Source organism: Klebsiella sp. GG_Kp173, assembly GCF_040062415.1.
GTDB lineage: Bacteria > Pseudomonadota > Gammaproteobacteria > Enterobacterales > Enterobacteriaceae > Klebsiella > Klebsiella quasipneumoniae.
The window spans coordinates 1-57,671 of the sequence record NZ_JBEAFZ010000024.1; the positions used below are offsets into that span (position 1 = coordinate 1).

Annotated in this window: 54 protein-coding genes and 2 pseudogenes (1 of these 56 running past the window's edge); 21 read left to right on the top strand and 35 right to left on the bottom strand. The window is 55.6% G+C overall.

Annotation, left to right across the window (positions count from 1 at the left end; genetic code table 11):
* Positions 1-301 precede the first annotated feature (301 nt).
* Positions 302-544 carry a DinI family protein gene (locus tag ABLU50_RS13000; RefSeq protein WP_004203750.1) on the top strand — a complete coding sequence of 81 codons (243 nt, stop codon included), beginning with the start codon at positions 302-304 and terminating at the stop codon, positions 542-544.
* A 183-nt stretch (positions 545-727) separates the two neighbouring features.
* Here ABLU50_RS13000 and ABLU50_RS13005 read toward each other — a convergent pair whose 3' ends face one another.
* A complete protein-coding gene (locus ABLU50_RS13005; protein WP_176391538.1) occupies positions 728-1,864 on the bottom strand; it encodes a glycosyltransferase family 9 protein in 1,137 nt (378 codons plus the stop codon).
* On the opposite strand from ABLU50_RS13005, the pseudogene ABLU50_RS13010 reads away from it, so the two are divergent.
* The 3 genes and pseudogenes from ABLU50_RS13010 (at position 1,859) to ABLU50_RS13020 (ending at position 3,175) form a co-directional block, all read left to right on the top strand.
* Positions 1,859-2,015, top strand: a pseudogene (locus ABLU50_RS13010) (hypothetical protein). The gene ABLU50_RS13005 and the pseudogene ABLU50_RS13010 overlap by 6 nt on opposite strands.
* A gap of 95 nt (positions 2,016-2,110) precedes the next feature.
* Complete coding sequence (locus ABLU50_RS13015) at positions 2,111-2,611, top strand: YbaK/prolyl-tRNA synthetase associated domain-containing protein (RefSeq protein ID WP_087832758.1); 501 nt, start codon at positions 2,111-2,113, stop codon at positions 2,609-2,611.
* A gap of 117 nt (positions 2,612-2,728) precedes the next feature.
* Complete coding sequence (locus tag ABLU50_RS13020; RefSeq protein WP_004203746.1) at positions 2,729-3,175, top strand: DUF441 domain-containing protein; 447 nt, start codon at positions 2,729-2,731, stop codon at positions 3,173-3,175.
* Here ABLU50_RS13020 and ABLU50_RS13025 read toward each other — a convergent pair.
* Positions 3,159-3,953 (bottom strand): helix-turn-helix transcriptional regulator, encoded by a 795-nt coding sequence (locus tag ABLU50_RS13025; protein ID WP_072206980.1) that lies wholly within the window; start codon positions 3,951-3,953, stop codon positions 3,159-3,161. The two genes, ABLU50_RS13020 and ABLU50_RS13025, sit on opposite strands and share 17 nt — an antisense overlap.
* Positions 3,954-4,060: 107 nt before the next feature.
* Here ABLU50_RS13025 and ABLU50_RS13030 point away from each other — a divergent pair, with 107 nt between their 5' ends.
* Positions 4,061-5,236, top strand: a complete 1,176-nt coding sequence (locus ABLU50_RS13030; protein ID WP_165454877.1) for a CynX/NimT family MFS transporter — start codon at positions 4,061-4,063, stop codon at positions 5,234-5,236.
* 31 nt (positions 5,237-5,267) lie between these two features.
* On the opposite strand, the gene ABLU50_RS13035 is transcribed toward ABLU50_RS13030, so the two are convergent.
* Complete coding sequence (locus tag ABLU50_RS13035; RefSeq protein ID WP_004203741.1) at positions 5,268-5,960, bottom strand: CTP synthase; 693 nt, start codon at positions 5,958-5,960, stop codon at positions 5,268-5,270.
* A 145-nt stretch (positions 5,961-6,105) separates the two neighbouring features.
* Between ABLU50_RS13035 and ABLU50_RS13040 the strand changes: the two genes are divergently transcribed.
* Together ABLU50_RS13040 and ABLU50_RS13045 are read left to right on the top strand one after the other, a co-directional pair.
* On the top strand, positions 6,106-6,615 hold the full coding sequence (locus ABLU50_RS13040; RefSeq protein ID WP_048294500.1) for a DUF523 domain-containing protein: 510 nt from the start codon (positions 6,106-6,108) through the stop codon (positions 6,613-6,615).
* Positions 6,616-6,619: 4 nt separating this feature from the next.
* Positions 6,620-6,958, top strand: a complete 339-nt coding sequence (locus ABLU50_RS13045) for a DUF488 family protein (protein WP_074194547.1) — start codon at positions 6,620-6,622, stop codon at positions 6,956-6,958.
* Here ABLU50_RS13045 and ABLU50_RS13050 read toward each other — a convergent pair.
* Positions 6,948-7,187 carry a DUF333 domain-containing protein gene (locus tag ABLU50_RS13050; RefSeq protein ID WP_049115115.1) on the bottom strand — a complete coding sequence of 80 codons (240 nt, stop codon included), beginning with the start codon at positions 7,185-7,187 and terminating at the stop codon, positions 6,948-6,950. The genes ABLU50_RS13045 and ABLU50_RS13050 overlap by 11 nt on opposite strands.
* Positions 7,188-7,487: 300 nt before the next feature.
* Here ABLU50_RS13050 and ABLU50_RS13055 point away from each other — a divergent pair, with 300 nt between their 5' ends.
* The 3 genes from ABLU50_RS13055 (at position 7,488) to ABLU50_RS13065 (ending at position 8,978) form a co-directional block, all read left to right on the top strand.
* Entirely contained in the window at positions 7,488-8,501 is a 1,014-nt protein-coding gene (locus tag ABLU50_RS13055) for a sensor domain-containing diguanylate cyclase (protein WP_087832760.1), read from the top strand.
* A gap of 57 nt (positions 8,502-8,558) precedes the next feature.
* Positions 8,559-8,660 carry a YoaK family small membrane protein gene (locus ABLU50_RS13060; protein ID WP_004150782.1) on the top strand — a complete coding sequence of 34 codons (102 nt, stop codon included), beginning with the start codon at positions 8,559-8,561 and terminating at the stop codon, positions 8,658-8,660.
* 192 nt (positions 8,661-8,852) lie between these two features.
* Positions 8,853-8,978 carry a hypothetical protein gene (locus tag ABLU50_RS13065; protein WP_004203733.1) on the top strand — a complete coding sequence of 42 codons (126 nt, stop codon included), beginning with the start codon at positions 8,853-8,855 and terminating at the stop codon, positions 8,976-8,978.
* Positions 8,979-9,037: 59 nt separating this feature from the next.
* Here the strand turns inward: ABLU50_RS13065 and ABLU50_RS13070 are convergent, their stop codons facing one another.
* The 4 genes from ABLU50_RS13070 to fraE form a co-directional block, all read right to left on the bottom strand.
* On the bottom strand, positions 9,038-9,301 hold the full coding sequence (locus ABLU50_RS13070) for a DUF2534 family protein (protein WP_004203731.1): 264 nt from the start codon (positions 9,299-9,301) through the stop codon (positions 9,038-9,040).
* Between the two features lie 130 nt (positions 9,302-9,431).
* Positions 9,432-10,070, bottom strand: a complete 639-nt coding sequence (leuE, locus tag ABLU50_RS13075; RefSeq protein WP_004203730.1) for a leucine efflux protein LeuE — start codon at positions 10,068-10,070, stop codon at positions 9,432-9,434.
* Positions 10,071-10,159: 89 nt separating this feature from the next.
* Complete coding sequence (lpxP, locus tag ABLU50_RS13080) at positions 10,160-11,074, bottom strand: kdo(2)-lipid IV(A) palmitoleoyltransferase (RefSeq protein ID WP_087832761.1); 915 nt, start codon at positions 11,072-11,074, stop codon at positions 10,160-10,162.
* Between the two features lie 658 nt (positions 11,075-11,732).
* On the bottom strand, positions 11,733-12,776 hold the full coding sequence (fraE, locus tag ABLU50_RS13085; RefSeq protein ID WP_087832762.1) for a fructose-asparagine asparaginase: 1,044 nt from the start codon (positions 12,774-12,776) through the stop codon (positions 11,733-11,735).
* A gap of 303 nt (positions 12,777-13,079) precedes the next feature.
* Between fraE and ABLU50_RS13090 the strand changes: the two genes are divergently transcribed.
* Positions 13,080-14,288: an HD domain-containing phosphohydrolase gene (locus ABLU50_RS13090; protein ID WP_004203727.1), complete on the top strand. Its 1,209-nt coding sequence runs from the start codon at positions 13,080-13,082 to the stop codon at positions 14,286-14,288.
* A gap of 73 nt (positions 14,289-14,361) precedes the next feature.
* Positions 14,362-16,146 carry a sensor domain-containing diguanylate cyclase gene (locus ABLU50_RS13095; RefSeq protein WP_064150285.1) on the top strand — a complete coding sequence of 595 codons (1,785 nt, stop codon included), beginning with the start codon at positions 14,362-14,364 and terminating at the stop codon, positions 16,144-16,146.
* On the opposite strand, the gene ABLU50_RS13100 is transcribed toward ABLU50_RS13095, so the two are convergent.
* A complete protein-coding gene (locus ABLU50_RS13100; RefSeq protein ID WP_023317968.1) occupies positions 16,143-17,042 on the bottom strand; it encodes a LysR substrate-binding domain-containing protein in 900 nt (299 codons plus the stop codon). The genes ABLU50_RS13095 and ABLU50_RS13100 overlap by 4 nt on opposite strands.
* 121 nt (positions 17,043-17,163) lie before the next feature.
* Between ABLU50_RS13100 and ABLU50_RS13105 the strand changes: the two genes are divergently transcribed.
* A complete protein-coding gene (locus ABLU50_RS13105; RefSeq protein WP_004203721.1) occupies positions 17,164-18,666 on the top strand; it encodes a UbiD family decarboxylase in 1,503 nt (500 codons plus the stop codon).
* A gap of 85 nt (positions 18,667-18,751) precedes the next feature.
* Here the strand turns inward: ABLU50_RS13105 and ABLU50_RS13110 are convergent, their stop codons facing one another.
* From ABLU50_RS13110 to ABLU50_RS13125, 4 genes are all read right to left on the bottom strand, one after another.
* A complete protein-coding gene (locus ABLU50_RS13110; protein ID WP_017898654.1) occupies positions 18,752-19,162 on the bottom strand; it encodes a Spy/CpxP family protein refolding chaperone in 411 nt (136 codons plus the stop codon).
* Between the two features lie 135 nt (positions 19,163-19,297).
* Positions 19,298-19,984 (bottom strand): EAL domain-containing protein, encoded by a 687-nt coding sequence (locus ABLU50_RS13115; protein ID WP_004203719.1) that lies wholly within the window; start codon positions 19,982-19,984, stop codon positions 19,298-19,300.
* Positions 19,985-20,419: 435 nt separating this feature from the next.
* Complete coding sequence (locus tag ABLU50_RS13120) at positions 20,420-20,575, bottom strand: hypothetical protein (RefSeq protein WP_032425982.1); 156 nt, start codon at positions 20,573-20,575, stop codon at positions 20,420-20,422.
* A gap of 45 nt (positions 20,576-20,620) precedes the next feature.
* On the bottom strand, positions 20,621-21,253 hold the full coding sequence (locus tag ABLU50_RS13125) for a helix-turn-helix domain-containing protein (RefSeq protein ID WP_048323830.1): 633 nt from the start codon (positions 21,251-21,253) through the stop codon (positions 20,621-20,623).
* A 567-nt stretch (positions 21,254-21,820) separates the two neighbouring features.
* Here ABLU50_RS13125 and ABLU50_RS13130 point away from each other — a divergent pair.
* Complete coding sequence (locus ABLU50_RS13130; RefSeq protein WP_004203716.1) at positions 21,821-22,018, top strand: hypothetical protein; 198 nt, start codon at positions 21,821-21,823, stop codon at positions 22,016-22,018.
* Between the two features lie 40 nt (positions 22,019-22,058).
* Positions 22,059-22,457: an FUSC family protein gene (locus tag ABLU50_RS13135; RefSeq protein ID WP_227665578.1), complete on the top strand. Its 399-nt coding sequence runs from the start codon at positions 22,059-22,061 to the stop codon at positions 22,455-22,457.
* Here ABLU50_RS13135 and cydB read toward each other — a convergent pair.
* The 6 genes from cydB to ABLU50_RS13165 form a co-directional block, all read right to left on the bottom strand.
* The gene (cydB, locus tag ABLU50_RS13140) at positions 22,375-23,385 is read right to left on the bottom strand and encodes a cytochrome d ubiquinol oxidase subunit II (protein WP_087832763.1); all 1,011 of its coding nucleotides are present in this window, start codon (positions 23,383-23,385) and stop codon (positions 22,375-22,377) included. The genes ABLU50_RS13135 and cydB overlap by 83 nt on opposite strands.
* Positions 23,382-24,788 (bottom strand): cytochrome ubiquinol oxidase subunit I, encoded by a 1,407-nt coding sequence (locus ABLU50_RS13145; protein ID WP_004203714.1) that lies wholly within the window; start codon positions 24,786-24,788, stop codon positions 23,382-23,384. Before ABLU50_RS13145 ends, cydB begins: the two co-directional genes overlap by 4 nt.
* A gap of 54 nt (positions 24,789-24,842) precedes the next feature.
* Positions 24,843-25,730, bottom strand: coding sequence for a manganese catalase family protein (locus ABLU50_RS13150; protein ID WP_087832764.1), 888 nt, complete (start codon positions 25,728-25,730; stop codon positions 24,843-24,845).
* A 16-nt stretch (positions 25,731-25,746) separates the two neighbouring features.
* The gene (locus tag ABLU50_RS13155; RefSeq protein ID WP_348864770.1) at positions 25,747-26,253 is read right to left on the bottom strand and encodes a ferritin-like domain-containing protein; all 507 of its coding nucleotides are present in this window, start codon (positions 26,251-26,253) and stop codon (positions 25,747-25,749) included.
* Between the two features lie 26 nt (positions 26,254-26,279).
* Positions 26,280-26,774, bottom strand: coding sequence for a ferritin-like domain-containing protein (locus tag ABLU50_RS13160; protein WP_008807707.1), 495 nt, complete (start codon positions 26,772-26,774; stop codon positions 26,280-26,282).
* A gap of 90 nt (positions 26,775-26,864) precedes the next feature.
* Positions 26,865-27,050: a general stress protein gene (locus ABLU50_RS13165; RefSeq protein WP_004150795.1), complete on the bottom strand. Its 186-nt coding sequence runs from the start codon at positions 27,048-27,050 to the stop codon at positions 26,865-26,867.
* Between the two features lie 622 nt (positions 27,051-27,672).
* Between ABLU50_RS13165 and ABLU50_RS13170 the strand changes: the two genes are divergently transcribed.
* Together ABLU50_RS13170 and ABLU50_RS13175 are read left to right on the top strand one after the other, a co-directional pair.
* Positions 27,673-28,866, top strand: coding sequence for a zinc-dependent alcohol dehydrogenase (locus tag ABLU50_RS13170; RefSeq protein WP_004203711.1), 1,194 nt, complete (start codon positions 27,673-27,675; stop codon positions 28,864-28,866).
* 111 nt (positions 28,867-28,977) lie between these two features.
* Positions 28,978-29,205: a DUF1272 domain-containing protein gene (locus tag ABLU50_RS13175; protein WP_004203710.1), complete on the top strand. Its 228-nt coding sequence runs from the start codon at positions 28,978-28,980 to the stop codon at positions 29,203-29,205.
* A gap of 54 nt (positions 29,206-29,259) precedes the next feature.
* Here ABLU50_RS13175 and ABLU50_RS13180 read toward each other — a convergent pair whose 3' ends face one another.
* Positions 29,260-29,805: an isochorismatase family protein gene (locus ABLU50_RS13180; RefSeq protein WP_087832765.1), complete on the bottom strand. Its 546-nt coding sequence runs from the start codon at positions 29,803-29,805 to the stop codon at positions 29,260-29,262.
* A gap of 290 nt (positions 29,806-30,095) precedes the next feature.
* Positions 30,096-30,737 (bottom strand): GntR family transcriptional regulator, encoded by a 642-nt coding sequence (locus tag ABLU50_RS13185; protein WP_060657020.1) that lies wholly within the window; start codon positions 30,735-30,737, stop codon positions 30,096-30,098.
* A 157-nt stretch (positions 30,738-30,894) separates the two neighbouring features.
* Here ABLU50_RS13185 and ABLU50_RS13190 point away from each other — a divergent pair, with 157 nt between their 5' ends.
* The 4 genes from ABLU50_RS13190 to ABLU50_RS13205 all read left to right on the top strand — a co-directional run bounded on the left by ABLU50_RS13190 (position 30,895) and on the right by ABLU50_RS13205 (position 32,923).
* On the top strand, positions 30,895-31,368 hold the full coding sequence (locus ABLU50_RS13190) for an OsmC family protein (protein WP_004203707.1): 474 nt from the start codon (positions 30,895-30,897) through the stop codon (positions 31,366-31,368).
* Between the two features lie 136 nt (positions 31,369-31,504).
* Complete coding sequence (locus ABLU50_RS13195) at positions 31,505-31,828, top strand: antibiotic biosynthesis monooxygenase (RefSeq protein WP_004203706.1); 324 nt, start codon at positions 31,505-31,507, stop codon at positions 31,826-31,828.
* Positions 31,821-32,213 (top strand): amino acid-binding protein, encoded by a 393-nt coding sequence (locus ABLU50_RS13200; RefSeq protein WP_087832766.1) that lies wholly within the window; start codon positions 31,821-31,823, stop codon positions 32,211-32,213. Before ABLU50_RS13195 ends, ABLU50_RS13200 begins: the two co-directional genes overlap by 8 nt.
* Positions 32,210-32,923: a winged helix-turn-helix domain-containing protein gene (locus ABLU50_RS13205; RefSeq protein WP_087832767.1), complete on the top strand. Its 714-nt coding sequence runs from the start codon at positions 32,210-32,212 to the stop codon at positions 32,921-32,923. Before ABLU50_RS13200 ends, ABLU50_RS13205 begins: the two co-directional genes overlap by 4 nt.
* Before the next feature lie 272 nt (positions 32,924-33,195).
* On the opposite strand, the pseudogene ABLU50_RS13210 reads toward ABLU50_RS13205, so the two are convergent.
* From ABLU50_RS13210 to ABLU50_RS13275, 14 genes and pseudogenes are all read right to left on the bottom strand, one after another.
* Positions 33,196-33,363, bottom strand: a pseudogene (locus ABLU50_RS13210) (isocitrate/isopropylmalate family dehydrogenase); the annotation flags it as partial.
* Between the two features lie 634 nt (positions 33,364-33,997).
* Positions 33,998-34,690, bottom strand: a complete 693-nt coding sequence (locus tag ABLU50_RS13215; RefSeq protein WP_043875504.1) for an EAL domain-containing protein — start codon at positions 34,688-34,690, stop codon at positions 33,998-34,000.
* Positions 34,691-35,046: 356 nt separating this feature from the next.
* Positions 35,047-36,105, bottom strand: a complete 1,059-nt coding sequence (locus ABLU50_RS13220; protein ID WP_043875505.1) for a sensor domain-containing diguanylate cyclase — start codon at positions 36,103-36,105, stop codon at positions 35,047-35,049.
* 422 nt (positions 36,106-36,527) lie between these two features.
* A complete protein-coding gene (locus ABLU50_RS13225; protein ID WP_023339907.1) occupies positions 36,528-37,952 on the bottom strand; it encodes a tail fiber domain-containing protein in 1,425 nt (474 codons plus the stop codon).
* Between the two features lie 61 nt (positions 37,953-38,013).
* Entirely contained in the window at positions 38,014-48,705 is a 10,692-nt protein-coding gene (locus ABLU50_RS13230; RefSeq protein ID WP_227506515.1) for a DUF1983 domain-containing protein, read from the bottom strand.
* Positions 48,706-50,664: 1,959 nt separating this feature from the next.
* Positions 50,665-51,264, bottom strand: a complete 600-nt coding sequence (locus ABLU50_RS13235) for a tail assembly protein (RefSeq protein WP_077257622.1) — start codon at positions 51,262-51,264, stop codon at positions 50,665-50,667.
* Complete coding sequence (locus tag ABLU50_RS13240) at positions 51,254-51,961, bottom strand: C40 family peptidase (RefSeq protein ID WP_043875507.1); 708 nt, start codon at positions 51,959-51,961, stop codon at positions 51,254-51,256. The genes ABLU50_RS13235 and ABLU50_RS13240 overlap by 11 nt, the downstream gene beginning before the upstream one ends.
* A 2-nt stretch (positions 51,962-51,963) precedes the next feature.
* On the bottom strand, positions 51,964-52,713 hold the full coding sequence (locus ABLU50_RS13245) for a phage minor tail protein L (RefSeq protein ID WP_012542162.1): 750 nt from the start codon (positions 52,711-52,713) through the stop codon (positions 51,964-51,966).
* A 92-nt stretch (positions 52,714-52,805) separates the two neighbouring features.
* Positions 52,806-53,165 (bottom strand): hypothetical protein, encoded by a 360-nt coding sequence (locus tag ABLU50_RS13250; protein ID WP_043875508.1) that lies wholly within the window; start codon positions 53,163-53,165, stop codon positions 52,806-52,808.
* Positions 53,166-53,177: 12 nt separating this feature from the next.
* Positions 53,178-53,528 (bottom strand): phage tail protein, encoded by a 351-nt coding sequence (locus tag ABLU50_RS13255; protein WP_039103081.1) that lies wholly within the window; start codon positions 53,526-53,528, stop codon positions 53,178-53,180.
* Positions 53,528-56,524, bottom strand: a complete 2,997-nt coding sequence (locus ABLU50_RS13260; RefSeq protein ID WP_043875509.1) for a phage tail tape measure protein — start codon at positions 56,522-56,524, stop codon at positions 53,528-53,530. Before ABLU50_RS13260 ends, ABLU50_RS13255 begins: the two co-directional genes overlap by 1 nt.
* A gap of 228 nt (positions 56,525-56,752) precedes the next feature.
* Positions 56,753-57,097, bottom strand: a complete 345-nt coding sequence (locus tag ABLU50_RS13265; RefSeq protein WP_016160678.1) for a hypothetical protein — start codon at positions 57,095-57,097, stop codon at positions 56,753-56,755.
* Positions 57,098-57,111: 14 nt separating this feature from the next.
* Positions 57,112-57,591 (bottom strand): hypothetical protein, encoded by a 480-nt coding sequence (locus ABLU50_RS13270; protein ID WP_016160677.1) that lies wholly within the window; start codon positions 57,589-57,591, stop codon positions 57,112-57,114.
* A gap of 20 nt (positions 57,592-57,611) precedes the next feature.
* Positions 57,612-57,671, bottom strand: partial view of an HK97-gp10 family putative phage morphogenesis protein gene (locus ABLU50_RS13275; RefSeq protein WP_170320534.1) — the 3' portion only. The gene runs 354 nt beyond the window's last position; 60 of the gene's 414 nt are visible here — the last part of the coding sequence; its start codon lies off the right edge, out of view — the gene reads right to left on this strand; its stop codon occupies positions 57,612-57,614.

A 57,671-nucleotide genomic window follows, 5' to 3' on the forward strand; every position in this document is an offset into this window, starting at 1 on the left:
TCAATGGTCGGGGACTTTCACCCCTTGATCTTTACCGGTCTCCCGGCGCACACTGAATATATATACAGTAGTTTTGCCTGTTTTGCCGGTCAATATCGGCTCCAGCTATCAATCGCCAGCACTGAAATAACTCCTTGATGTCAATGGGGGTCCTCTTCAGCGCCCGCGAACCGTTTGCTGCTTTTGCGCGCAGCCCGCCCGCCGCGCGAGGTGGTAGATGCGCCGCGCCGCGGCATTCGCTTGACACTGTACATTAATACAGTAAAACTAACGCCCGCGATCAGCATACAGAGGACAGAAGATGTTTGTGGAACTGATTTATGACAAGCGCAATTTTGCCGGGCTGCCGGGCGCCAGAGAGACCATTCTTAACGAGCTGACCAAACGCATGCAGCGCATTTTCCCGGAGGCGGAAGTGCGCGTGAAGCCGATGATGACGCTGCCGGCGATCAACACCGACGCCAGCAAGCATGAAAAAGAGCTGATCAGCCGCACGGTGCAGGAGATGTTTGAAGAGGCGGACATGTGGCTCACTGAAGAGTAATGCCGCCCGTTAGTCGCGGCGCCCCCCTCTTTAAGAGCTTTCCTGGATGTGGCAGAGCCACGGGCAACAGTACAATAGCGGCGGTTGCAGACTGGCAATGCAACCTTCGCTCACCTGCTGGCTCTTGCATACGGCCTGCAGGTGAGCTTCACGGGCATGCCTGCCGGCCTTTCCTCATCGCCCTCACAGCGTCTCCGGTAGCGCCGCTATAATTCTATCCACCAGTTCGCGATGCTCATGCACCTTCCCGCATTTAACAATAATCTGTCTGGCGTTGTCATAGCCCGGCGCCCACAGCCGATTATTAAGCAGAACGTCCTTGTAGACCGCGATCAGCGGTTTGTTCCACGCCGCCGCCATGTGCACCACCGAGGTGTCCGGGGAGATAATCAGCTCCGCCAGGGCGATCAGCGCCATCGCATGGTGTAACGTGTTAAATGGGTTAATCACCACCTCCGGCGGCAGCGGAATGCGGATCTCACGCCGGTGATCGAGCAGAATAACCGCGATCCCCGGATGGCGAGCCAGCAGCTTGTCGAGCAGTTCGGCCAACTGCGTCTGCGAGAGACTGCGGTCGCCATGGCCGGCAAAAATATTAATCACTATTGCTTTTCTGCTCAGCGACGCCAGATACTGCGCCACCTCCTGCATAATCGGCCCGGGCACCGCCAGGTCGTAAGCGTCCAGCCCGCGGGTGTCCAGTTTGAGATAATCGGCGATCAACTCGAACGTTTTCGTCACGTGCCAACGCTGGCAGTCAAAATCAAAAGAGTGGGAATAATGCTTAATCGACGGCCATTTATTAAACCCGAGCACCGATTTCGCTTTTATTTGTCGGAAAAGCCGCAGGCGATGCACGGGAATATCGAACAGCGAAGGGTCAATAATAATATCGTACTTATTATTAGCCAGTTCATTAATAACATCGCGGGGAACGTTATGATTAAATTTTCGCAAAAAATCGGCTGACGTAACCGGTTCAGCTTCATAAATATAGCGGATCCGCGGGTTATAACGCATCACCTGGCTATTAGAGGTCGTCAGCAGGAAATCAACGATATAGCCTGACTGATGCAGGCATTTCACCAGCGCGGAATCCACCACCACATCGCCGACCGCCCCCTCATTGCGCATCAGTAAGACGGTTTTCGCGGACGACAAATCCACCGGCTGACGGCGTCGGCGATCCCAGAGCGCTTTCGCCACGCCCACCCGCAGGGCATTACGTACTTTCTTAGTAAAGTAATTTCGCCGTCTGTTGAGCTCCCTTATTTTATTAAACTTCTTGCGTGGGGAGCCCTGCATGGTTGCATCGTGCATCATCCTAACCTCATTACGGCAATCATTAATATTCTGTGTCGTCCGATAGAGACTGAGTGAAATAAAAAAAGTTCGATTGAAAATGAAAATCATTCTTTTTTTTATTTACAAAACTCATCCAGCCCTGCGGGATTGCACCACAGCACTGTGAAGCAATAATGAGTGAATCGTGAATTTGCCGGCCCACCGTTGGCAGGCCGGCGCAACAGCGCTAAGCTGGCTGCTTTATGAAGTCAGGAGGACGCTATGCTTGAAGCAGTAGAAGGTAATATCCATCAGCGGCTGTGCGCGCTGCTCGACGAACATCAGGCGCGCTATCGGGTGATGGCGCACGAGGCGGTCGGCCAGTGCGAAGCCGTCTCGGCGATCCGCGGCACCGCGCTTGGCCAGGGCGCGAAAGCGTTAGTCTGTAAAGTCAAAGGAAACGGCGTCAACCAGCATGTGCTGGCGATCCTCGCCGCCGATCGGCAGGCCGACCTCGCCAGCCTGGCCCGGCATATCGGCGGCAGCAAAGCCTCGCTGGCCAGCCCGGCGGAAGTGGAAGCGCTCACCTCCTGCGCGTTCGGCGCCATTCCCCCCTTCAGTTTCCATCCGGCGCTGCGGCTGGTGGCCGACCCGCTGCTGTTTGAGCGCTTTCCACAAATCGCCTTTAACGCCGGGCGCCTGGACCGATCGATCATTCTCGATACCGAAGACTATTTACATATCGCCCGACCGGAGATCGCGACCTTTCGCCGTCTTAGCTAATCGGGCATCGGCCCTGATTTCCGCCGCATGGCGTAAAAATCCTGTTTATTCACGCCACGATGCGTAGAGTCAGCGGGATATTTTTTGGCATTCTTTTTTTGGCAAGGACCTCTGTACATGTTTGATACCACCCTGTTGATCCTGCTGGGTCTGGCGGCGCTCGGCTTTATCAGTCATAACACCACCGTAGCAATCTCCATCCTCGTGCTGATTATCGTGCGCGTCACGCCGCTGAACGCCTTCTTTCCCTGGATTGAGAAGCAGGGCCTGACCGTCGGGATCATCATTCTGACTATCGGCGTGATGGCGCCCATCGCCAGCGGCACGCTGCCGCCATCGACGCTGATCCACTCCTTTATGAACTGGAAATCGCTGCTGGCGATTGCGGTCGGGGTGTTTGTCTCGTGGCTTGGCGGACGCGGCGTCTCGCTGATGGGCTCCCAGCCGCATCTGGTGGCCGGGCTGTTGGTCGGTACGGTGCTCGGCGTCGCCCTGTTTCGCGGCGTCCCGGTCGGGCCGCTGATTGCCGCCGGGATCATCTCGCTGTTTATTGGGAAGTCGTAGCCAGGCTGCCGTGATAGCGGCCCGGCGTCTGCCCCAGCCCTTTCTTAAACATGGTGATGAAGGCGGTGGTGGAGTCGTAGCCCAGCGCCTGGGCCGTCTGCTGCACCGTCTGCCCGCGGATCAGCAGCTGCAGTGCAAGGATCAGCTGCAGCTGATGGCGCCAGCGGCGAAAGCTCAGCCCCGTTTCACGCACCACCAGCCGCGCCAGATTGCGCTCGCTCATCGCGAACTCCGCCGCCCACTGGCTCAGGGTCTGCCAGCGCGCCGGATCCTCGGCCATCATCGTCACCATCTGGCGAATTTTCGGGTGGTTCGATACCGGCAGCTGCAGGTGCTCCTGCGGCTGACGGGGCAGCTCATCAAACAGAACCTGCACCAGCCGGGCCGTGGCGGGGGCGGCCAGCGACTCCCCGCCGCGTTCCGCCAGGGCGAGGATCAGCTCCCGCACCAGCGGGGAAATCTTTAACGTACAGCAGCGGTCCGGCATCGGCGCGGCGCCCGGCTCGATGAACAGGAAGCACACCTGGGCGCCGGGGGTGGCGCGGTTACTGTGGGAAAGCTGCCCCGGGACCCACACCGCATACTGCGGCGGCACCATCCACATCGCGTTCTCCACCTCGCAGGTTAAGGCGCCGTGCAGGGCGAGGATCAGTTGCCCCTTACGGTGGGAATGCGCCGGAATATACTGCTCCGCCTCCACCACCCGAATACGAAAGGCAATGGCCGATTCGTGGCCACTGTCCGGTTCATAACCATCCAGACCCAGTCCGATCATCATGTTGTCCGATATTAGCGATAATCTGTCATTTTAGCTTGATTTAAACAGAGGACAAAGTCGCTATCGTAACCCCCCTCTTTAGTTACCTTGAGAATGATATGTCTTCTGTGACCTCCTCCACCGGCCGCCGCTCCGCGCTGCTGATTGCCGGTATCCTGCTCATCGCCACCACCCTGCGCGTGGTCTTTACCGGCGCGGCGCCGCTGCTGGACGCGATTCGTAGCGACTATGGCCTGACCACCGCGCAGACCGGGCTGCTCACCACCCTGCCGCTGCTGGCCTTTGGCCTTGTCTCGCCGCTGGCCGCAGGGGTTGCCCGCCGGTTCGGCATGGAGCGCAGCCTGTTGCTGGCGATGCTGCTGATCTGCGCCGGCATTGCCCTGCGCTCCCTGCCCTCCGCTGCATGGCTGTTTATCGGCACGGCGGTGATCGGTTGCGGCATTGCGCTGGGTAACGTGCTGCTGCCCGGGCTGATTAAACGGGATTTCTCGCAGCATGTCGCGCGGATGACCGGCGCCTATTCCCTGACGATGGGCGGCGCAGCGGCGCTAGGCTCGGCGCTGGTGGTCCCCGTGGCGATGGCCGGATTCGGCTGGCGCGGGGCGCTGCTGATGCTGATGATCTTTCCGCTGCTGGCGCTCCTCAGCTGGCTGCCGCAGTCCCGGCGTCAAGCGGAGGCCCCGCTGACCGGCTCAGGCGCCATGCATAACCGGGGGATCTGGCGGTCGGCGCTGGCCTGGCAGGTGACGCTGTTCCTCGGCATCAACTCGCTGGTCTATTACGTGATTATCGGCTGGCTGCCGTCGATTCTGCAGAGTATGGGCTATAGCGAAGCGCAGGCCGGCTCGCTGCATGGCCTGCTGCAGCTGGCGACCGCTGCGCCCGGCCTGGCGATACCGCTGATCCTGCATCGGCTGCGCGACCAGCGCGGGATCGCGGTGCTGGTCGCCCTGATGTGCGCCATCAGCGCCGCCGGGCTGTGGCTACTGCCAGGGCTGGCGATCGGCTGGACGCTGCTGTTCGGCTTTGGCTCCGGAGCCACGATGATCCTCGGCCTGACGTTTATCGGCCTGCGCGCCAGCTCGGCGCACCAGGCCGCGGCGCTGTCGGGGATGGCGCAGAGCGTCGGCTATCTGCTGGCCGCCTGCGGACCGCCGCTGATGGGCAGGATCCACGATGCCAATGGCGACTGGCATATTCCGCTGCTGGCGGTGGCGCTGATTTCGCTGGTGATGGCGATCTGCGGCGCCCTCGCCGGGCGCGACCGGGAGATTCATCCCTGAAGATGACCGGCAGCGGACGCTGCCGGTAGGGTTATTGTGCCGCGGCGCGCAGCAACGCCTGCACCAGCGGCGCAGGACGCCCGTCCAGCGCGTGGCGCTCATGCTGGAACAAGGTGGCGACAAAAAACGGGTGCGTCACCAGCTCGACGGCGCGGATCTCACCCTCTTCATCCCAGCCGGTGACGCGCAGATCGCCCTGCTCCAGCTCCGCGGCAAACGCGCTGTCCACACCGTAGCGGCAGTGGTAGCCCTCTTCAATGCTCTCCCGACCATAGGCGCGGGCAATCAGCGTATTCGCCCGCAGCTCGACGACGGCAGAAGCCTCCACCAGCGAGCAGCTGAGGGGCGCGATCACCATCCGCCCTTCGCTGTCGGTTTCCGCATGACCGGCATCCTGCCAGCCGAGCACGTTACGGGCGTATTCAATCACCGCGTGCTGAAAGCCGCCGCAGGTGCCGAGGAAAGGAATGCTGTTTTCACGGGCATAGCGGATAGCGGTAAACGCGCCTTCCGGGTGACGATACGGGCTGCCGGGAACGACCCAGACGGCATCGTACTCCGCCAGCGCGTCGCCGGAGGCGATCGACGGGGTGGCGAGCCAGTCATATTTCACCGGCTGCTCCAGCACGGCGGCAGCATCGTCTATTGCCAGGGGAATGGCCTGATGGGCAACAATATCGGGGTGATAATCGCCGACAAGGGCGAGGCGTAAAGGGGTTTTCATAGCAGGTTCCTTATGTCTGGACGAGACGAGCAGCACAAGGCACGTCAGGATAGCGATCCCCTCTGTGGAACACAATCCTTATTTTCACCCCACCGCCGTGGCCAGCGGGTGAGGTATACTGGAGCAAGCGCAAAAGGGAGAGAGGATGAAAAGTAAGCTTTTGGTCAGCGCCTGCCTGATGGGATTCCAGGTGCGATATAACGGTAGCGAGAAGGCGCAGCTGGCGGCGACCCTGTCCCGCTGGCAGCAGGCGGATCGTCTGGTGATCCACTGCCCGGAGCTGGCGGCCGGTCTGCCGACGCCCCGCCTGCCGGCGGAGATCGTCGGCGGCGCCGGCGGCGATGTGCTTGCCGGACGGGCGCGGATCGTGGAAAGCGACGGCCGCGACGTCACGGGACATTATCAGCTGGCCGCCTGGCTGGCGCTCAGCGCCGCCCGGGAAGCGGGCTGTCAGGCGGCGTTACTCACCGACGGCAGCCCCACCTGCGGCAGCCAGTTTATCTATGACGGTTCCTTTCGCGGGCGGCGCAAAGCGGGCGTCGGCGTGGCCGCCGAGCTGCTGCGCGCCCACGGCATCACGGTATTTTCCGACGGGCAGATCCCGCAGTTGCTCGCCTGGATGGCACAGAGGGAGCAGGATGATGATTCAATGTAAACGGGTGTACGATCCGCAGGAAAGCAGCGACGGCTACCGGGTGCTGGTCGACCGTCTCTGGCCGCGGGGGATTAAAAAAGAGGCGCTGGCCTGTGATGAGTGGTGTAAAGAGTTAACGCCGTCCGCTGAGCTGCGGAAAGCCTTTCACGGCGAGGCGATCGATTTCGACCACTTCAGCCAGCGCTATCTTCAGGAGCTCGACGCCCATCGCGACACGGGCCTGCGGCTGGCGGCGCTGGCGCAGCGCCAGACGCTGACGCTGCTGTACGCCGCGAAGAACACCGAGCAGAATCATGCCCGGGTGCTGGCCGCCTGGCTGGCGGCCCTGCCGGTTACGATTTAGCCGGATGGTCCCGGCGCCATAGCGCCCACTCATCGAGAGTTTCGCCGCTGGGCAGCTTGCACTGGGTGCTGACGCCCTGCGGCGTTTGCACCGGCACCCGGATGCCGCCGGATTGCTGACAGTAGACCGCCGCGGGATTGGGCATGCCGATGGTTTTCGTCGGCGCGGTGGGCTGCGGCTGGGCACAGCCGGCCAGCGCCAGGGGCAAAATAGCCAGTAACTTTTTCATCTTTTCTCCCTTTCTCCAATTCCCGGGGATTTTAGCCTGAATCTCCATGGTTTCTCCATCTTGCCTGCACTTTTCCCCCGTAGAGTAGCCCCTGTTCTCGAACTGACCAGAGAACAGATCATTCCATAATCAATGAGTTTTTCCCCGTCGCCCCCGACGGGGCTTTTTTCCCGGCGAGTCGACAAGTATTCCCCAGAAAGATGTGATAAATTTAAAAATATCACTGTTTATTCGACGCTGATGTCCGTTTGCAGCCCAATATGCTGGGGTGACGTTTGGCGTGCTGGAGCTGTATTATTCATGTCAGATTTTATTCTTGCCCGGGTGTCGCAAACCCTCGCTACGGAACAGTCCCTGGAAACCCTGGTGCGCCAGCTGCTGGAGATGCTGGAGGCGGTGACGCGAATGGAGTCCACCTACCTTACCCGCATCGATATCAACGCCCAGCGGCAGCAGATCATGTTCGCCCACAACAGCAGCGAAATGCAGATCCCGGAAGGGTTTTCCGTCCCCTGGGATGAATCCCTGTGCAAACGCGCCCTTGAGGATCAGTGTACGTTTAGCAATGACGTCGCCCGTCGCTGGCACTCCTGCATCGCCGCCCAGGAGCTGGGGATCGCCACCTTTTTAAGCATTCCTGTGCGCCTGGCCGACGGATCTCTGTTCGGTACCCTCTGCGCCACCAGCCGGCAACAACAGCCTTATAACCTTGAAGGTGAACAGGTCATGGGCCTGTTCGCGAAGCTCATTTCCCACTACGTGGAAAAAGACACCCTGGTGCAACAGCTGCAGGCGGCAAACGTCGCGCTGGAGCTGCACTCGTCTACCGATGAGTTCACCCAGCTCCCTAACCGCCGCGCGCTGTTTAAGCAACTGGCGCTACGCTTTGCCTCCGCCCGCGCTCAGCAGCAACAGGTCGCGCTCATTTTTATCGATCTCGACGGTTTCAAAGCCATTAACGATCGGTTCGGCCATCCGTGCGGCGACAGCTTTCTGGTGCAGGTCGGTGAACGACTCACCGCCGTCGCGCGCCGTGAAGATATCGTTGGCCGCCTTGGCGGCGATGAGTTTTTGATCGTCGGTAGCGCCCAGCCACCTGCAGCGCAGCAGGCGTATGTCACCACCCTGCGCCAGGCCCTGTGCGGGGTCTACTTCCTCGGCGAACAGCGTATCAACTATGAGGGCGCCAGCTTCGGGGTGGTCATCTGCGATCCGCAGAGTATCGATGTTGAAGCGGCCTTACGCGCTGCCGATGAGGCGATGTATCAGGATAAGAAGTCTCGCCGGCAGGAGAATTTTATTCATATTGACTAAAGTCACGCGATATCCAGTATCATGCAGGGCATCATTCGTGGGTACAGGGACACTATCATGAAATTGGGTATTCTTTTCCCGGTGGCGATCTTTATCATCGCCGTCGTCTTTCTCGGCTGGTTTTTTGTCGGCGGCTATGCGGCGCCGGGCGGGGCATAATGAAAAAAAGCACCATTATTATGCTGGTTGTCGCCATCGTGGCGGTGGCCGGCGCCCAGTTCGGCTGGTGGTGATCGCCGCGACGATATTGCGGAGTTGTCCTATCCCATCAATAAGTTAACGCTTTACACTCACGTTATCCGCCGCGGCATTCTCGGCCACGGGGAAAGAAAAATAGCGGGAGAAGTAAGGATGAAAAAGCCGATCGTGTTACCGTTGATTATCGCGCTGTGCACGCTGTTATCGGGATGCATTGTTGACGATGGGTATCACCACCATCGCCACCACCACCATCACCATTATCATGACGATGATTAATGCTTCACGCTGTTGATGAGCCGATAAGACAGGGCGAACCGTAGTTCGCCCGTTGACGCTTAATCCTGACGCTCGTCGCCGAGGAAAATAAAGCCGAGCGGAATAGCGAAGAGCGCGGTAAAGACGATGCTGTAAACTGTCACCATCGCCCCCTGCAGGAAGAACATAGACGTCGTCCACTCCGAGTACGGCATATTGTACTCGCTCACCACGCCGCCAAAGGTCGCCCGTCCCACCACCGCCAGCGCGATAGCAAACACCGCCGCGAGCGACAGACAGTATTTTTTGCAGTTTTTATTGCTGAGGAGTTTTTGCAGAATCATCCGGGCTTCCTTTTTGCTGAGCGATAAACGGCTGTATATGTAACACCAATGCAATAAAAAATGAAGGGTTTTTGTTACAGGACAGAATAAGAGGCGGCGGGCCGGTCTGTGGGTAACCGGCCCGTGGGGATCAGGACTGCAGGGTAGCCAGGCGCGCGGCGAACCCAACGAAAACCAGGCCAATCAGGCTGTTGCCAAGTTTAGCCAGCTTCTTGCGGGTTTTGACGTAGCGGGTGACAAACGAGCCGGAGAGGATCAAAAAGCTCATATAGCAGAAGCTAATCACCTCAAGGGTCAGCGCCAGAATAAAGAACGCCACCCCGGGCGCTTTGGCGTTGACATCGATAAACTGCACGAAAAACGACACATAAAACAGAATCGCTTTCGGGTTGGTCAGGCTCAGGGTCAGGGAACGCTTGAGGATCGCGCTCGCCGGCTCTGCGCTGGCGTCGGCCTGGCCGTCACGCTGGGTCAGCACCGCATAGAGCATTTTGCCCCCCAGCCACAGCAGGTAAATCGCCCCGAGGTAACGGACGACGTTAAACAGCACCGGCGTGGTCTTAATCAGCGTCGCCACGCCGGCAAAGGCCAGAAACATCAGCACCGCGTCGCCAATAAAGACGCCCGCCGCCGCCAGATAGCCTTTCTTCACGCCGTGGGCAATGCCCGTCTTCAGCACAAAAAACGTATTAGGGCCAGGGACGAGGATGATAAACACCGCCCCGACCAGGTAAGTCAAATAATTCAGAACACCAAACTCAGCGAACACTCTGCACTCCTTCGCGCACGACTAAAACATGATCCGGCTCACGTTACCCCAACTGTCGGGATTTTGAAAGCGCAGCCTGTGCGGGAAGGTTAATAGACGGAAGGTTCACCCAGCGGGCGGGTTTTAAAACGGCGATGCACCCACAGATACTGCTCAGGGGCGCGGAGGATCTCGCGCTCAATCACCTTGTTGATATAGCCGGCGGCGATCTGCTTATCCTCACCCGGATAATCATTCATCACTTCGCTAATGTGCAAGCTGTAGCCCTGGCGATCCAGCTTGCGCACCATGCTGACGCTCAGCATTTTCGCCCCCGATAAGCGGGAAAGCACATAGGTGCCGTTGGTGGTTGCCGCTTGCGGGACGGAGAAAAACGGCGCAAACACGCTGCCCTTGGGGCCGTAATCCTGGTCCGGAGCAAACCATACCGCCTCGCCTGATTTTAAGGCATGTACCAGGCCGGTCAGGTTGTTGCGATCGATCATCGCTTTGTTCGAGCGCAGGCGACCGCGGGTTTGCACCCACTCCATCAGCGGACTGTTATGCGGACGATAGGTGGCCATCATTGGACGACACAGCCCCATGGCGCGCCCGCCCAGCTCCAGCGACATAAAGTGCACGCCGACGACCATCACCCCTTTCCCGCCGCTAAGCGCATGATTAAGGTTGGCAAAGCCCTCGACATCAAACCATTTTTTGACCCGTTCGTCGCTCCAGAACCAGGCCATGCCGGTTTCAATCAGCCCCATTCCCAGCGACATAAAGTTTTGATCGATCAGGGTCTCGCGCGCCGCCGGCGACATCTCCGGGAAGCAGAGTTCAATATTGCGCCGGGCGATATGTTCGCGGCGTTTGAGAAAACGTCGGGAAAGACGACCCGCGCTGGTGCCGATAAAATGCAGTAGCGGATAAGGCAGTTGTACAATCAACCAGAGGATGCCGAGCCCAAACCAGGTCAGCCAGTTGCGCGGGTGTAAAAGTTGTTTATTAAATACGCAGGCCATGATTTTTCCTGTAAACATTAATTATGTGGTAACGCTTAAGGAAAACAGAATCCATTTATCATCATTAGGCGGTACGTACAGCAAGTAGGACAATACTAATCCGCTGAAATTCCCTCCGGCAAGTAAAAAACAGCGTGCTGACAAAAAAACATAATTGCGGCACAAATGTTACTAAATGTAAACTTAAATCTTATCCTCTTCTTAATATATTCATCGTGCATATCATTTTCACGCTAATCATCAGCGTTACTACCGGACATAATCGAAACCCGACGCGAGAACGCCTTGTCTGCCGGGGTCTGATGCCCGCTCAGCCACACGGCCCGCAGCCTGCCCGCGTCTCCAAGCTCTTCGTCTGTGCCGCGAAAAAATAAAAGGGTTCCCCCTTCAGCGTGACTCATTTTTTATCCGTCAGCATAAGGAATATTAAAATCGCCTTAAGGGAATAATTAAGAATAGACTTATTTAAAGATGCTTTAAAAATAAGCGCCCTGGCAATTGTTTGCGCGTTAATACCGCCCTTACCCGCCGCTGAAAAAATATTTCTTTACGCCTTACCGGCATAAAGCACCGTGTTTAGCGCGGACAGTGACCCGACATCGGGTCACTGTAGGGCAAACCGCAGCGAAGACGTGATGGACGCCCCGGCGGCAGAGGATCAGTAGGTGTGGAAATATTGCTGGATCAGCAGCGGATCTTTCGTTTGCGTCAGCGCCGTCATCAGCAGAATACGCGCTTTCGCTGGATTGAGGGAATCGGCCACCAGCCCGGGCTGGCTGTCGTCCGGCGGCACCACGCCACTGCCGGTGCGGGAGGCGCGCACCACCACGATGCCCGCCTGCTGCGCTTTTTTAATACCGGCGGCGCTACGTACCGACACCGACCCCGCCCCCGTGCCGGCGTAAATAATACCGTCGGCATGATGGGCGATCGCCGCATCGTACATATACTCCGGGTCGTCCTGGTAACCATAGATGATTACCACTTTCGGCAGGGCCTTCAGCTGACGCACATCGAAGACCGAGCGCAGGGTGTGGATCTTATCCACCCGCGTTTCAAACTGGGGTTTTCCCCCCACCACGACGCCAAGATAACCCTCCTCCGACGCCCGGAAAGTATCCAGCGAGGTGGCATTGGTTTTGGTGACGAAGCGCGCCGCGCCGATGCGGTCGTTAAGCACCACCATTACCCCGCGCCCGCGGGCATCCGGGTCGGCGGCGACGGTGACGGCTTCCAGCAGATTCATCGGCCCGTCGGCGCTGATCGCCGTCGCCGGACGCATCGCGGCGGTAAAGACCACCGGTTTATTGCTTTTCACCGTCAGATTGAGGAAATAAGGGGTTTCATCGAGGGTGTCGGTGCCATGCGTGATCACCACGCCATCGACATCATCCCGGGCTAATAACGCATTCACCCGCTTCGAGAGCTGCAGAATAATATCGCTGGTCATATTCTCACTGCCGATATTCGCCACCTGCTCACCTTCGACGTGGGCAATTTTACTGATTTCCGGCACGGCGTTAATCAGCGTCTGCACGCCAATTGCCCCGGCTTTATAGCCCGTCGTCTGGGTATTGCTGGCCGCCGAGCCGGCAATCGTCCCGCCGGTGGCTAAAATGACAATATGCGGTAAACGCGTCTCGCTAAACGCCAGGCTGCTTATCGCCAGTAACGCAATGGCAAGTAATGCTCTAAAATTCATACAGGTCACTCCCTTCATAGACATTAATCAAACTTACGCTTGCTTAATGCAAAGGGCTTGCCAGAATTGATATCTTTTACGGGGGGTAAATGGTTAACTATCAGACAATAATAAGGTTCTCGCCTCAACATCGCCCAAATCTGGTGCATGACTGGATCTGAACCGGGCAGGCGCCATGACCCCATACATTATGAGATTTTACCCGTTCAGCAACACACAACACGCATTGCGATCAGATTATCGACACTTCCGTCACCCTCGAGGTCATTTATGCCCGCCAGGTGACGCGAACGGAGAACAGAAATGCGCATTGCCCTGAAGTCGGCCCTGATGCTGACCACCAACGTCATTCAGATCATTAACCCTGAACTGCACCGGCATATGCAACGAACGGCCTTAATCGCGCTGACGCTGGCGCAAAGGCTGGAGCTGCCTGCCGAGCGTCAGCAGACCATTTTTTGCGCCGCGCTGCTGCACGATATCGGCGTACTGGGTGATAGACGCACCATCCATTCGCTGGATGCCATCGATAATATCCACGATCCGCATCAGCGCCAGGGGGCGGCGATGCTTGAGGGGTTAGCAACCTTCCAGCCCATCGTCCCCTTTATTCGCGACCACCACTTTAGCCCGGAGCACCGTGGCAGCCGCGAACAGCATATTGTCTATTTCGCCGATGCCTTTGAACGGCTGCTGCCGGCGGATAGCCGCGTGGCCGCGTGGCCCACGCGGGCAGTGGTGGAGCAGTTCGTCACCCTGCACCGGGAGATCGATCCGCTGCTCTGCGATACCCTGTGCGAGGTCGCTGAAAATGCGAGCTTCTGGCAGCACCTGCATCCCGGGCATATTCAACGGCTGCTGGAAATTATTGCCCCCATCAACACGCTATATCTGGATATTGACGGTCTGAAAGATGTCTGCCTGCTGATTGCCAAAATTGTCGACACCTACAGCAGCTTTACCGCCAGCCACAGTATTATGGTCGGGGAAATCGCCCGCCAGCTTGCCCATTGGATGCAGCTGCCAGAGCCCACCTGCCAGCAAATACAGGTTGCCGGCTATCTGCATGACATTGGTAAAGTTTATATCCCTCTTTCTATTCTGGAAAAAGAGGGGGAGCTGGATGACGACGAGCTGAGTCAGGTACGCGAGCACAGCTACATGACCGGAGATCTCCTGAGCGACTACAGCGAGCTTGGCGACATTATCAACTGGGCCTCGAATCATCATGAAAAACTGGACGGCAGCGGCTACCCTCTGCATCTCGAAAAGGATCACCTGACCCTCGCCGACCGGATTATCTCCATCGCCGATATTTTCACCGCCCTGACCGAAAATCGCCCTTATCGTAAAGGGATGGCCTGGCAGGAGGCCTTACAGATTATGGAAACGGATGTTATAAATGGCGCTCTGGATCGCGATGTCTTTCTCGTTTTACGCCACCATGCGGAAACGCTACACGCCATCATTCTTCAGACCCTTGAACACCCCCGCAGCGAGCACCGCCCCTGAAGCGGGCCGCCGTCATAACCGGGGGCGGGTTCTATAATTAAAACCGCTTCATCTGCATGCAAGGAAACACAGGGTGAGAATCGCCACCATCACCAACTGGGCCTACGGGATCACCGTCGGCCTGACGCTGGCATCCGGGAGCGCCATGCTCATGGCCTCCAGCGCTGACCGCGTCGAACGCCAGGCGGTACAGCAGCGCCAGGTCTTTGATACCCTCTCCGACGAGGTGGAAAACGACGCCTGGGCGTTGTCTGACCTCGCCCGGCTATACGTGGTTAAGCCCTCGCCGGAGACGCTGGAGCAGTATCAGCAGCTGCAGCGGAGCGACAAAAGCATTGAGCTGCGGCTGGCCAGATTGAAAGATAACGGCGCCAACCGCGAGGAGCTGGCGCTGCTGCACGATGGCCTGCAGATTGCCGCTGAACTTCAGGATGAACAGCAGGCCGCCCTGGCGCATGTCGCCAACGGCGATGCGCCAGCGGCCATCGCGATACTGTATGGCAAAGCGTACGAGACCGAGCTGGAACGTATGCAGACGCAGATCGATCGCTTCCGCCAGATGCTCGAAAATCGCGCCGCCGTTGCCATTGACCAGGCTACCGACCGCTCGCGGATCTGGCGAACCCTGTCGGAAATCATGGTCGGCCTGACCGCCCTGATGTTTTTATTCGTCCTCGGCTTTATTCTCAAACGCCGGGTGCTCTACCCGGTGGTTCGCCTGAGCGACGTGGTGCAGCGTCTCGCCTCCCAGGACTATGCGGTGGAGACGCCGCAGTTCACTCAGGTGGATGAGATTGGCGATATGGCCCAGGCCATCCGCATTTTTCGCGAGAACGGCCTGGCCCGCCAGCAGCTGGAGCAGCAGCGCGACGCCGACTGGGCGATCCGCGAACTGCTGGCGCGCATGACCCAGCGGCTGCAGGGCTGTGAAACCATTGAGGATGTGATTAAGGTGGCGGAACTGTTTGCGCCGAATATCGCCCCGACGATCCCCGGGAAACTGTATATTCTGGATACCGATCCCTGGCAGATGCGCTGCGTGGCGCAGTGGCTGGCGCCCGCCGGGGAGACGACGCCCTTTTCACCCGACGACTGCTGGGCGATACGTCGGGGACTCAGCCATCCGCCGGTGCAGGGCGAACCCGATATCACCTGCTATCATCTGCCGGAGGCGCACGCCGGCCAGTCGCTCTGCGTACCGCTTATCGCCCAGGGCGAAGCCATCGGGCTGCTGACCTTTCAGAACGTTACCGCCAGTGACGCCCCTTCCCGGGCCTACCTTGAGCTGATGGCGGAAGCGCTGGGCCTGGCGCTGGCCAATCAGCGTTTACGCAGCGCCCTGCTGGAAAAAGCGCTGTTCGATTCCCTGACCGGCCTGCGTAATCGCCATCATCTTGACGAAGCGCTGCATTCACAGATGGCGCTGGCGGTCCATACCCACACCCCGCTGAGCTGTCTGATGATCGACATCGATCATTTTAAAGCCATCAATGATCGCTACGGCCACGAGGCCGGGGATCTGGTGATTAAGAGCGTCGCCACCATCGTGCAGCGCGCGGTGCGCGATATCGGCATGGCTTTCCGCTACGGCGGCGAGGAGTTTCTGGTGCTGCTCCCCGGCATTGACGAAGCCGAGGCGCACCAGTGCGCCAGCGAGATCTATACCCAGGTGCATAATATGACGCTGCGCGATGGTCTGACCGAAATAGGTCAGGTGGATGTGTCGATTGGTATCGCCAGCTATCCGCAGCATACCCAAAGCGACAGCCTGCTGCGCGCGGCGGACGCTGCGCTGTACCGGGCGAAAGAGCTGGGCCGCTCAAGGATTGTCAGCTTTGGCCGCCTGAAGACCGGTTAACCGGGTGAGTGCTCAGTCGCATTGAGCAGCGAGATGACTTTCCGTACTACCGCCGAACGGATATGGCGGTGGTAAACCATGCTCAGCTCACTCTCCGCCAGCCGGTCCTGAAGATCGATGTACACCACGTTATCGAGGCGTAAGGCCCGCGCCGAGACCGGAACCAGGGCCACCCCGACCCCGGCGGAGACCAGGCTAATCATCGAGGTGACGTCGTTGATCCGCTGCGCCACCTGCGGCGTAAAGCCCGCGACGCGGCAGGCGTCAATAAATACCTGCTCCAGCCCGGTGCCCTGCGGATCGTTAAGAGAGATCCAGTTATCCGCGCGCAATGAGGCCAGATTGAGCGCCCCTACCCCTGCCAGTGGATGCTGCTGATAGAGCGCCAGACAGAGCTTTTCCCGCACAAACGGCCTGACCACCAGCGCGTCCGGCGGCGAGGCCAGCGGCGCGCGGATGATGGCGATATCCAGGCGCAGATCCAGCAGCGCTTCGTAGAGCATTTGCACATCGCCATGCACCAGCGACAGCTCAATCCCCGGCCAGTCGGCGCGCAGCTCGCGCAGGAGCCCCGGCAGTTTGCTGTCGTACATCGCGCTGGAGACATACCCCAGATGCAGTCTTCCCTGCTCGCCCCGCGCGGTGCGCTGGGCGTCCAGTGCCGCCTGGTCGACCATCTCCAGCGCCAGCCGCGTCTTCTGCCAAAAGGCCTCGCCCGCTGCGGTCAGGGTCAGACGGCGGTTAGCGCGGGAGAAGAGCACCACCCCCAGACGCTGCTCGAGCTGTTTGATCTGCTGGCTGAGGGCGGGCTGGGCGATATGCAACCGCTCCGCCGCCCGGTGCATATGTAACTCTTCGGCAACGACCACAAAATGGCGTAACGCTCGCAAGGACATGGCCGGACTCCGGTGGGTTTGATTGATAATAAAAATGTTATCAATAAAGCATAAATGATGCAATTGATAACCATTAGCCTGCGAAGCATACTGTGCACATCGACACGCTAAGGAGAACATCATGACCGCACCGATTCAGGATCTGCGCGACGCCATCGCGCTGCTGCAACAGCATGACAATCAGTACCTCGAAACCAATCATCCGGTGGACCCTAACGCCGAGCTGGCCGGCGTCTATCGCCATATCGGCGCCGGCGGCACCGTGAAGCGCCCCACCCGCATTGGCCCGGCGATGATGTTTAACAATATTAAGGGCTATCCGCATTCGCGCATTCTGGTGGGCATGCACGCCAGCCGCCAGCGGGCAGCGCTGCTGCTGGGCTGCGAAGCTTCGCAGCTGGCGCTGGAGGTGGGTAAAGCGGTGAAAACACCGGTCGCGCCGGTAGTGGTCCCGGCCGACAGCGCCCCCTGTCAGGAGCAGATCTTTCTGGCCGACGATCCGGACTTTGATTTGCGCACCCTGCTCCCGGCGCCTACCAACACCCCGATCGACGCCGGCCCCTTCTTCTGCCTGGGCCTGGCGCTGGCCAGCGATCCTGACGACGCCTCGCTCACCGACGTCACCATCCACCGCTTGTGCGTGCAGGGCCGGGATGAGCTGTCGATGTTTCTTGCCGCCGGCCGCCATATCGAAGTGTTTCGCCAGAAAGCCGAGGCAGCCGGAAAACCGCTGCCGATAACCATCAATATGGGTCTCGATCCGGCCATCTATATTGGCGCCTGCTTCGAAGCCCCCACCACGCCGTTTGGCTATAACGAACTGGGCGTGGCCGGCGCGCTGCGTCAGCGCCCGGTGGAGCTGGTGCAGGGCGTCAGCGTCCCGGAGAAAGCCATCGCCCGCGCCGAGATCGTTATTGAAGGCGAACTGCTGCCCGGCGTGCGCGTCAGAGAGGATCAGCACACCAACAGCGGCCACGCGATGCCGGAATTTCCCGGCTACTGCGGCGGCGCCAACCCGTCGCTGCCGGTGATCAAAGTCAAAGCGGTAACCATGCGGCACAATGCGATCCTGCAGACGCTGGTGGGACCGGGGGAAGAGCATACCACCCTCGCTGGGCTGCCGACGGAAGCCAGTATCTGGAATGCTGTCGAGGCCGCCATCCCGGGCTTCTTACAAAATGTCTACGCCCACACCGCGGGCGGCGGTAAATTTCTGGGGATCCTGCAGGTGAAAAAACGTCAGCCCGCCGACGAAGGTCGTCAGGGACAGGCTGCGCTGCTGGCACTGGCGACCTATTCCGAACTGAAAAACATCATTCTGGTTGATGAGGATGTCGATATCTTTGACAGCGACGATATCCTGTGGGCGATGACCACCCGCATGCAGGGGGATGTCAGCATCACCACCCTCCCCGGTATCCGCGGTCACCAGCTCGATCCTTCCCAGACGCCGGAATACAGTCCGTCGATCCGCGGGGAAGGTATCAGCTGCAAGACGATTTTTGACTGCACGGTCCCCTGGGCGCTGAAGCCACACTTTGAGCGTGCGCCGTTTGCCGATGTCGACCCGCGTCCGTTTGCTCCGGAGTATTTCGCCCGTCTGGAAAACGGCCACGGTCAGTAAGTCAGTCAAGCTGGGCGACTGGCGCCGGACACGCGGCGTCTGTCGCCCGATTCAGCGCCATCCGGAGCGGATGGCGAAGGCCGGGTTAATTAATCGCCGCGGCGAGGTCTTTTTTCACCTGCTCACGCTGCTCGGCAGTCAGCACCTGGCTGACGTCAAAGTAGTATTTCACACGATAGTAGCGCACCTGCTGATCCAGCTGGCCAAAAGCAGCCAGCTGCTGTTTGACTTTAGCTTCATCCCATTTCCCGGAGTGAATAACGTCGGCCAGGGCGCCGTCCTGATAGCCGCTGATTTTAATCTGGCTCACATTGTTTTCGAATCCCTGACGCAGCGCCTGGATTTTGGCGACCTGCTCCTCACTCAGCTTCAGATGCTGGACGACCGGGTCCTGCGAGACAGACGGCACGTCAGCCGAGGTCGACGCCTGGCTGGCGGCGGTGAAGCAGGTGGTCAGCGCAATGGCGATCAGGGTGTTACGCAAGCGTGTATTCACAATGAGTTATCCTTCAGGCAAGTAAAAGAGACGGGATTATCATCGCGGGAATAAAACCTATCTGTAACAAAGCATTCGTTTAAAACTGGATAAGAAAAGAATGGCAGGTCACCGAAACCTCGCCCCGGTGGGGGCTCAGCAGCAGAGAAAGATATATTCATCCTTCCAGTAACGGCCCTGACCAATGATATCCCCGGCCGCAGTGATTAACCGTTTTTGCTTTTCGGTTTCGATCCCCTCCACAATCACATGCCCGGTCAGGGTATGAATAGCCTGTAACAGCCCAGGCAAAGCGGGATCGTTTTCTTTGTCCCAGAAATAATCTTTATCCACTTTGACGCAATCGAAGCGAAATCGCTCCAGCAGCCGGAAAGTCGTTCGTCCGCGTCCAAAGTCATCCAGCCAGACCGGGCAAAGCGCCGCCAGCGTGCTCAGCGCCGTCAGTTCGCGACCGGCGATAAACTCATGAAAATTCTCATTTATTTCCAGGGCGATGTATTTACTGGCGCGCAGAAAATCACACAGATAGCGATCGGTCAGAATAAAATGGCTTAATAAATCATCAATATTCAGCGAGATCGGCTTATTATCGACCTGGGAAAAATCAAAGACGGAAAGCAATTCGATTTGCCGGGTAAATAGTGCAAGCTTGTCGCGTTCGGTGAGCGTGGAGAAAGAAAACGTGGGCGCGGAGGTGTTATTTTGTGCGGGTGCTATAATGTCTTTAGTGAGCAATTCCCACGAGTGGTAGGCACCATCATCGCTAATAGCGGGCTCCAGAACGAAGCGATAAGAGGTATTTTTCACGTTTTCTTTAACCATTTAAAAAATACCAGAAATAAGAAAGGGTTAAAGCATGTCATATATTTCCCGCCAACAAAAATAGTTTAAAATGATCGATAAGAAACATTCGATAGCTAAAAGCTATCAAGATATAATTTATTGATCGGTAAAGTGAATTAATATAAATTTGCCACCGCTGTCATCCCCACCTAAGTCAAAATTAAAATATCGTTTCAAACCAGACAGTTACAAAATAATCCATCACCAGGCATTGCGGCTTCATGCTTTTTCTCTACGGGGAAAAAAGCATGGAGTAATAAAACCGCAAAAAAACAAGCCGCCAGTTTTTGGCATTTTTATGCCGAAGATCAATAACGCATCACCCGGCACGGCCCGCCTGCCACGTCTGCCACGCCGTCTGCAGGCGATAAATCAGGCAGACGGGTCAACGAAACGTCATATTTTCCCGCTACCTTACTGGCAAAAGAGGCGAAGTGGGAAAAGGGTAGTGAGAAGAATATACGGGGTTCCGCTGGCGCTGATGCTAGTCATGCTCAGCGCCAGCGCGTGGCTGGAACCGGCTCCGCGGCATGCCGCCAGAGGCCTGTGCGTCTGGTTTGATGGAGCAATGGTCGACTGCCTACAGAGGCAGCGGCTGGGCGAAGGGAGGCCCGCTCACGCGCTGGCCAGACGATAAACCGGTACCCGCCGGGTGGTATTGAACAGAGTGTCGCAGACCTCCACCTCCTCAGTGACAATGGCCATACCGGACCGGCGCAGCTGGGCAATGTCCGCCGCTACCCGCTGACTGCCGAACCAGAACAGGGCATCCAGCGCGGTAACCGGCAGGCCGGCGATTAATGCCTGCCGGAGTCGATCCCGGGCTGGTTTAATCTCCCGGGCGATCTGCTGGTACGGCGCCGCCGTCTGGCCCGTCGCCTCGACGCGACGAATACGGTTTGTCAGGTGGTAATGAAAGCTCTCCGGTACAGCCTGTAAATCCTGCTTCAAACTGTAGACGCAGCCGTAACGTTTGCCGTTGAAAACGGCGGCTTTACGACTGAGCTGCAGCGTCTCGCGGACGTCGGCGATCAGCTGCGGCGCGCGCACCAGCAGCAGGCGAAAAGGCAGCTCGAAGCTGGTGACATAGTCGACGTTCAGCAACGCAATGCGCAGACGCTCCTCTGCCCCGGCCTGCAGCTGACGGCACTCCTGATAGACTTCTCGCCACTGCTCCCGCAGCCGCGACGTTTCACCGGCTTCGGTAAACTGGTATTTTTCAATATCGTAATCAATTCTCCCGAGCACCGCACATTCCTTCCTGAATCAGTCCCGGCGTTATACTATCATCCTCCGACGCGGTACCCTATGCCCAGCGCCGTCGCCTCTGTCGGTTATTTACGATAAAGATAACGGGTGATGACCACATCAAGAACAAACAGCAGGAAAATAACGCTGCTTAACCACAATAAGCCTGCGAATAAATCAAGTAATTGCATCGTTGTTCCCTCGCCGTTGGCCATAAAAATAAAGCCCCATCACCATAAGGTAGTTAAGAACTACCTTAACAGCCACAGATTAAAAATTATTTAGCGATATGAAATCCCGAGCCCTTGCAGGTTCATTTTACTGACATCAAATTGTCATCAAACAATGTCTATCATCAGCCGACGCCGCAGGATGGTTCCTGCCGTCATGGTATCGCCGGCAAACGCGCGACCGCACGGTTTAACAACACGGAATAATATCGCCCTACCTCACTCTTACTGTCATTGCATAATCTTATATCAGGCGCCATTACCATTCTGCTGAATAATCCGGAATGCGCTATAAGTCATAAACGCCCTGCTGATTGGTTGACCATGGAGAAATACGATGCCCAGCGAAAAAGCCCGCAGCCTTGACCATTTCTATGAGTTACTGGCGACAGGACAACATCAGAAAATCGAACTCGATTTTGACGTCGCCGCAGACGATTTTTTTAAAATCGCCACCGAGTTTGGCGACATTGGCGCGAGGATCACCCGGGTGAATGAGCGATTTATTATTAAGATCAAGTCGCCAAAAGCGTAAGCCTCTGCCCGCCTTCCCCGGCGGGCGTCAGGCCAGCATCATGCGGGCTCTGTGGCTCGCAGGGAGTCACAGCCTGCCCCTGATTGAACGCCCATCGCGTGGGTACGCTTTCCTGTTGGCGGGTGACACCTTGCGCCTGTTGGGCTTTGCCGCCGTCTCCAGGCCCGAAACCCTTTTTGACCCTGCGGTGATCCGGGTGGAGAAGATAATGATCGGTATCTTAAGCGCCGACCTGACCGACGGCTTCGGGCTGCCGGTGCGCCCCCATATTGACACCCTGCCCAAGCAAGAAGGGAACGGGGCCGGTCTGCCCGCGACTATCTGGTTCATTCCCGGGCCGCCGGCGCGTATCTCGCTCAGTGATAGCCTTCGCTGCCGGACACTTTGCCGCGAAAGACGTAATAGCTCCAGGCGGTATACATCAGGATCACCGGGATGATCAGCAGCGCCCCCGGCAGCATAAATACCTGGCTGGAGGGCGGCGCGGCGGCATCCCACAGGGAGATGTGCGGCGGAATAATGTTCGGCCAGACGCTGATTCCCAGCCCGCTGAAGCCGAGGAATATCAGGCCCAGCGTCAGGATAAAGGGACGAGCATGGCTTGCGGGGCGCGCGCTCAGGCGCCAGATCCACAAGCTCAGGGTCAGCACCAGGATCGGCACCGGCACAAACCAGAAGAAATTGGGCAGCGTAAACCAGCGTTCCGCCACATAGCGCCAGCCCAACGGCGTCCAGATGCTGACCACCGCGATCACCGCCATCAACGCCAGCAGCGCCTTGCGGGTCAGTTCGCGCATCCGTTGCTGCAACGCGCCTTCGCTTTTCATGATCAGCCACGTGGTGCCCAACAGCAGATAGGCTACTACCAGCCCCAGGCCGCAGAACAGATTGAAGGGGGTAAGCCAGTCCAGCGTCGAGCCGGCGAAGCGGCGGTCAGCCACCGCAAAGCCGTTGATAAACGCGCCGACAACAATCCCCTGGCTGAAGGTCGCCAGCAGCGAGCCGCCGGCGAAGGCATAGTCCCAGAAGGTGCGATGCGAGGGAACCGCTTTAAAACGAAACTCAAACGCCACGCCGCGGAAAATCAGGCCGATGAGCATCGCCGTCAGCGGGATAACCAGCGCATCGGTGATCACCGCGTAAGCCAACGGAAAGGCGCCGAACAGCCCTGCCCCGCCGAGCACCAGCCAGGTTTCGTTACCATCCCAGACGGGCGCCACGCTGTTAACCATCACGTCGCGCTCTTCGGCGTCATGCACCACGCTGAACAGCATTCCGATGCCTAAATCGAAACCATCCATCACGATATACATCAACGTGGCGAAGACAATGATGACAAACCAAATCACCGAGATATCGATGCTCATGATGCGTTCTCCTCATCCCGCACTGGCTCTGCCGCCGAGAGCGGACGCGCCGGGGTGCCTGCGGTTTGCGAGGTCAGCTCCGTCACCGGCTGCGGCCCTTTTTTGATAAGCCGGAAGATATAGTAATACCCCACGCCAAACACCGCGCAGTAGACCACGATAAACACCAGCAGGCTAATAGCCATCTGCAGCGTACTGTGCAACGACACCGCGTCCCGGGTGCGCAGCAAACCGTAGATCACCCACGGCTGACGGCCCATCTCGGTGGTCACCCACCCGGCGACCAGCGCAATCAGACCGGCGGGACCCATACAGAGCGCAAACCACTGGAAGGGACGCGAATGGTACAGCCGCCGCCGATAGCGAAGCCAGGCGCTGCAGATCCCTAAGGCGATCATCAACACCCCCATCCCAACCATAATGCGAAACGACCAGAACACGGCGGGCGAATAGGGCCGGTCCTCTTTCGGGAAATCTTTCAGGGCCGGCACCTGCTTATGCAGGCTATGGGTGAGGATCAGGCTGCCGAGCGCCGGGATCTCCAGGCCATAGCGGGTGCGCTCCTGCTCCATATCCGGCAGACCAAACAGCAGCAGCGGGGTGGCCTCGCCGGGCCGGTTTTCCCAGTGCCCCTCAATCGCCGCAATCTTCGCCGGCTGATGTTCGAGGGTATTAAGACCGTGCATATCACCCACCACCGCCTGGATCGGCGCCACCAGCAGCGCCATCCACATCGCCATCGACAGCATTTTGCGGATGGCCGGCGAGTCGTTGCCGCGCAGCAGATGCCAGGCGGCGGAGGCCCCGACGAACATGGCGCTACTGAGAAACGCGGCGATCGCCATATGGAATAAGCGATACGGGAACGAGGGATTAAAGATAATCGCCAGCCAGTCCTGCGGGATGAGGTGGCCATTTTCGAGGGTAAAACCCTGCGGCGTCTGCATCCAGCTATTGGAGGCGAGGATCCAGAAGGTGGAGACCAGGGTGCCAAGGGCTACCATGCAGGTGGTAAAAAAATGCAGCGCTGGCGGCACCTTGCTCCAGCCGAACAGCATCACGCCGAGGAATCCCGCTTCGAGGAAGAAGGCGGTCAGCACTTCATACAGCAGCAGCGGGCCGGTAATACTGCCGGCAAATTGAGAGAATCCGCTCCAGTTGGTGCCGAACTGATAGGACATGACTAATCCGGAAACCACGCCCATACCAAAATTGACGGCGAAAATTTTCAGCCAGAAGTTGTAGAGCGAGCGCCAGACGTTATCCCGGGTTCTCAGCCACATCCCCTCCAGCACCACAAGGTAGCTGGCAAGACCGATGGTGATGGCCGGAAACAGAATATGGAAGGAAACGGTAAAGGCAAATTGCAGTCGGGCCAGATGAAACGCGTCAAATTCAAACATAATCCGCACCATCATTGTGAAACGCCCCGGCCGCAGCCGGGGCTTATGCGAACATCACTTAGCCGATGATGACGTGTTTTGCTTACCGGCGCCGAGTTCGGCGCCGGTCAAAGGATCACCCTGCGGGTCAGACTGTGTTCGCTTCAGCATCGCTTTGCACAGCGCTTCCTGCTCCGGCGTCAGGCCGACAGAGGCGCTGCCATCTCCGCCATCCACGGCCGGCTGCGGATCCTTGACATAATCGAAGTGTTTGTCACTGTTCCAGCTGCCGCGTACTTCTCCACCCTCAGACATATTGTAGTAGGTGTTCGCGTACTCGCTAATGGGCGGCAGTTTGCCCGGTGGATAGTTATTACGAATCGACTGCAGCGCTTTCTCAAAAGAGAGCTGATGCGCCGCTTCGCGAGTCATCAGGAACGCCAGCGCGTCCTTCACGCCGGGATCGTCGGTCACGTTGATCAGCCGTTCATAGACGATCTTCGCCCTCGCCTCCGCCGCGACGTTCGATCGCAGGTCTGCGGTGGGTTCGCCGATAGTATCAATGTAGGCCGCTGTCCACGGCACGCCCGCCGAGTTGGTCAGCGGAGTACCGCCGCCGTAGAGCAGCGACGTAATATGGCTGTCGTTGCCGTTGGCGGTGAGCGAACGATAGAGTTCCGCCTCGCTCTCGGTGCCCTCCGCCAGCGTCCCTTTGGCGCCTTTATTTAGCATGCCGACCAGGGTGCCAATGATCTCCAGATGGCTTAGCTCCTCTGTCGCGATATCCATCAGCATGTCTTTACGGCCGGGATCGTCATCGCTTAATCCCTGAGTGAAATAACGACACGCGGCGGCCAGCTCGCCCTGAGGGCCGCCAAACTGTTCGAGCAGTAAATTCGCGAGCCCCGGGTTGGGTTCAGCAACGCGCACGGTATACTGCAGTTGTTTCACATGACGAAACATAGGCCTGCCTCCTGGGTTATTTTTTCGCTTCTACGCCGTCAGCATCTGAACGCAGGAGAAACTGCTCCGTGGTCTGAGGAATATGTTTGATCAGCCAGTCGGCCATTTCCCGCTCTTCCGCCAGGATGGCCTCAATGGCTGGGATGGAGGCGGTATCGCCCGCTTTTTCAGCGGCAGCCAGCAGAGAGGTATAGCAGGCGATCTCAAACTGCTCGAAAACGTACCCGCTGATCGAGCCTTTGACGATTTCATCGGAAGGAAACATTCCGCCAATGGACTGGCCGAGAGCCGCCATTTTACTCATCGAATCTTTAATCACCGAGCGCGAAATGTCGTTGCGGTCGAGGATCTCTTCCAGCACGGTAATTTGCCGTTCGGTCTCATTAATATGCTGTTCGATTCTGGCACGGAGATCCGGATAATTATCGATACGGCCAGCCATTGATTCCAGCATGGATTCTGCCTGTTTTTCCATGGCATGCGCATCTCGTAGCCAGTCATGATAATGTTCAATGTGATTCATCGTGATTTCCTCGTGTCAGGGAGCGTTTATTTTTCCGCTTTTTTATTAATATTACCTACCGCCAGGTCGGTTAATTTAACATCGGTTTGCTTTTCTTCTTCCAGGGTTTCGGCCAGCAGTTTGACCGCTTTTTTATAACCCAACTGTTCCGCCAGGGTAACCAGGGTACCGTAACTGGCAATTTCGTAATGCTCGACCTTTTGCGCAGCGGCAATTAACGCGGCATCGCGTACCTCATTTTTTTCCGTGCTCTCAACGACTTCATTGGCCTCTTCGATCAATCCTTCCATGGCCACGCATTTCATGCGTTTGATTTTCAGACCAGATTCCTGCTCAATAATCTGGTCGATACGTTCAATCTGGCCCTGGGTTTCTTCAAGATGAGCATTGAACGCCGCGCTGAGTTTTTCACTGGACGCCGCTCTGGCCAGTTTTGCCAGCCCGCGGGTTAATTGTTTCTCTGCGCTGTAGGTATCTGAGAGCAGGTGAATAAATACATCTTCAATGCTTTTCATATTCATAGAAATACCTTCTGGAGTCAGAAAATAACTGCGAGTCTGTGACAGACTCGCAGGAGATACTTTCACTTCAGGGTGCAAGGAAAAGGATAATCAGGAATTATCGGACTTGCGGCCACCACCGTGGCTGTTTTGTCCGCCTTTTTTACCCGCTTCAGACGCACGCTGCGGATCATTTTTAAAGTTCCCGCCGCTGTGCTGACCACCTTTACGACCTGCTTCAGAAGCTTTTTCACGGTCTTCAGCAAAATTTCCGGAACCACCACGATGCTCTGCCATATTTCACCTCATGTATATCGGTTATGTCAGTACGATACGAAAATATTCCGCATCACTCGTCGTTCGATATTTAAATCTAGCGGGTAATGCTGGTTAGTCAAATTATCATCCCGCGTTTTTGATGCCTTTTAGGAGTAATTCGGAATAATTCTACAAAACACATCAAAAATAACCAGACGGTACATTCCCGCTAACTTACTGTGTTCAGGGAAATAATGCACACAGAGCACCACTGTGGCAAAGAATTATTTATACCGGCGGAGTACTCCTGTTGGGTTATATAACGAAGCGGCAGTAACGCCCTTAGTCTGGTTGAAATTCAGATTTTTTCTTTTTTTAAGGCCAAAAAAAAAAGCCGCTGGGGAAGCGGCTGGAAAATAAAACGGAGCGAATATCATGCCCGATTAAGCCTGGCATACATAAGGGGAATAGGCAAATAACCTCAACAAACCAGCCGCTAAATAAGCGAAGCGTGGAATACATTCACTGAGTGGAATATCACGCAGTTCCATTATAAGTACTCTACGCTTTATTTTTACTGTGGTTTATCGGCGGCAATAACGTTAGGTCACAATGCCTTTTCGCCTGCTGCTATCAGCCATTCTCTCCAGGAGAAGACTTTATGAAAGCACTCACTTATCATGGCCCCCATCATGTCAGCGTCGACACCATGCCCGACCCGGCCCTTGAGGCGCCGGACGATATTATTCTGCGCGTCACGGCGACGGCGATCTGCGGTTCCGATCTGCACCTTTACCGCGGTAAGATCCCCGGCACGCACCATGGTGATATTTTCGGCCATGAATTTATGGGGGAAGTGGTGGAAGCCGGTTCCGAGGTCACCGCGGTTCGTAAAGGCGATCGGGTGGTTATCCCGTTTGTCATCGCCTGCGGAGACTGCTTCTTTTGTCGCCTGCAGCAATATGCCGCCTGCGAAAGCACCAATAGCGGCCAGGGGGCGACGCTCAACCGAAAAGGCATTTCGCCACCGGCGGCCCTGTTCGGCTACAGCGATTTGTACGGCGGGATCCCCGGCGGCCAGGCGGAATATGTGCGCGTTCCCAAAGCCAATACCGGACCGTTTAAAGTGCCGGACACCTTACCCGATGAAAAGGTGCTGTTTCTGTCAGATATTCTGCCTACCGCCTGGCAGGCGGTAAAAAACGCCGAGGTCAAACCCGGCAGCAGCGTGGCTATTTTTGGCGCCGGCCCGGTTGGCCTGCTGTGTGCCTCCTGCGCCAGGCTCAATGGCGCAGAGCAGATATTTATCATCGATCATAACGATTACCGACTCGACTTCGCGCAGCGGCGCTATGGCGCGATCCCGATAAACTTCGACCACCATGACGATCCAGCGCAGTGGATTATCGACAACACCGCCGGCCATCGCGGCGTCGATGCGGTGATTGACGCCGTCGGCTTCGAGGCGAAAGGCAGCCTTACGGAAACCGTCCTCAGCACCCTGAAAATCGAGGGCAGCAGCGGGAAAGCGCTGCGCCAGTGCATCGCTGCCGTGCGCCGCGGCGGCATCGTCAGCGTGCCCGGGGTTTACGCCGGTTTCATTCACGGATTTATGTTTGGCGATGCCTTTGATAAGGGGCTGACCTTCAGAATGGGGCAAACCCACGTCCATGCCTGGTTGCCGGATCTACTGGCGCTTATTGAGCAAGGGTTGCTCACCCCGGAGGAGATTGTCACTCACCATATGCCTCTGGAGGAGGCCGCGCGCGGCTATCAGATCTTTGAGAAGCGTGAAGAGGCATGCCGCAAAGTGATCCTCGTGCCGGGGATGCAGCCCGGAAAGGCAACGCTTTGAGGCGGAGATTAACGCAGCGAAATCCCTCGGAGGCCAGTCTGCGCCGTGCTATAAAAACAGCATGCGCTGGCCGGCCGTCGCTGATACAGCCGTTAACCACAGGGGAAGGAAATGCTCGAGTTACGCCCGAATTGCGAATGCTGTGATAAAGATCTGCCGCCAGACTCACGCGAAGCGTTTATCTGTTCGTTCGAGTGCACCTTTTGCCAGGACTGCATGACGGCGCGGCTTAACGGCCATTGCCCGAACTGCGGCGGCGAACTGGTGCGGCGCCCTGTGCGTCCCGAAGAGGCGCTCCGGCGCCACCCCGCCTCCACCCTGCGCCGCCATGGGCAGTAAAACCGGATGAGCAGGCGTAGCGAAAGGGAGCCCTCGGGCTCCCTTTCTTCATCCTTATTTCGCTGCCGAAAAGCGCCACTCTGCGGCGGTCGACAGCGTCACAAATGGCCCGGCAAGGGTGACATTGTGATGGCCAATGTTGTCAGGCGCTGATAAACGTTCGTTATCCATGGTTGAGTGCGCATCTGAGATCAGCACCGTCCATAATCCCAGTGCCGATGCCGCTCGGCAGGTCGTGTCCACGCAGAATTCGGTTTTCATCCCGGCAATAACCAGCTGTTTTACGCCGGCCTGAGCGAGCTGATGCGCAAGGTCAGTTTGCTGGAAACAGGAAGGGTACTTTTTAATAAAGACGATATCCCGCTCGCCGTTAACACCCATCTCAGGCAGCAGTTGAGTTAATGGACTTTGCGCGGAGAACGGAGAGTCGTCAGCTCCGGTATGGCGGGCAAAGAAGACGGGCACCTCAGCCTGTCTCGCTTTTTCAATCAGCAGGCAAACGTTCGCCAGAAGTGCATCGGCCTGATACGGGGAAACCGGGCCACGGAAAAGCCCCTGCTGCATATCGATAATTAACAGGGCATGCTCAGATGAAATCATGATGGGTCTCCATTCAGTCTGTCACGAACGGAGAGGTCTCTCCCCGTCCACATTGGCGGGGAGTGAGGATCTGTTTGTCAGGAGCCGGTCACAGATACGCCCACACCACCGCAGGTTACGGTCGTGGTGGTGACGGTGGTGGTTGGCTGCACTGACGTAATCATTATCTGACCTTCACTTATTCCTTACAGATAAAACATAAGCGCCATTAAAACGGCTCTTTTCTTATAGCATTGAGCTGAGACGGATGGCAATTTATGCGTAAACAACGCAGCCGCTTTACGCAACCATTAACGGCTTACAATATAGGCGCGAAGGATTTCACCTGCTGAAAGAATATGTTTCACAGTATATGCCCGAGCCTCCTGTGGATTATTTTGCTGGCAGGCCATCAGGATCTGCTGATGCTCATCCTGGAATTTCAGCGTATCCGACAGCAGTCTGTTCTGAAAAAGCTCATATCTTTCAATCTGCTCGCGCAATTCACCGATCATCTTCAACAGGCGCTGATTGTTACACTTCCGATACAGCAGTTCATGAAACTCCCGGTTATACCTCCCCTGCTGCTCGGGTTCAGAAGCGCTACTCAGCAGCTGATGCACCAGCTCTGCCCGGGCAAGCGTTTCCGGGTCCATATTCTCCAGGCTATGAAAAATGGCTTCACCTTCCAGGAGTGCCCGCAGCTGATAAATTTCATCGACATCTGCGGCCGTCAGCGTTTTCACCACCGCGCCACGATTTCTGAAAATCTCAACCAGACCTTCGCGCTCAAGCTGCTGTATCGCTTCTCTCATTGGGATACGGCTGACAGAAAACTGGCAGGCCAGGTCGCGCTCCACAAGCCGGTCGCCATCTCGCAATGCCCCCTTGTTGATTAAGATTTTTAACTCACTGGCAAGGATATCGGCGGTCGAACGGGTAGCAGCGTTCATTTGGCTCTCTTTACATCATTCATAAATGGTATACCATTATACCATTCGAGCCAACGTCATGACAACCTTGCGATTCTACCTGCGGCTTCGTTCAGGCAATGCAACTGGACGATACCGTAGTGAAGAAATTCATCCCTCTATAGAGAAAGGCAAACCAATGGAACATGCTTATACCAGTCATATCACATGGACCGGCAATCAGGGCACGGGTACCTCGGGTTACAAGGCTTATGCCCGGACCTGGGATATCGCGGTAAAGGGAAAAGAACCCATTCATTGTTCAAATGATCCATTACTAGGCGGCGATCCCGGCAAAATGAACCCGGAAGATCTCCTGCTCTCTTCTCTCTCTGCCTGTCACATGCTGTGGTACTTACATCTGGCCTCAGATGCCGGCATTACGGTCATGGAATATCAGGACTCGCCTGTGGCAACGGGTGAAGTATTAAAAGGGGGCGCGGGTCGTTTTATTTCTGCTACCCTCCGGCCGAAAATCACCGTATTACCAGGTACCGATCTCGACGCCGCCGCGGCCCTTCATCAGCAGATCCATCACGTCTGTTTTATCGCCCGATCGGTCAATTTCCCGGTCAGCTACCAGCCTGAATTTATTATCTTTAACGCAGAGTAACTCGTTTCTGGCGCGATCATCCGGTGCGCAGGAAGTGTGGCTGAGGTATCCAACCTCAGCTACACTTCGCTGCACGCCGAAGCATCCTGCTCTGGTCGTCATTAGACTGCAGGGAAATTCACCACGGAGCAGACTTATGATTGCAGTACTTTTTGAGGCCGACGCCTTACCGGAAGCACAGGAAAGATATCTTCAGCTGGCGGCCGGGCTGACGCCTTTGCTATCAGACACGCCAGGGTTTATTGCCATCGAGCGTTTTCAGAGCCTGAATTCGCCCGGCAAAATCCTTTCGTTATCCTGGTGGGAAGATGAAGCATCGGTGGCCAACTGGCAGCAAAATGAGCGGCATCTGGCTGCCCAGCGCGAAGGCAAAGCATCGATTTTTTCATATTACAGAATACGCGTTGCCCGCGTGTTCCGGGATTACTCATCGGATCGGGGAGCACAGCCAGATGTATGATATTCACGTCATTCTCAGCAACGCGCCGGGCTCGCTTGGCGCAATGGGTATAGCGCTGGGCAACAACGGTGTGGGCCTCGAAGGTGGTGGGGTATTCACCACGCCTGATGGCGGACATGCGCATTTTCTGGTGGAGGACGGTGAGACAGCCCGCAGGGTGCTGACCGAGGCCGGCTTTACGGTCAGCGATGTATGCCGTCCTCTGATACGTAAGTTACCCCAGGAACGACCCGGGGAACTGGGAGACATTGCCGACACCCTTGCCCGCAACGGTATTAATATTCTGGTACAGTACAGCGACCACCGTAACCGGCTCATTCTTCTTACCGATGATGACACCCGGGCAGCGGAAGTGACCAAAAAATGGGCCATACTTTCTGAATGAATCTCCTGAAAACGCAGCAAGACAGTGAGCCAGAGGCGGCACTGGAAACCGCGATGGCGATGGTGGCCGCTGCCCTCTCTGACCCGTCAAGGGTCAGTATTCTCTGCGCGCTGATGGACGGGCGCGCATGGACGGCGACCGAGCTCAGCACGGTCGCCGAGGTCTCCGCCTCCACCACCAGCGGACATCTTGCCCGGCTGCTCAGCAACGGGCTGGTGGTGTGTCTCGCGCAGGGGCGCCACCGCTATTACCGCCTGGCGGGCCCGCATATCGCCGGGCTGCTGGAAAACCTGATGGGCGTCTCAATGCAGGCGCATAAGGCGCTGGCCACCAGCACGCCGGTGACGCTTCGCTATGCCCGCACCTGCTACGACCATCTGGCGGGCGAACTGGCGGTGAAGATTTATGAGTTTATGCTGCGGGAAAAATGGCTGGCGGCCGATGGGCAGACCCTGACGTCAGCCGGTAAAACCCAGCTTGAAAGCCTGGGCGCGGTACTTAACGCTCGCCCGCGACGTAAGCCTTGCTGCCCCTGTCTTGACTGGAGCGAAAGACGTTTTCATCTGGGAGGCGACGCCGGTTCGGCGCTGATGGCGCTGTTTGAGCAGAAAGGATGGATAACCCGCGCGCCGGGATATCGGGAAGTGCAAGTGACGGATAGCGGCAGAGCGGCGCTGTCCCGGCTGTTTAATCTGAAGGTGGGTGGATAGCCTGAGTTTAGGCTACATCACATTTTCGCCGAACGGCACCGGTTTAAGCCGGTCGGGCCATCAGTAAGACCCCTGGCGTTCAATCCATACCCACTTGCGATCTCGCGGTAAACTGAGCTAGCCCTGTTGTAAGCGCATGGCTTTGATGGACATTGTGTTGCGGGAAATCGACCATGGTACCGCGCAGCGAGCGTCCGGCAAAATAACGGCCTGAATGCGATAAAAAAACGGGAGCCCATCGGCTCCCGCTTTAACTTAATCCACCAACGGGATTACATGTTCGCGATAATCGCGTCGCCAAACTCGCTACATTTCAGCAGCTTAGCGCCTTCCATCAGACGTTCGAAGTCATAGGTCACGGTCTTGGCGGCGATAGCGCCTTCCATGCCTTTGACGATCAGGTCTGCGGCTTCGAACCACTGCATGTGGCGCAGCAGTAGTTAACTAATAACGTCATTACTTATTGATTAAAAAAGGAAAATAGGTGTTTTTGATGCGTGGTTAATGTTTTTAGTCTAATCTCTAACCTATTGAAATTCATTAGTATATTTTTAGTTTTGATAACCAGCTTTGAGTCTTTCAGCTCATCTGGATAGTGAATTATTAGCCAATAATACTCACTCCCTGTGAGTCGGGTTAAATATTTCCGGTGTTATAACTCATCATTTGAAAAGAAAATAAAAAAGCCTCGAAATCCGAGGCTTGCATTGGAACCAGCAGCACCATTATATTATTTAATTACTACCTACCATGTAATGATTGCTCTTTTCCATACCATCTTCCCTTTTTTTTCTTCTTTTATATACAGAATCCTTTTCATAATGAAATATAAAATAAGCGAAAACGCAATGATAGCAATATACGTCCCGATACCGAAAGATACCAGAAACATAACCAAGATCCCAAAGAATGCTACCAGTAAAGATGTGCAGATAGATATCAAATTAATTGTCTTGCGTGCGTCTCTTGATACATAACCTTTAATCTTAAAGGCATGGCAACTGTGGCAGCGGTCCTCATTAATTAAATTTGCACCACAAAATGGACATTTATCATCTTTTATTGTCATTTATTTTAAATCTCAATATAATAGTAATCACTCATCCACAACCTTCCCTGGCAAGCGCAATCAACAACAGAATGTACTTTATTTTTTTGTTCTATTGTCTCAACTCCCTCAACAATCACGAAATTGCAGTATGATTTTACTTTATTTATTACTTTAAAGAATTCGCTCTCACTCTGTATTTCCCAGAAATAATCTTTATCAATTTTTATACATTCAAAATTAAACATATCTATAATTGTTAAGCTTGTTAAGCCGCTCCCAAAATCATCCAGCCATACTGGACACAATTTTGAAAGACACTTTAAGTCAACCATAGAGCATTTAGTATTGAATTCATGAAAATGCTCGTTAATCTCAAAAGCAATGTTTTTTTGGTTTTTTAAGTAATCACCAATATATTTATCGTTCAAAATACAATCGCTAATAAGACTATCAACATTCAACGAAACTGGCTTGGACTTCAATTTTGATGTATCAAGTCTTTCAATTGTCAATATCTGTTTCTTAAACACATCGATTTTTTCTTTATCGCTTAATGAAGTGAAACAAAAACCAACTTCATTAGCAAGATAATCATTGCAATGCTTTTTTTTAACATTTTTCGTGAGAATTTCCCAAGAATGAATAGAACCATCTTTTTTAAAAGATGGTTCTAAAACAAATCTACAGAAATCTATTTCCACACTGTTCTTTATCATTAAAAAAACACCGGAACCAAGAATAATCCTAATCGTGTCATAATTAATAATGAAAGAGAAATAGTTTAAAATGATCGATAACGATCGAACAATAGGCGAAACCTATCATATTTCATAAATTGATCGATTATTCAAATCAAATGACTCAAAAGGGAAAAGCAATTAACACGAGACCGTCATTAATTATAATAAAATCATACAGTTAAGTGGTGCCACTAATTTGGTGGCAGGTATCAAACGTTAGTTGAGATGGTGTCTGTGGTTCCGAATAAATTTATCCGTATTGGTAATGCCGATCATAAACTATCTTTAAAATTTATAAGCATAAACTCATGAGAAAAGAAATCATATCATCTTCAATTATTCGGCATGCAATATCCATTCTTCCCGTTACGTTTAACTTCATATAGCATTTCATCAGCCTCTTTGATCCACTCGATGATTGATTCTTTATTTTCTGCGCAAGAAATACCAATACTGACAGTACAGTAAATATCTTTGTGAGAAGATAATGAAAGATCTTTAATTTTTTTCTGAATTATATGAACCATAGCTATAACAAGCTTATTATTACTATTGTTAACAATAATAGCCAACTCATCGCCACCAAATCTTGCTGGTACGTCCTTCTCGCCAGCGCAGTCTCGTAATATTGATGATATACGAGATAACACCGCATCACCTACTTCATGCCCATAGGTATCATTAATTTTTTTAAAATTATCAACATCAATGAGCATAAGATAAGAATGCGTTCTCTTTTTACGTGTCGCACGAAAAGCACTTTCCATTTTCTGCTCAAAAAAACGGCGATTTGGCAGATCTAAGCCAGGATCCATCAGAGCCTGTTTTTCCAGTAACTCCCTTCTTTTCCTCAACTTTATAGATAAGTGCCTTGAAACAATACTCAGTAATATGGGATAACAGGTCGCCAAGGGTAAAGAAAGCAATACCGTTCGGGTACTGAATTCTATCGTATATCTGAAATCATTTACTAACCAAACTGTCAGGAAACTAATCATCATCCACATTAATGCTGGTTTTAAAATTTTCCATCCACCAGCAGCATAGCGATCAGCTATTTGAACTGAGATTATGAATAATGATGGAATTGGACTAACTTGCATTACGGCTATCCAGATTCCAGCCCAGAATGAATCAAGTATCATATTCTTCTTTTCAGTACTCAGCATATCCTTCGACATCATGCTTGCAAGATAAGCAACCGATGGCCAGATGAGTGCATTCAGAATTAACAAGGCTGTTGTTATTTTTTGATGTGACTGTTCCTGGAGGACTGAATATATAGGAATAAAGCAAAGAACGACACCAATCTGACGTAAAAAATATACTCGCTTAATGAACGATGTATTTCTATCAGATATGTACTTCTCATCCGGGAAATTTGTCAACATAGAAAGCCTATTATAAATCACTAAGAACTGCCATCACGTCAACCCACTAAATAACAAGATAAAACCTTCCTGCATTACAAAGTTATAACACGAATGTGAAAATTACAAGATTGCACTTCAATTAATGATAAACGTCTCAATAATAACATTTGGCATCCATTTTTTTGAACCTATTCTCACGATTTATATCTGATGCACAGCAATATTTTAGGGCTATATCCTTAAAAATTAATTCCCAGCAGAATTTAGCACTACTTCATTATTAATTTTGGTAGGTTATTAAAAAATAACACAACATCTGACCAGTAAAACTTTACTTGAACTTACTTATCGTTTACTGCAAATTATTCTGTGATGTACACAGCAATTAATGTCGTTTCAGTTGCCCCCGGCAAGTGCCTCCGGGGGATTTTTTATGCTCCTCAACTTTCTAGTGCGTCAACTCGCCTAATCAAATCCTGTACCACGGTCACCAAATCGGCAATGATTGCCGTGTAATCCACATTCATCACTCTGAATTTTTCACCATCGATCTCCTGCTCGATGCCGAGGAAGGTATACAAGTCGTCAACTTTTTCAGCCTGCTGGGCGATAAAGCCACGCCTCCGGCGCGTTTCGCCTTTCATATTGAACTCGCATACTCCCAGCGAGTTAATGCGCCTGCAGGCCCCTTCTTGAGGCTCCATGAACGCATCTTTCAGCCGGACATCTGAGCCGGTGGTCAGGACGTCACCCTTACCGGTGGAGATCGTGCCGCCAGCCCGGAAAATCCATGCATCGGTTCGCCCGAATCCGTCAGCGTACAGAACAAGTCGGTGTTCGGTGCCTACCTGCTCCTCCATGTACATTTGGACGTAAGCGCCATCCACGTCACCATACGCTCCTCGCCCTGCCATCAATGAGCGTACCGGATTGGAGGTCAGTTGCGTTCCGATGGCTGGGTTGGCTGGCATGGTCGATGATGCTGTGATCCTCCCGTCCGTTACCCAAAAACTTTGTACCTGCGCGTTCAGGCGGTTCTGCCTGTCGTGGATAAGGCGAGCGGTATAATCCGCACTGCTGCCGTTGTAGTGGAAGTCAATGTAAGGCGTGCTCATTGACAGCTCGATCGCCTGCGTCAGAACCTTCCCCTTTGACGTGTTATCGATGTTGCCGCCAGCTGATAACCCACCGGGCAAAGTCGTCTGGTTATCGGTCCCAATAACGAGGATGTCATCAAAGGTATCTGACGGTGACACAGTGGTCGCTCTTGAACGCTGAACTCTGAACGGTGTTCCCGAGCCAACGGCAATTGTCCCGCCTTGCCCCTGTTTTTTGAGCAGAGCCAGATCTGAGTTCTTACCGAGAATAAAACCGGCATTATCGCTGGTTATAACCTGCGAGCCGTCGAGTTTGTTTCCTCCGGTGAGTTTTGCCAGCGCGTTAAGATCCGATGCCTTCGCCATCCCGCCTATCGCCGGCACGGTTACCTGCTTTCCTGTGATCGGGTCAGTCAGGGTGATATTGCCGCTGCCGGTCAGGGCCATCGACCAGCCCTCCACCACACTACGCCAGAATGCAAATGCGCTGGCCAGCTGGTTAGCAAACGACGAGGTACTGGCGGTTTCAGCGGTAATAATGCCGTAACTGGCGCCGGAAAATGCGGTGGTGATATTCCGGGTCAGCGTCAGCTGCGTGTCACTGTCCACGGATTTGATCGCATACAGGTCAGCACTACCGCTGCGGTAGACCACCAGAATCGACCCCGGCTGTATCCCCAGCGCCACCTGTGCCCACTTTGTTGTCGCTCCTGTCACCCGCGCCTGAGATGCTGCGCCCGTGACGGTGCCGACTTCATACATCGCCATAATAAAGTTCCTCCTGGATGGTTATCCCTGGAAAAAGAAAAGGCCCCTTGCGGGGCCTCTGTTAGCTGAATGAGTTGCTGTTTGTACGGAACGCCGTGGCGGTGATGTTCTGGATCGAGCAGCTATAGTCAATCGAAGCATCGTTGCCGCGCGCCTTGATAAAGAAGCTGACATTGTTGTTATCAGCCAGCAGATCAGCAGCGAAGCGGAATTCCTGAGTGAAGTCACCAGACTGGAAACCGCCGGCGTTGGCAAAGAAGCGACGTGTTACTTCCTGCCCGCCAATGTTGAACGTGATATCAACGGAATACGACTGCTGAACATTGCCCGCGCCAGTGAGCTGGTAAACCAGTGTGCACGACAGAACAATCGTCATCCCATATCCACGGTTCTGGTATGCCCCGTTACGCTGAACAGTCTGGTTGCGGCGGAAAGCCATATCATCGTAGCGGCGAGCTACTGCGATATCACCGATAAATGACTGAGCTTCCAGGGTGCCTTTGAACTTGCCGCTTGCCGCCTCAATGTGACCACGGAAGATCCCATTGTTGAACTGCGCCCCACCATCCTTGTTGATGCTCCAGCCGCGTGCCCCGTCAACAAAGTCATCCGAGCGGATCTCTTTGCCGATCTTCGCGTTCGTGATGGAACCGTCCGCGATTTTGGTTGAGGTCAGGGAACTGTTTTTGATACGTGCCGTATCGATATACAGTTCATTGCCTTCGGCAATCATCACCGGCACTGCCGTCGCATTGTTACGGTTAAACAGCGAGAAGCGGTCGGCGTAGAGGATCATGTCGCTCGTTTCACCATTGCTGCCCAGCGTAATCCCCGCGCCAACATTCTTCCCGTTAACCGTCTCAACCTTCATCGACCACAGCGAACTCACCGTACCATTCACATCCGCCACGGTTTTGGCGGTGTTCTGAACGGAAGCGCTGAGATCCCCGACACTGGATGTCAGGGTCGTCTGCTGCGTTGCCAGCGCCTCCAGTGCCGTTGCATGCGTCTGCTGGGTACTGGTGATACTGGCCACCGATTTAATCGTGTTGTCCAGCGTCGTCTGGTTTTTGATGTTGGCGGCCGCCTGCGCGTCAATCTGCGACTGAAGCGAGGTATTCAGGCTGACCTGTGTGCTCTGGCTGTCGCTCAGCGTCTTCGCCATGTTATCGACGCGGGAGTTGGCGTTATCCACTTTCGTAGCCAGTGCCGTCTGCTGCTGCGCCTGGGCAGTGATTTTCCCTTCGGCATCCGTTACGCGCGCCGTCAGGCCACTCACGGCGCTCGCCGTCGCGTCAGAGGCATCCTGTGCTGCTTTCGCATCGGTAACATCCGTGATGACCAGATCGTCGATATACAGTGAATAGCCAGGGGTACCGTTGCCGGTGGCGCCACGGGTGGAGATCCAGACCACCGCGCGTGTTCTGCCCGCCCCGTTGTTACTGGCGATACCCGTGAATTTCACCCATTTATCGCGCGCGCCCAGAGAGGCTTCGCTGACAGTGACCGCCGCCTGCCAGGCATTTTGCCCGGCAGCATTCTGTGACTGGATACCGACCAGCGTTGTCCACCCGGAGGAGGGCGCCTGATCCGCCGGCATCATGGCCCAGAACTCAAACCGGAACTTCGCGTCCTCACGGACTGACTGCCAGGTGCCAAGCTGTTTATCGCTGTTGCCGCCGTTGTTCTCATCCCGTCTCAACTTCAGGCTCTTATCGCCGGTGAATTTCTGAGACGCCACCACAACGGCGGTGCCGTTCCCGCCCAGCACCTGGCCATCGCTGTAGCTTTCAAACGTACCGTCAACCCACGGATTAGCTCCCTGAGTGCGGATGGTATTGATGGTGCTGGTCAGGGACGTGATGCTCTGCGACTGGCTGGTGATGGTGTTTTCCACCTGGCTGACGCGACCGGTCAGTGAACTCACCGCGGACGTGTCAGCCTTTTTACCCAGCTCAGTATTCATCGTGGTCAGGCTGTTCTGCAGACTGGTGAGCTGCTGCGACTGCGAATCCAGTTTACCCTCGGCAGACGTCATCCGGGTGGTCAGCCCGGTGACAGCGCTTTGCTCTGCTTTCTGACTGACCGCCGCATTTGTGACAGCCAGATCGCCGCTGAGTTTCGTCAGCTGCTGCGCCTGGGTGGTGATAGCCCCTTCCGCAGCGGTGACGCGGGTATTCATCTGAGAGATAGCCCCGGCATTAGCCGCGATATCCTTTTCATCCGTAACATCGAGGACATGGAAATCATCAAAATACATTGCCCCCGCGCTGAGGAAGGTTGTCAGCTGGAAACTGGCCGTCGTGGTCTTCGTGGCTTTCCAGTCAAACGTTACCAGTTGCCAGCCAGAACTAAACGGTCCGTAGTTTGAGCCGACCAGCAGGCCAGTGCTGTCGGCCACACGAAACTTCGTGTTACCCGCATCTTTAATCGTGGTCCCCGGGTCCTGCTTCGCCCATACCCCCATGCGGTAGGTACGGCCCTGCGTGATACTGATTTCCTGTCCGACCAGGTTCGACTGGCCGGCGGACATTTTCAGCGCCTTGTTACCCGAGTGCGGAACCTGTAAATCGGCCACCGTCGCGGTACTGCTCCAGCCGGTAAAGCCCGCCGCGCCGCGCTCAAAACTGCCGTTGACAATGAGGTTGCCCGGCATTTTCCCGCTGGCGTCAATATCCGCTGCCGTCTGGCTCAGGCTGTTACTCAGTTTCGTCAGAGAATCCCCCTGCGCACTGAGTGTTTTGCCCTGCTCCGTGACCTGGTTCTGCAGGGTGTTCATCGCGCTTGCATCCGCTTTTTTGTTCACGTTCGCATTCGTCGTGGCCAGATCGCTGCTGAGTTTTGTCAGCGCGCTGTTAGCTGCCGCGATGTCATTCCCCTGCTGCGTCACCGTGCCCTGCAGCTGCGTCACCGCTGTCGTGTCAGCCTTTTTACTCACCGTATCGTTTGTCGACCGGAGGCTGTTCTCCAGCGAGGTGGTCCGCGTGCCGATGCTGCTGAGCGTATCGCCCTGCTGGCTAACCGCGGTGGTCAGTGAATCCACCGCTTTTGCAGTCGCATCTGCGGTTTTCTGCGCACTGTTCGCCACCGTCACGTTACGCATATGCCAGTCGGCAGCGTACCAGACGGTGCCGAACGGGCTGCTCTGATTAACCTGCAGGAACGGCCGCAGCAAGCTGGTATCGGATGGCACCGTAAAGCGCCAGGTGGTTCGTTTCCACGCGGAGGTGGTCTTAGTGTTGCCCCCGGACGCTTTCGCTCCGATGCCACCGGTGGCGGTAGTAGCCCGACCGATATAGAAGTTAAAGTCAGCACTGCCGGTACCACACGCTACCAGAGCAGACATTTCGAAAACGTCGCCCGGTGTCACGGCGATATTGTTGATTTTTGGCACATGGTCTCGCCCGGCCAGCCGGACGGCATACCTGAACGGGCAGTCAGCCGGCACACCATCGGCGGTGGTCTCCACCACGTCATAACCCATGCGGTCATACGCCGGATCAAATGACGGGTTTGGAATGTAATCATCCCCGGCAGCATTCCCGGCGTTCACCGCCGCCGTCAGGCTGACGATGTTGCTGTTGGCTGCCGTGAGGCCTGCCTCGGTTTTCTCCACCCGGCCAGTCAGCGCGTTAAGCGCCGTCTGATCCGCTTTGGTGTTGACCTTATCGGTGGTGCTGCTCAAATCGCCCTGCAGCTTCGTGATAGCCTGCCCCTGGGAGGTGATTTTGCCTTCCGCACTGGTGACCCGGCTGGTGAGATCACTCACCGACTGCGCGCTGGCCTTTTGTGCCACGTTGTTGTTGGTGGTGTTCAGGCTGTTCTGCAGATTCGTGATGCTCTGAGACTGCGCGGTCAGTTGCCCCTCGGCATTCGTCACCCGACTGGTGAGGCTGTTAATGGCCGATGTGTTCGCGGTAATACCGCTGGCCGCATCATCCGGACTCGGTGACCAGTCGGTCATCACGGTCCCGGTTTCCAGCTGAGGGCGGCAGAGCCAGACTTCTTTGTCGGCAGATGTCGCGCTTTCCAGACGCGCGGCAATCAGCCGTTTGGTGCCACTGGTGGCAGGAATAACCCATTTCACCCAGTAACGCGCCCATGCGGTGGTCAGTTTCGTGACCGCCTTGCCGTCACCGGCCCCGCCTTTAACGCCCTGGCTGGTTTCCGTGGTGGTGGTGTTCGACGGGTTATAGAAATAACTCGCCATCTCCTGCCCGTCATAAGCCCCTTTCGCATAGAAGCTGAATACAAATTCCGTACGCCCGGTAACGTCCAGCGTCTGTTCATCCAGCTGGGTATAACCGGATGCACCTTTCGCCAGCCGGGTGTAGGCCACGCGGTCGCCCAGATAGGTCTCTGTGGCGTGGCGGCTGCTCCATCCTTCCAGTGTGTCCGCATTGCGGATAAGGTTGGTCCCGCCCACGGCCAGGGAGGAAAAGTTGTTTTCCAGGTTCGTCAGCGCGCTGCTTTGCGTGGTCAGATCCCTCCCATGCTGTTCAACGGTGTTCTGCAGGCTCTGCAGCGCCGTTGCATCAGCCTTCTTCGCCACATTGCTGTTAGTCGTATTCAGGCTGTTCTGCAGGCTGGTCAGGCTGTCTCCCTGCGATTTCAGGCTGCCTTCGGTAGCCGTCACGCGGGTCGTCAGATTCGTCAGCGCGCTGGCATCGGCCTTGCCGCTGATATCCTTACCAAGTTGAGTCACATCCGACTGCAGTTTCGTGATCGCGCTGCCCTGAGACGTAATATTCTTCCCGTTCTGCGTGACTGACGCGGACAGACTGGAAAGCGCCTGCGCATTCGCATCGGCGGCATCGAGAGCCGCTTTCGCATCGGTCACGTCAGTGATGATCAGATCATCAATCAGGAAGGCGTCACCCAGGCGAACTTTTGGTGTATTCGGGATGGAGATCCTCACCATTGCCTGTTTCAGCGCGGTTCGGTTGTTGGTCAGATAGCCACTGACTTTTGTCCAGTTGTCCACCGACAACTCGGAGACTTTCACGTTCAGGCCAGGCCACGACCAGCCATTGGCAGAATCCTGGAAGGAAAATCCGAGCACCATATAAACGGTCGGATCGGCGGTCGAGCCAGCCGGCAACTTAACCCACGCCTCCACGTAATAGACCGCGTTATCGCGAACCTGCATGCCCGAAAAGATATGGGTATCGTTATTATCCGTCGCGTTCGGGTTGTACTCCGTACTGCGCGTAACACGCAGGCTTTTGGTCCCGCTGTGCGCAGCTTCACTGGTGATAACGGCGCGGGCATTACTGAGAACATCGCCGACGGCATAGGATTCAAAACTGCCGTCCGGCAGTACGTTGGCTCCCCGTGTCGCCTGCTGCTTCAGTGATATATTCAGGCTGGTCAGGCTGTCGGCCTGGCTACGGATATCCTTTTCAGTCTGGGTAACCCGGTTGGTCAGTGAACTGACCGCCGACGCATCAGCCTTCTTCGCCACATCGCCTTTGATCCCTTCCAGCGCGTTATTCAGCGCCGTGATGGATTGCCCCTGCGATGTCAGGGTGTTCCCCTGGTTCGTCACCGTCCCGGTCAGAGACGAAACAGCATCGCTGGTCGCCTTGATGTTGGTTCCATCGGTGATATCAAACACCCGGACGGAATCGAGCCAGATTTCACCGTTTGTCGGATGAGAATAAAGTTTGAAGTTCTGCCCATCCGCGCCGGCAGCCGTCAATCCGGTTTCCCAGGTGATGGTTTGCCAGTCAGTGGTCAGCGTGACCGTTTTATCCTCATACGTACTGTCCGTCTGGCCGATTTTGTTCTGGCGACGGATCAGCAGACTCATCGCGCCGGAAATACCTTTGGCCTTCACCACCACCCGGTACTTGCGCTGGCCATTCAGCGGCACCGGCTTGTTGTTGTTGGAGAAGATCCCCGGACTGGTGTTAGTCGTCCGGTTCAGCCGGACCCCCGCTTTCCCGTCCCCGAAATCGCCAAAGGTCACACCGGCTGGATACTGAATATCCCAGGCCGTGCTGCCCTGCAGGAAATCGTAGTTCGGGATCAGGTTGTCGCCGGCGTTGCGGGTCGCCGTCAGCACATTCGCCAGATTTGTCAGCTGCTGGCTCTGTGTGGTCAGTTTCCCTTCCGCCTCTGTCACCCGGTTATCGACCGAAGTCAGTGCCGTGGCATCGGCCTTCTTCGAGACATTGCTGTTGGTCGTATTCAGGCTGTTCTGCAGGTTCGTCAGCTGCTGGCTTTGTGAGGTGATGGCCCCTTCCGCAGTGCTGACCCGGCTCGTCAGTCCGGTCACGGCGCCGGCGGTGGCATCGATGTCCACCCGGTCGGTAACGTCAGTGACGTAAAAATCATCGAAGTAGCGGCTGCCGCTAATCAGATAGTTACTCAGCGTCACCGGCAGGCTGGCTGTCTCCGTCGCTTTCCAGCGACCGGAAATCAGGGTCCAGTTCGTCCCCACCGTACCGCTGTTGTATGGACGCTCAAAAACCGGCTGGCCGGCAGAGTTGCCGATCCGCAGCTTGTTGTTCCCCGCGCCATTATCCGTCGTCGCTCCGGGTTCCTTGACCCACACCCCGATTTCATAGGTTCGCCCCTGAACAAACGGGATGTATTGCCCCGGAGTCACATTCCCCGGATCAACCTTCAGCGCCCGCGTCCCGCTGTGAGGAACGGAAACCTCCACCACACTGGTCGCGGTTGACCGCCCGGTGTAGCCATCCAGCCCACGTTCAAACGAGGGATTCACGACCAGGTTACCCGGTATCTGACCGCTGGCATCGATATCTGCCGCAACCTGCGAGAGACTGTTCGACAGGTTCGTCAGCGAATTGCTCTGGCTCTCCAGCGTTTTACCCTGCTGCGTCACTTTCGTGTCGAGCGTGGCCAGCGCAGTCGCATCGGCTTTCTGCGCCAGCGCTTTATCGGTATTCGCCAGATTTCCGGTCAGTTTCGTGATGGCGCTGTTCGCAGCAGTCAGATCGTTGCCCAGCTGTGTGACGGTATTGGTCAAATCCTGCACCGCTGTCGCATCAGCCTTTTTGGCCACTGCGGCATTGGTGGTTGCCAGCCCGTTTTCCAGCTGGGTTGTCCGGTTGCCGGTCGAGGTCAGCAGATTACCCTGTTGCGTCACGGTGGTGGTCAGAGAGTCAACCGCCGCCGCCGTGGCATCCGCAGTATTCTGAACCTTTTGCGCCGCTGTCACATTTCGCATATGCCAGTCCGTAACGAACCATACGGTGCCATACGGGCTGTTCTGCGAGATCTGCAGGAACGGGCGGATATAACCCCTGTCCACCATCGCCTGCGTGACCTTGAAGCGCCAGGTGGTTCTCTGCCAGGTCGCGGAGGGTGATTTCCCGCCCCCCGCCATGAGTGGCGCACCGGTGCTCGTATCTGGCCGAACGGCGGTGCCAACATACAGATTAAAATTCGCCGTGCCGGCGCCGCAGGCAACCAGTGCGCTGATCTCAATCACATCGTTAAGCGTGGCCGGGAACGCGGCAAAGTTAGGATGGTGATCCCGGCTGGCAATTCGGGCCGCATAACCATACGGGCAGCCCGGCGGGACCTCCTCAGCCGTCGTGGCTACCACGCTGAACCCCATCTGGTCATACGCCGGGTCAAACGTCGGGTTGGGAATTAAATCCCCGCCTGATGCGTTTCCGGCCCGTACAGCGGATTTCAGCGAGGTAATGTTGGCGTTAGCAGCCGTCAGCCCGGATTCCGTCTTCTCCACTCGTCCGGTTAGCGAGTTCATCGCCGTCTGATCCGCTTTGCTGGCCACGTTCGCGTCTGTCTGCATCAGCGCATTCCGGAGCTGGGTGATACTCTGCGAATTGCTGACCACATCGTTGCCAATCTGGCTGACATTCGAGCTGAGCACGCCGGCTGCGTTTGCCAGCGCGGAAACCCCGAGACCGCAGTACATCTCAGCAACCTTGTCTGACAGCTTCAGACCCAGGTTGATATACGCCTGGCCGGTCCACTGATTCACCAGAAACTCAACGGTGTTCCAGCCGGCTTTCAGTTCAAAACTGACGGTATTCCAGCTGGCGTTACCCCAGGCGACCTGAACCCCATTCACAAATATGGCGCCGGTATCATCAAAAACCCTGGCGCCGGGCGCCAGTGTGATGGTGGTATCTGCGACCACTTTCACCTGGCAGGAATACAGCGCGATCAGATAGCTGCCGGCGGATGTAAAGTCCAGTTTGGCCGCGTCGGCCACCTCATCCACGACCGTTGGCGCCACGGCGCGAACATCGCTGAATGACGGGACTGTCCCGGCGTTAGCCAGCTGCACCGGATAGAGTCGACGGGACCAGCGATTCGGCTGGCCATTGACCAGTTGATTCGACAGGCTGGTGATGCTGTCAGTATTGCTGCGAATATCCTGCCCGTTTTGCTCTACCTGCTGCGTTAAGGCAGTGACCGCAGCCGCTTCGGCTTTCTTCGCCAGCGCGGCATTTGTCGTGCCCAAATCGCTCGTCAGTTTCGTGATGGACTGACCCTGGCTGGTTATCCTGTCACCCTGCTGGGTAACAACAGACTGCAGCCCGCTCAGCGCCTCATTAGTACCAGCCAGGCCCGTTTCCGTCTGGCCAACCCGGTTAGTGAGCGATGTTAACGCGGCGCCCTGCGATGTCAGCGTGGCGCCCTGTTGCTCAACTTTCTGCGTCAGGGACGTCAGCGCGGCTGCATCGGCTTTTTTCCCGAGGCTGGTTTCCAGGCCACCGATACGGCTCGACTGCGCGCTCTGCTCTGTCGTCAGAGAACTCAGTTCACCAGAAACAGCAGCTTTGTTGTCGTTAAACTGCGTCTGCAGGGACTCTCTGGCCTTAACTTCCGCCGAGATGGCGGTAACGCGTGCGGTTTTTTCCTGGTACAGCAGCCCGGAGGTGACTTTCTCCAGATCGCTCCCATCATAGGAGCCACGCATCTGCGCCGCCAGCGTGCTGCGTGCCTGCGCTTCGGCAGTCAGCGCGTTACTCAGCGTACTGCGCACATCCTGCAAAGCCGCCGTACTGGCGCCGGGTGCTGGCCGGCCAACGGCGATCCAGTCGAATTCGATAAAGTTGCTGGCATCCTGCTGGTTCGTCAGGTCCAGGCGAATACGATCAATGTTCCCTGTCCACGGAATATCACGCACCGTCAGGGTTGCCACCCCATCGGCATATTCCGGCTCAGCAACAATGTATCGCTTCGTGTTATTGAAGTTTTCGCCGGCAGACACCCAGCGGATCTCACCCGCCCAGACTGGTTTGCCGGTTTTACGAAAGCGCAGCATGATGAAACGGTACGCCGCACCATCGACAGCCAGCCCGCCTGGAGAGGTAATGTACGGATCGGTGGCGCTGTCCGCCGGGCGTAACCAGCCATCCTGTGACACACCCGGTACGCCGGCGCTGCCGGTCCAGCCCTCGGTCGTCTGATTGTTGAAATGCCAGATAACCTGCGAATCGAACTGGATATTAGCGCCGGCAGCGAGGCTGGACATTTCCCGCGCCAGATTTTCATCGGCGGTCTTCATCACCTGAGTCAGGCTCTCGATACTCGCCTCAATCCCCTGCGTTGCCGCCAGCAGTTCATCAGCGGCCTGTGACGCCTTCGCGTTAACATCGGCGATACGATCCGCGGTCTCCTGCTTCACCGCATTGGTCAGCGTGGTGTTGACCTGAGACAGCGACTGCTTCAGGCCATTTTCGGCAGTCTTTATCTGCGCATTCAATGCGGCATCGCCGTCGGCCAGCGTTTTGCTGCCCCTGGCAATCTCCAGGTCGATGGTGGCGTTGATTTCCGCAGCCGTATCGGTGACTGACTGTCTTACCTGGGTGATGCTGTCGGTCAGCGACTTGTTCACAGTTGCGATCTGCTTGTTCGCATCTGCGACGGCGGATTTTGCCTCCTGAACGCCTTTGTTTGCCTGAGCCAGACCAGAATCGAGAGCCTCATTAACCGAGGTGATCTCATCCGTGATGGTTTTATTCACGGCGGAGATCTTCCCGTCAACATCAGCCGTGATGCTTTTCGCCGATGCATCAATATCCTGGCTGACCTGCTTCGTCTGGTCTTCGGCTTCCTTACGCAGAGCTTCAGCGGTCTGCTCCAGTTCCTGCTGCGTATTGCGGATACCTTCCTGTGTTTCGCTAATGGTGCGCTGCGTTTCCTCCCAGGCAGCAGTATCCTTGATCGCGTCGGTCAGGTTTTCGTAGTAGTCATCAAAGTTATCGCTGGCCATCCCCTGGACCCAGCCGGTCCACGGGCTTTCATTGCCAAGACGATCCACAAGGCGCGCCCGATACCAGAATTCTGCGCCCATACTGAGGCCCATCTGCTGATAGCTTTTCCCCGGATAGACCACGTCTGATAACAGCGTCGGCGCACTGCCGTCCTGATTTTTGCTGTACTGCAGTTCCGTGCGCAGCGTATCCCCGGAGCCGGTCGGGAATTCCCAGCTAACCTGGACCCCATGAACCAGCGAACGGGTTGCCAGCGCCAGCGGCGGAAGTGGGGCACCAGACTTACCGGTCAGCTCGGTTTCTTTCGAGATCCCCCATACGGACGCGATATCCTGCGCGTTAATCGCCCGCACACGCACAACGTATCGACCGGTATAGATACCATCGACCTCAAACCGCGTATTGCCGGTGCGCGGCAGGTTAATCCAGTCACCATTGTTCTGACGCCACTGCATTTCATACGCAATCGCATTTTTCACCGGCGACCAGGTGGCAACCAGGGTGGTGATGCCAATCCCCTGCGACACCCGGTAGAGGCTGGAAATGGTAATGTCGTCCGGTGCCTCCTGTCCCCGTGGGGGAACAACGGTCACAGGACGGTCTTCGATCACCGCGCCATCATCCACCCGGGGAAACTTGTTCGGGTTATACGGCAGGCCGTTAATAGTGACCGTGCCATCGTTATTGTTCACAACGCGCTTAACCCTGAATTGCTGAATGGCCAGGTCTGACTGATCCAGAATCCAACCCGCCTCCGCCTGCGGTGCCGGGTTATACTCCTGCTCTACCGTAACAATACGGTCCTGCACACCCTGAACTTTACGCCCCTGCGACTTTCCGTCCGGCAGGTTAATGATGAGCGTATCCCCGGCTTTTGCCGCGACCGCGCGGTCGAGAGTAATCCTTTTTCCTGAGACTGCCGCCACACGACCGCCGTTCTGCCGGCCAGCCATAGGGGCATTGTTGATACCGATAACCTTGCCAACACGGGGAATGCGACCCTCCATCCCCGTTTTAAACTCAACGCCATTGTCGTCGCGGTTTGTCTCGATGGCGTAGGCGCCGTGGCGCTGCGCCTCGGATTCACGTGTACAGCCAATCCGGGACAACTCGATAGTGTTAAATCCGAAGCGGTCTGCAACCTCCTGCGAATAGACGCTGGCTTGATCGTCCTGATAGTTATTCTGTGGGTTGCTGTAAGTGACGATGGCCGCGCTATAGTTGGTCCGCTCGGACGTGCTGGAGAACGTGAAGGAGCCGACAATATTCGATTTGTTGAAAACAAAATCGGGGTCCATCTCACGCGGCATATCGGCATCAACCGACAGCAGATTATTCGACCAGCTAATCATGCCCCGAAAAATGTTCGCGAGATCCATTAATACGGTCCAGGCGTCAGTCCGCTGGGATATATACAGATCGCAGAGATAACGGGCCTCTTTTCCGCCAGCACCATCTGAGACCGGCGCATCGCAATACTGGCCGATCTGATACAGGGTCCATTTATCCACCTGGTCGGACGAAATACGCTTTCCAAGTCCATAGCGTTTGTTCAGCACCAGATCGTAAAAAATCCAGGCGGGGTTATTCGACCAGGCCCACTTGAAGGTCCCGTCCCAGCTTCCGCTGTAGGTACGTTCGACAGGGTCATAGTTCGACGGTACGCGAATGACCAGCCCCTTTGCCTTGACCGTCACGGTCGGTGTCCGGCCATCAAAAAGCGTTGAATCGAACTGAACGAACAACAGCGCGGTGTTCGGATAGCGCAGTTTGGCGTCAACGATTTCCGTTATCGACTCGATACGACTTACGTCCGCCGTTTTGTTATTATTCTTATTCTCAGTCAGACGGCGAACGCGGATCTGCCAGCCGGAGTTTGCCCGCGGCAAATCGATGCGGTAGCTGCGCTCATAGCCCGTGTTAGCTATGCCATCGACGGTATCGCGGCCATATTCGGTATACGTGCTGCCGTCTGTTGAAACATCGATAGCGAACTCAATGCGGTAACCATCTTTGCCACCGCTGTCACGCAGGCTGTAGACCCCGTTCGGAAATTTAATACGCAGGCGAACAGCCGACAGCTGCGTGTTGTTGATCGCCTTTACCCACGGGGTGCCAGACTTGATTTCCGTGCTGACGCTGATTTCGTTTTCGACCGCCGGGAAACCCTGAATGTAATCCTGGTCAACCAGACCACTGCGCCACTCCCACGTCACGCCCGGAAAATTTTCATGGCCATCGGCATCGAGCAACGGCGTACCGTCGAGGCAAATATCCTGACCGGTAAACTGACCGGCAATTTGACCTTCTGACAGTGCCAGCAAGATTTTCATATAGGCGACCGAGGCAATTTCCGTCCCGCGATTCTGCCCGTTATCCTTGTTACCACCGTTATTTTTAGCGCCAGCGATTCCTTTTATTTCAGCCATTCTCAAACTCCGGGCAAAAAAAATCCCGCCGTGGCGGGAAGGGTAAAATGCATTTTTTTATTGCTGTTCTTCGGTATAAATACCGCCACTGATAATGACGCCGCCTATTTCACGCAGGCCATACAAGATCGGTACACCGTTGCCGGCAGCGACCTGATTAGCAGGCGCACCAAATGAGTACGATTTTTTCGTATCCCGATCCGTTGTCATACCCTGGGTACCGCTGGGCGCCAGCATTTGTACAACGCCGCCCAGCATCATCGCCGCCCCCATTTTGTAGAGGAACGGCGAGGCAGCGGCGGCAGGGGTAAAACTCAGCACCATACCAACGGCAACGAGTACGGCACCAAAAATGGTCTGGAACACCCCGGCTTTTTTACTGCCAATAATCACAGGCGCAATTTTGATTACGTCATGCACACCATTCAGAAACAGGTCATCCTGGCTCAGATTTTTTTCACCGTTAAAGACCATGTACGTGACTCCACGTCCCTCGCTGGTCTCCAGCCATCGTTCCAGTCCTGGAACCATGATGCACAGCGCGCGGATAGCCTCCCGTACAGAAGATACCGACAGGCGATGCTCCCGGCCGAACAACTTGCCCAGCTTGCCGTACAGGCGAACCAGAACCATTTTCTCTATCATATTAGTCGTCATTTTTATGCCTCAGCGTCAGCATGGTTCGCTCCCGCCAGATCCCACCGTATGGAACCTCACCACTCAGCTGGCCATACATGTGGTGCAACATTTTTCCGTTGCCCAGGTAAATGCCGGCGTGGTTGATTTCGTCCGCTCTGTACTGCATGAGGATCACATCACCTGCCTGCAGCTCGCTGGCGTGAGAATAAAACCCGGCTTCCGCATAGTGCCGCACATACAGGTTTTCCCCCCGGGTCCACCAGTTGTCCTCTCTGGGAAAATCAGGCAGTTCGATACCACGCTCCTGCATATACCAGTCGCGGACCAGTCCATAGCAATCCCAGCTACCGTGGATAAACGGACGGTTCAGAAGAGGCGGGGAATCTTCCGGCGTCGTGATGGTGTAGTCGCCTCCTGGCCAGCTAATAATGATCCACGGCAGGCCTGTTTTCTGACAGCCCTGCAGGTCCTCGGCGGATGCATGCGGACCGGCATCCGGATGCGAATGCACTACGGCCAGCACGTCGCCGGCATCCTCTGCGGCAATCCAGTCACCGGCTGCGATCCGAAAATGCTCCGTCGGCATTTCATGACTGTTTTCGCAGCGAATATATCGGCGCTGCCGCCCGACCCGTGTAATCAGGCCACAGCATTCGTTCGGGTAAACATCCGCGGCGTGCGCCTCAATAGCGGTTTTCAGTCTCTGGCTCAGCATGACTACATCCTCAGCAGACCAATAGCCGGGAATCCGCCAAACGGCAGCATGGCATCATCACCAAAACGTAACTTACAGCCCGCGACCGTTCCCGGGCAGACGTCCAGTGCCGGGTTGTCTACCGGATTGCCGAATTTGTCGTAATAACGCGTGCCGGTATAGCCGCAGTCAGCACCACGGTACTGGCCCTGCATGCACCAGGCACAACGGTTGGTCATCTGGCGTGCAGGCAACTTCTGTCCGGTAACATCCACCGGCGAGCTAAGCTTGAACTGGACCTGTTCATCGTCATCGCTGGATTTACTGTCAATGTAAAAAACATCAATCTGCTCTGCTGTCGGGTCAGCCTGTGGGTTGCCGTCAGGGAAGTTCCTGGCATCGAGATAGTGCGCATACGTGCGGTGAACCGTTACCTTCGCCTGCTTCATATCCTGGAACATGTGGCATAACGCACTGATTGAGCCATCCAGGTTCGCAATGGACAGCTTGGGGGAAGCTGGCGAACCTTCACCGTTGGACTCAACGTCCTCGATCTCACATGGCCAGAGCGTATATTTCACGCCCTGCCAGTAAATCGGTTTGCCCGTCAGCTTTTCCGCATCGCTGCCAGCGGCGATAATTTCTTCTTCGGTATACGGAATAGCGTGGTTGTGAAAATACAGTACGTCTGCACCAAAAGTGGTGCCATCCACTTCGAACAGAGTGATGACGTTCCCGGGTTCCAGTTTTTGATCGTCGGCTGCAATGCCCATAATGTCCTCGCTGCGGGACCGTAGTCCCAATAATAAAAAACCCCGCTGAGCGGGGTTAAGTTGATGGTATGGGTGCCGGACGGCACGGGAGGTTAACGGGGAAAGTGGTAGCCAGCATCGGTACAGATTGGCATCATCACCTCTATCATATCGTCGCTATAAATGATGACACCTGCCTGAATGATTTTCCCCTCTCCACTTCTTTTTACTGCCGCTGTTAACAGCGCCTTGCCTGCATAACCACCATAAGCATTTTTGGCGTTAATTTGTGCGCAATAGGAGTTACCTCCCATATCCGGTTGCCAATAAATTTTTGCGCTATCCGGATCTTTTAGCTCTTGCTTAGCAGACTCTTCGATAATCTTTTTTTCCGACGCTGTTAGCTCACGTGCTGCCGTTGTACCGGAAAAAAGAACGGCGATGCTGGCCAGCGCCAGTACCATTTTTTGCATTATCATTCTCCATTATATCGGTGCGGCTCTGTATGCCGTCACAAACGTAACAGTAACGGTCATGCGCGCAAAATCAAGCAGTTGAGGCTTTATCTGTGTCGCACGGTATAGCCCCAGTTCTCCCAGCGGATTAACCCACAGGAATGCGCTTGTTTCACCGTGACGGCGTAAAAACTGCAGGATCGGCATGACCTCCTCCCTGTAGTCGGTGAATGTCAGTGGCCATGATTGCGATTCAGGATTAATACCGTCGCCAGTGATCTGCTCATAACCATCACCATATTTCACGGACCGGGTCGCATATTTAATATCCGCGGCAGGACCATTCAGCGGCGACCAGTCGAAGGTTTCCAGTGCGGCCATTAGCGCATGCTCCTCAGTTTCACATCGATCATCCCACCGTTACCCATTTCCTTATCCAGGGTGCTCAAAACTATCTGAACGATTTGTTGCTTCATCTGAGCGATACCACTCTCTGACCGCTTCCCGGACTGATCCGGATTACCGTTACTATTGACCACCTGTATCGGGATATTAACCGTTATTCCCCCTGCTGCTCGCTGGCTCTCACCAGTCATTGGAAGCGGCCCGCTCGGCACGCCAGCCAGCCCACCGTTGGCGTAGCCACTACCGTAAGTTAACTGGTTCAGAAAGCTGAGCATGCCTGGCCTTTTAACCACCTCCTGTGGCACAACCCACTCACCCCGGTGGACTGGTCCGGCAACCTCATACTTCCCGCCATCACCGGTATACCCTCCGCCGGAGAATCCAGACAGAAACCCGCCAAAATCCGCGAGGATGCCAATCCCGGACCCCGACATAGCAGAGCCTGCAGATCGGATAGACTGAAAAAAGAGCATTTTTGTTATCATCTGCCCAATATCGTCAATGATAGACAGCGCCATCTCCTTGAAGGACGATTTACCCCGCGACGCCATTTGCCAGATAGAATTGGCCATGCCGTCCATTGCATTGACGGAGGTGTCACGAACCTGGGCATAAATGTTGGTTGCATCGGCGCCCCATTCACGCAACCCTGCGCGTAACCCCTCGGTCCATGAACCCTCAATCTGCGCTTTATCCCGGGCACCATTGCGAACGATGCTCAGTTGCTTTTGTTCTTCTGCATTTAGGAAGCGTGTTTGTTGTTGAAAATACGCCTCCTCAGTTGGTTTGATTTTTTTCTCTGCATCCTCGCGCAGCTTTGCAAATTTCGACCTGACCTGCTGCTCCTTTGCCATCTGGTCATAGGCGGCGCTGCTCATCGTCATCCTGGCCACGTTGGCATCCATCTCGGCCTGTAGCTGAATGGTTGAGCGGTGCAGCTCATTATTCTCCTGTTGCATTTTCAGCGACAGCTGGCGCTGCACGTTCGCCTTCTCCAGCTGTACATTGATGTTCAGCTGAGCGCGCAGCTCCTGCTCAGCATTGAGAATGCTGCGCTGCCCGGCGGTCAGGATTTTTTTTGCCTTGAGATCGGCGATCTCCTGGTTGAACTGCAGCAGCTTTCGCTCTGAACCGGTCAGGTTAACGGTCTGCTGGTTTTGCTGACGAAGAACCGATTCCTGCTCGCGCAGACTCTGCAGACGCTGGGTGGCCTGGTCATCTTTGTACGCCGCCGGTTTCTTCTGCTTCTCCCCGTACAATTTTTCTATACCGCGTAACGCCTGCGCGTACTCTTCCGTTCCTTTCTTGAGAGTGCGATTGAGAACCGCCAGTGCATCGGCGCGCTGCTTCTCTTTTGTCACGCCAGCAGCCATCAGTCCTTGAACGGTATTTTCGGCCTTCAGGCGATCAGCTGTATCTTTCCGCAGCTTCTCTTGCTCCTTCCGCAGCCTTTCCACCTCTTCGCGCTGTTTTATCGCCGGGTCCGGGCTGGGTGTCAGGTTTATTCCCAATGCTGACGCCTGCGCCTGGGCTGTGGCCATCTGGGCGTCACCCATTGTTTTAAACGCGCTGCTGACATAATCCTTCAGCGATTTCCAGGCCCCTTTCAGCCCGTCAACCTTATCTTCCTGATCCTTTATCTGCTTTTCCAGCTCGGCCATCGCCTGCTTTTGCAGGAGCGCCGTAGCCTCACTTTCCCTGCCCTGGCGCTGCAGCGTGACTATCTGATCGATAAACGTCGCGTTTAGCTGAATTCCCTGATTGTTCAGCTTCTCCATCGCCTGGACAGGATCGCCCTGCAGATTCGTGAGCATCGAGACCAGATCCCCCGAACTCTGCCCCAGCTCTTCCATCCGGGCGCCAAGTCCGGCAACGCGGTCCAGCATTTCACCACCGAATCCGGCATTAACAGACGCGGTGATAGCTTTTACGGCACCGTCAGTATCTCCCAGCTGCGACTGCAGGCTCTGGAGATACTGAACCGACATAATCGACTGCTGCCCTGATTTGAATAACGCATTGCTGTAGCCGCTGATAGTTTCCTGAGACTTTGAAAACGACGAATAGAGCATCGTCACCGCGCCGGCGATCGCCATGATACCGATCCCGACCGGGCCACCGACCAGCGCCAGGGCGCCATGCAGTGTTCCCGCCGCCGCCGCCGCTGCGCGCTGCCGGAACGTCAGCTCCTGGCTGGCCGTGGCCAGCGTTCGCGTTGAGGTGGTCAGGGTACGCTTGGCGTCAGACTCAGCGATATCTGCGGCCAGAACCTCTTTTGTGGCTTCTGCCAGGCTCTTTTTCCCGCGGGCCTCAGCTATATTGGCCTCGCTGATGGTGCGGGCGTTTTTCGCGTGCTCTGCTTCATAGCTGGCCGTGATGCCATACTGCTTATTGACCTCTGCCTGTTTGGCATAATACTCATCCAGCGCAAACGCCTTCTCGCGCTCCGCCTGCGCCGCCTGAATCGTTTGTACGGCTGCTTTCTGCCGCGCCAGTGCCTCTTCTCGCAGCGTGCGGGCATTGTTGATAGACGCCTGCGCGCCATCTACCGCCGCCTGCGATGCGGCAATCTGAGCCTGTCGCTGTAGCTCCAGACTTTGGGTGCTACTGGTCAGCGCAGTACTCATACCTTCGGTCAGCGCCGAGATCGCCGCAGTGGTGAAACTGCTGCCGGTAACGCCACTACCGGCAGACAGATTCGCCAGTACGTTACGCATCTCATCCAGCCCGGTAAGCCGTAGTGACCCCAGCTTTTCGATACGTTTATCCAGCCTGGAAAATTCAGCATCAGCGGCTTTTACACCTACGCCGATCCCCTTAAAGGCAGCCTCAGTTTTTGCCGCATCAGCCTGTGCCTTTTTGTTGAACTGCTGTGCGTTGCCATCCGCCTGACGCATTGCGTCAGCGAACTGCGAATTAAACGTCGCACGGTTGAGGTGCAATGCGACGGCGAGTGATGCTACATCAGCCATTTCCAAGAACCCTCAGGCAGTTTTCAAAATCATCATCCCGGGCCACGGCAGAGGGTGCTGCAGATGACTGTGGAGCCGCCAGCGGTGGTTTTCCCTCTTCTTTAAGGAGCGCAAAGTACGCCTCCCAGTAGGTCAGGATGTTCGCAGGCATGGCGGCCAGTTTCGTGGGGTCCGGCTCACCCCAGCGATCTGCCAGCGCAAACAGGGTGCGCAGCTGGGGTGATTCGGTTAGTTTTTTTTGGCATCTTCCAGTGTGCCGATAGCATGACGCTGTACAGCAATGACTGCCTCCAGCAGATCTGCTCCCGAATGGGCTGACAGAAAAGCCTCTGCAGCCGGGAGTTCATCCGCTGCCGGGCGGCTTCCGTCCTCATTTACCAGCGCAGATAGAAACAGTGTGATGCCACGGATAGAGGTCTGGCGAGCGTTGTCATCGCTCTTTTCCAGTGCCTGCAGATCGGCTTCATAATCCCATAGTTCCTCCTGCGTCAGGCGGCGGATAAAGATCTGCTGGCCAAGCAGCGTAATCGGGTGGGCTTTGATAATAGGGTTGAGAAGGTTTTGATAATTCACAGTCGTTATTCCTTTTATTCAGTGCCACTATTGGCGGCGTTCGTGGTAGTCCACTTCACGCCGCCGTTCTGCTTGCCGTATACCTCGTCCTGCAGGACTTTACCATCAGGCTGGTCAACGGCCTGCTGCGCCCATCCGGACAGCACCAGCTCCATTTCCGCCGAGCGGCCATTTGGGAAGTCGAAGAAAAACACCACGGTCTTATTGGCCTCCGCCGCTTCCAGCAATGCCTGCTGATTCGCATCTGTCGGATCGGCAATAAACACCAGGGTCTTATCCTCACCCTCGCCCATATCGGCCATGTATTTCGGATCACGGTCAATCAGGCGTGTCACCTTCATGAAGGTGCCCTTTTTGCCTACGGCACCGATGGCCATCGTACTTTGCAGTAGTTTTGCCGCCGCCTTCAGCGTGCCTTTCATACCCCAGTACGTGCGGGTTCCCGCCGGAATGCTTGCATATTCCGAAGGGCTTTTAATGACGTCTTCACTCATTTTTTTCTCTCTCTTTTTGACTACCGGCCTTCCAGCCCATAGCGAATTTCAGCTGTCAGTATCGACAGCACTTTTTCGAC

Coding starts and splice junctions, on each gene's coding strand:
- ABLU50_RS13000 (WP_004203750.1), top strand. CDS start 302: ATGTTTGTGGAACTGATTTATGACAAGCGCAATTTTGCCGGGCTGCCG.
- ABLU50_RS13005 (WP_176391538.1), bottom strand. CDS start 1,864: ATGCACGATGCAACCATGCAGGGCTCCCCACGCAAGAAGTTTAATAAA.
- ABLU50_RS13015 (WP_087832758.1), top strand. CDS start 2,111: ATGCTTGAAGCAGTAGAAGGTAATATCCATCAGCGGCTGTGCGCGCTG.
- ABLU50_RS13020 (WP_004203746.1), top strand. CDS start 2,729: ATGTTTGATACCACCCTGTTGATCCTGCTGGGTCTGGCGGCGCTCGGC.
- ABLU50_RS13025 (WP_072206980.1), bottom strand. CDS start 3,953: ATGATGATCGGACTGGGTCTGGATGGTTATGAACCGGACAGTGGCCAC.
- ABLU50_RS13035 (WP_004203741.1), bottom strand. CDS start 5,960: ATGAAAACCCCTTTACGCCTCGCCCTTGTCGGCGATTATCACCCCGAT.
- ABLU50_RS13040 (WP_048294500.1), top strand. CDS start 6,106: ATGAAAAGTAAGCTTTTGGTCAGCGCCTGCCTGATGGGATTCCAGGTG.
- ABLU50_RS13050 (WP_049115115.1), bottom strand. CDS start 7,187: ATGAAAAAGTTACTGGCTATTTTGCCCCTGGCGCTGGCCGGCTGTGCC.
- ABLU50_RS13055 (WP_087832760.1), top strand. CDS start 7,488: ATGTCAGATTTTATTCTTGCCCGGGTGTCGCAAACCCTCGCTACGGAA.
- ABLU50_RS13060 (WP_004150782.1), top strand. CDS start 8,559: ATGAAATTGGGTATTCTTTTCCCGGTGGCGATCTTTATCATCGCCGTC.
- ABLU50_RS13065 (WP_004203733.1), top strand. CDS start 8,853: ATGAAAAAGCCGATCGTGTTACCGTTGATTATCGCGCTGTGCACGCTG.
- ABLU50_RS13070 (WP_004203731.1), bottom strand. CDS start 9,301: ATGATTCTGCAAAAACTCCTCAGCAATAAAAACTGCAAAAAATACTGT.
- lpxP (WP_087832761.1), bottom strand. CDS start 11,074: ATGGCCTGCGTATTTAATAAACAACTTTTACACCCGCGCAACTGGCTG.
- fraE (WP_087832762.1), bottom strand. CDS start 12,776: ATGAATTTTAGAGCATTACTTGCCATTGCGTTACTGGCGATAAGCAGC.
- ABLU50_RS13090 (WP_004203727.1), top strand. CDS start 13,080: ATGCGCATTGCCCTGAAGTCGGCCCTGATGCTGACCACCAACGTCATT.
- ABLU50_RS13100 (WP_023317968.1), bottom strand. CDS start 17,042: ATGTCCTTGCGAGCGTTACGCCATTTTGTGGTCGTTGCCGAAGAGTTA.
- ABLU50_RS13105 (WP_004203721.1), top strand. CDS start 17,164: ATGACCGCACCGATTCAGGATCTGCGCGACGCCATCGCGCTGCTGCAA.
- ABLU50_RS13115 (WP_004203719.1), bottom strand. CDS start 19,984: ATGGTTAAAGAAAACGTGAAAAATACCTCTTATCGCTTCGTTCTGGAG.
- ABLU50_RS13130 (WP_004203716.1), top strand. CDS start 21,821: ATGCCCAGCGAAAAAGCCCGCAGCCTTGACCATTTCTATGAGTTACTG.
- ABLU50_RS13135 (WP_227665578.1), top strand. CDS start 22,059: ATGCGGGCTCTGTGGCTCGCAGGGAGTCACAGCCTGCCCCTGATTGAA.
- cydB (WP_087832763.1), bottom strand. CDS start 23,385: ATGAGCATCGATATCTCGGTGATTTGGTTTGTCATCATTGTCTTCGCC.
- ABLU50_RS13145 (WP_004203714.1), bottom strand. CDS start 24,788: ATGTTTGAATTTGACGCGTTTCATCTGGCCCGACTGCAATTTGCCTTT.
- ABLU50_RS13150 (WP_087832764.1), bottom strand. CDS start 25,730: ATGTTTCGTCATGTGAAACAACTGCAGTATACCGTGCGCGTTGCTGAA.
- ABLU50_RS13155 (WP_348864770.1), bottom strand. CDS start 26,253: ATGAATCACATTGAACATTATCATGACTGGCTACGAGATGCGCATGCC.
- ABLU50_RS13160 (WP_008807707.1), bottom strand. CDS start 26,774: ATGAATATGAAAAGCATTGAAGATGTATTTATTCACCTGCTCTCAGAT.
- ABLU50_RS13165 (WP_004150795.1), bottom strand. CDS start 27,050: ATGGCAGAGCATCGTGGTGGTTCCGGAAATTTTGCTGAAGACCGTGAA.
- ABLU50_RS13170 (WP_004203711.1), top strand. CDS start 27,673: ATGAAAGCACTCACTTATCATGGCCCCCATCATGTCAGCGTCGACACC.
- ABLU50_RS13175 (WP_004203710.1), top strand. CDS start 28,978: ATGCTCGAGTTACGCCCGAATTGCGAATGCTGTGATAAAGATCTGCCG.
- ABLU50_RS13180 (WP_087832765.1), bottom strand. CDS start 29,805: ATGATTTCATCTGAGCATGCCCTGTTAATTATCGATATGCAGCAGGGG.
- ABLU50_RS13185 (WP_060657020.1), bottom strand. CDS start 30,737: ATGAACGCTGCTACCCGTTCGACCGCCGATATCCTTGCCAGTGAGTTA.
- ABLU50_RS13190 (WP_004203707.1), top strand. CDS start 30,895: ATGGAACATGCTTATACCAGTCATATCACATGGACCGGCAATCAGGGC.
- ABLU50_RS13195 (WP_004203706.1), top strand. CDS start 31,505: ATGATTGCAGTACTTTTTGAGGCCGACGCCTTACCGGAAGCACAGGAA.
- ABLU50_RS13200 (WP_087832766.1), top strand. CDS start 31,821: ATGTATGATATTCACGTCATTCTCAGCAACGCGCCGGGCTCGCTTGGC.
- ABLU50_RS13205 (WP_087832767.1), top strand. CDS start 32,210: ATGAATCTCCTGAAAACGCAGCAAGACAGTGAGCCAGAGGCGGCACTG.
- ABLU50_RS13215 (WP_043875504.1), bottom strand. CDS start 34,690: ATGATAAAGAACAGTGTGGAAATAGATTTCTGTAGATTTGTTTTAGAA.
- ABLU50_RS13220 (WP_043875505.1), bottom strand. CDS start 36,105: ATGTTGACAAATTTCCCGGATGAGAAGTACATATCTGATAGAAATACA.
- ABLU50_RS13225 (WP_023339907.1), bottom strand. CDS start 37,952: ATGGCGATGTATGAAGTCGGCACCGTCACGGGCGCAGCATCTCAGGCG.
- ABLU50_RS13235 (WP_077257622.1), bottom strand. CDS start 51,264: ATGACGACTAATATGATAGAGAAAATGGTTCTGGTTCGCCTGTACGGC.
- ABLU50_RS13240 (WP_043875507.1), bottom strand. CDS start 51,961: ATGCTGAGCCAGAGACTGAAAACCGCTATTGAGGCGCACGCCGCGGAT.
- ABLU50_RS13245 (WP_012542162.1), bottom strand. CDS start 52,713: ATGGGCATTGCAGCCGACGATCAAAAACTGGAACCCGGGAACGTCATC.
- ABLU50_RS13250 (WP_043875508.1), bottom strand. CDS start 53,165: ATGCAAAAAATGGTACTGGCGCTGGCCAGCATCGCCGTTCTTTTTTCC.
- ABLU50_RS13255 (WP_039103081.1), bottom strand. CDS start 53,528: ATGGCCGCACTGGAAACCTTCGACTGGTCGCCGCTGAATGGTCCTGCC.
- ABLU50_RS13260 (WP_043875509.1), bottom strand. CDS start 56,524: ATGGCTGATGTAGCATCACTCGCCGTCGCATTGCACCTCAACCGTGCG.
- ABLU50_RS13270 (WP_016160677.1), bottom strand. CDS start 57,591: ATGAGTGAAGACGTCATTAAAAGCCCTTCGGAATATGCAAGCATTCCG.